Origin of the sequence: Planomonospora antibiotica (assembly GCF_014647955.1) — a bacterium.
In the GTDB taxonomy this organism is placed as follows: domain Bacteria; phylum Actinomycetota; class Actinomycetes; order Streptosporangiales; family Streptosporangiaceae; genus Planomonospora; species Planomonospora parontospora.
The window spans coordinates 114,587-170,451 of record NZ_BMQE01000006.1 but is presented as its reverse complement, the minus strand read 5'-3'; the positions used below and the strand labels follow the sequence as shown (position 1 = coordinate 170,451).

The following is a 55,865-nucleotide window of genomic DNA, read 5'->3' as shown; positions in this document are numbered from 1 at the left end:
TGCTGGAGAAGTACGGGGAGGACGGGGCGAGCGGGCTGGATCTCGCGCCCGACCTGGTGGCGGTATCCGACCACCGGCCGCTCGCCCTCGCCACCGGGTCCCCGGGCGACGTCTTCCTGTGCCATCCGTTCCTGGTGCACGCGGCGCAACCGCACCATGGGACGCGACCGCGCTTCATGGCCCAGCCGCCGCTGATGCCGGCCGCGCCGTACGAACTGGAGCGGGCCGACGGTGCGTACTCGCCCGTAGAGATCGCGATCCGCCGAGGTCTTGGACAGGACACTCCCGGTCCGGACGGAGACGGCACCGACGGCAGCGCCGGGTAGACGCGCTCGGCGCGGCGGGCGGGGCACGGGTGGGTCATCGACGGAGGCGGGGATAGCGGTGGGTCCGCGGGTGAACGGCCGCAACGCACGATTCCAGCAGTGGGAGGCTCTCCTCCGGAACCGGACCAAGCGGCAGCGTCGCGGTGAGTTCCTCGTGCAGGGCGTGCGCCCGATCACCATGGCCGTCGAACACGGCTGGCAGATCCGAGAGCTGCTCTACGACACCGGCGCTCAGCCGTCCGGCTGGGCGCACGAGGTCCTGGACACGGTCCGAGCCGAGAAGATCGCCGTCGCCCGTGAACTGATGCACGAGCTGGGAGGCAAGACGGACACGGTTCCGGAGCTGCTGGCCGTGGTCGCGCTGCCGGAGGACGACCTGTGCCGGATCCCGGCCGCGCCGACCATGCTCACCGTCGTGTTCGACCGGCCCACCAGCCCCGGCAACATCGGGACCCTCATCCGGTCCGCAGACGCCTTCGGCGCCTCCGGGGTCATCATCACCGGCCATGCCGCCGACGTATACGACCCGAAGGCGGTCCGGGCGAGCACCGGCTCGCTGTTCGCCCTACCCGTGGTCCGGGTGCCCTCACACCAGGCCGTTCTGTCCTGGGTCGCTGACGTCCGCGCCGCTGGCATCGGCATGGGCATCGTGGGAACCGATGAGCACGGCGCACCGGATGCCGCCGAGTACGACTTCACGCGACCCACGCTGACCTTGATCGGCAATGAGACCGCCGGTCTCAGCTCCAGCTGGCGCGAGGCCTGCGACCAGCTCGTCCGGATCCCGATGTCCGGGTCCGCCAGTTCCCTGAACGCGGCGACCGCCGCGACTGTCGTGCTGTACGAATCGGCACGCCAGCGGAGCGCAGCCGCCCGGCGGTAGCGCACTGATCGCAGGCGACGGCCCGGCGCCGGACCGAACACCAGCGCGCTTAGTTGGCGCAGTCCTGCCTGTCGAGGAGCAGGCCCAGCTGCCTGACATTGCCGGCCGGTCGCCGGCCGTGGAGACTGCTGCGGTGCTCTCCGACGCCGGCGCCGCCGAACTCTACGACCTGCTGAACCCCTGGGACGCCGAGCTGTATCCCGGTGACGCGTTCTACAACGGCCTGGTGATGGCCGCGGACGCCGTGCTGGACGTGGGATGCGGGACAGGAGGCATGCTGCACCAGGCGCGCGAACGCGGGCATCCCGGACGGCTCGTCGGGCTGGAGCCGGACCCGGCGGCGCTCGCACGGGCCCGGCGGCGCACCGACATCGAGTGGGTGGCGGGCACCGCCGCCGAAGCGGCCTGGGACCGGGAGTTCGACCTGGTGACGATGGTCAGCCACGCGTTCCAGTGCCTCGTGGGCGACGACGAGCTGCGCGCCTCCCTCACCGCGATCCGGGCGGCCCTCCGGGACGGGGGCCTGTTCGCGTTCGAGACGCGTCACCCCCAGGCGCGCGCGTGGGAGGACTGGAATCCGGCGAACGCCTCCGATGTCGTGGACGCGTCCGGCCGCACGCTCCGGACGGCGCACCGCGTCGAGTCGGTCCGCGGCGACGTCGTGACGTTCACCGAGACGACCAGCGGCCCGGACGGCGCCGTCCTGCGGGTCGACCGCTCGACCCTGCGTTTCCTGGACGTGCCGGCGCTGGGGGCGTTCCTGGCCGAGGCCGGTTTCGCGGTCGAGGCGCAGTACGGCGACTGGCGGCGCGGTCCCGTCACCGGCGGCAGCCGCGAGATCGTCACTCTCGCGCGCCGCGTCTGAGGTCCGCCAGGGAGGTCGTTCGGGTAGGCCTGCCGCCGAGGTAGACGGTTCAGGCCGTCGGGGTCCGGGTCACGACGTAACGGGCGGGGAACTCGCCGCCGCCGTGCACCGCGATGTCCGCGCCGGTGACGTAGGACGACAGGCCGCTCGCCAGGTAGAGGCAGGCGCCCGCCACGTCGGCGGGCACCGCCATCCGGCCCATCGGGATCACCCCCGCGACGGCCGCGCCGCCGTCCTCGCCGTACACCTGCGCCGCGGCCTCGGTCCGGACGAGACCGGTGGTGATGTGGTTGACCCGGACCTTCGGCGACCATTCGAGGGCCAGCGCCCGGGTGAGCGCCAGCAGCCCCGCCTTGGCGGCGGAGTAGGCGGCGATGCCCGGCTGCGGGTCATGGGCGGCGACGCTGCCGATGTTGACGATCGAGCCGCCGCCCTCCTGATCCTGCATCACCCGGTTGGCCGGCTGCGCCACGTGGAACGGCGCCAGCAGGTTCAGATCCACGACCCTGGCGACGAAGCGCGGGGAGACCGTCGCCGCGTCCGCCGACGGCGAGCCCCCGGCGTTGTTGACGAGCACGTCGAGCCGGCCGAGCAGGCCCGCCGTACGCTCCACCAGCTCCGCGGCCGCCGCGGCGTCCCGGACGTCCGCGGCGACGAAACGGGCGGTCCGGCCGCCCGCGCCGGGCAGGGCCGCCGGTTCGGCGCGCCCGCAGACGACCACCTCTGCCCCGGCCGCGAGGAACGCCTCCGCGATCGCGAACCCGATGCCCCTGGTCCCGCCGGTGACCAGCACCGCCCGGCCGGTGAAGTCCATCGCCGTGCCCATCGCCGTGCCCATCGCGGTGTCCGTCCCCATCCCGTCGCGTCCCTCCCGAGAGCGGCCCTTCCGGTCCCGGGGAGGGTACGGCCTCGCGCCGGGGGCCGGAGAGCGCGTACCGGTCACCGGGACGCCGCGCCGGGGAGCGGGCGCGTGTACCGGTCACCGGGACGGCGGCCCGCGCGGCCGGAGGCCGGGCGGCACGATGGACCCCGGTGTCCGGTCTTCGGGGGTCCGGGCGGATTCCGGTGGCCTCCGGTGGCCTCGGCCGGATTTCGGTGGCCTCCGGTGGCCTCCGGCGGAACAGGGGAGACCCATGAGCGAGAACGGCGCGCTGACGATCCCGGGCGTCCTGGACCGCGCCGCGCGCGACTTCCCGGAGACCGAGGCCGTGGTGGACGGTCCGGTCCGGGTGACGTACCGGGAGTTGCGCGACCGGGTCCGCGGAGCGGTCCGGGCCTTCGCCGCGTCCGGCGCCGGGCGGGGGGACCGGATCGCCGTCTGGGCGCCGAACGGCCTGGAGTGGATCGTGGCCGCGCTGGGCGCGGTGAGCGCCGGAGCGGTACTCGTCCCGGTCAACACCCGCTACAAGGGGGAGGAGGCGCGCTGGGTGCTGGCGAGGAGCCGGGCGCGGACGCTCTTCGTCGAGGACGGCTTCCTCGGCAACGACTACCTGGCCATGCTCGGCGCGGGCGCCGATGCCGTGGACGGCGACGGAGCCGGGACCGGGCTCGGGATCAGAGCCGAGGGCGGGGGCGGGGAGGGGACCGGGGGCGGTGGCCGGCCGGTTCCGGGACTGCCGGATCTCGCCGCCGTGGTCGCGTTCGACCGTGAGGCGCGACCCGGGACGACGAACTGGGAGGCGTTCCTCGCCGGGGGCGCATCCGTCCCCGAGGAGACGGCGAGGGCCCGGTCGGCGTCGGTGGCCGCCGGGGACGTCGCGGACGTGCTCTTCACCTCCGGCACCACGGGCAGGCCCAAGGGGGTCATGTGCACCCACGGCCAGAACGTCCGGACCTATGAGGCCTGGTGCGGCCGGACCGGCCTGTCGCCGGGGGACCGCTACCTCATCGTCAACCCGTTCTTCCACTGCTTCGGCTACAAGGCGGGCGTGCTCGCCTGCCTGCTGCGCGGAGCCACGATGGTGCTCCAGCCGGTGTTCGAGCCCGGCGAGACGATGCGGCTGATCGAAACCGAGCGGATCACCGTCCTGCCCGGTCCGCCGACGATCTACACGACGATGCTGGACGCGCCGGAGCGCCCCCGGTACGACCTGTCCTCGCTCCGGCTCGCCGTGACCGGCGCCGCGACGGTCCCGGTCGCGCTGGTCACGCGCCTCCGGGCCGAGCTCTTCCCGCAGGTCGTCACGGCGTACGGGCTCACCGAGTCGTGCGGCACGGTGACCTCCTGCTCGCTCGACGACGACGACGCGACCGTGGCCGGCACCTCCGGCCGCCCCATCGAGGGCGTGCAGGTCGCGGTGGCCGACGGTGCGGGCCGGCCGGTCCCCGCGGGGGAGGACGGCGAGATCCTCGTCCGCGGGCACAACGTGATGCTCGGCTACCTCGACGATCCCGGGGCGACCGCGGAGGCGGTCCGGGACGGCTGGCTGGTGACCGGAGACCGGGGCCGCCTCGACGGGCGCGGCAATCTGACGATCACCGGCCGGTCGAAGGACATGTTCACGGTCGGCGGGTTCAACGTCTACCCGGCCGAGGTCGAGCAGGTCCTCGCCCGCCACGGGGCGGTCGCCGAGGCCGCCGTGGTCGGGGTCCCCGACGCGCGGCTGGGCGAGGTCGGCCGCGCCTACGTCGTGCTCCGGCCCGGCGCCGCCGTCACCCCGGAGGCGCTCGTCGCGCACTGCCGGGCGGCGCTGGCGAATTTCAAGGTGCCCCGGGAGGTGCTCGTCGTCGACGGCCTGCCGCGCAACGCGGCGGGGAAGGTGCACAAGGCCGCGCTCCCCGGCGGTCCGGCGGAGTCGTGAGCTGCCGAGGCGCCACCGGCGGCTGAGCCTCGCGGGCGAGGACGGCGGCCAGGAGAGCCGGAGCCGTCCGGACCCCGCCGGTCCGCAGGGCGGCTCACCGCTGACGGCGTCCCTGAGCGCTTCCTGTGCCCGGGTGCCTCTCCCCAGGACCCGGGCACAGGAAGCGCGGCCTGCAGAGCAGCAGAACCGCAGCGGAAAGCGGCGCCGGTGTTCGCGATCGGGCCGCCGGACGATTGTGCCGGACCGGTCCGGCGGGGCGCGTCCGGCGCCGGATTGAAAAACCGTCTGCGACTTCCGCGGTACACGGCTACCGCGGAAGTCGCAGGAGCCTCCACGCAGTCCGTTCCCGAAAGCATCGCCGCCACCGGTAGCACCCCTCCGGTGGCGGCACCCCGGCGCTCAGACCCCGTAGACGGGCTCGGGGGCGGCGGCGTCGGCCAGCAGGCCGGTGATCACCGGGCCGAGGTCGGCGGCCTCCCAGCGGGCGCCGTTGTCGGAGGCCGGGCCGTGCCGGAAGCCCTCCATCACGCAGATCCGGCCGCCCTCGACCTCGAAGACGCGCCCCGTCACCCCTCGCGACCCGGCCGAGGCGAGCCAGGCCACCAGGGGTGAGACGTTCTCCGGGGCCATCGCGTCGAAGGAGCCGTCCCGCGGGGCCGTCATCGTCGCGGCGAAGACCCGCTCGGTCATCCGGGTCCGGGCGGCCGGGGCGATCGCGTTGACGGTCACGCCGTACCGGGCCAGCTCGGCGGCGGCCACCAGGGTGAGGCCCGCGATGCCCGCCTTGGCCGCGGCGTAGTTGCCCTGCCCCACACTGCCGAGCAGGCCCGCCCCGGACGAGGTGTTGACCACCCTGGCGTCCACCGGCCGGCCCGCCTTGGACTCGGCCCGCCAGTGCAGCCCGGCGTGCTTGAGCGGCAGGAAGTGGCCCCTGAGGTGGACCCGCACCACCGCGTCCCACTCCTCCTCCGACAGGTTCACCAGCATGCGGTCGCGGAGGAAGCCCGCGTTGTTGACCAGCACGTCCAGTCGGCCGTACGCCTCCAGGGCGGTCTCCACCAGGCGCCGGGCCCCGCCGCCGTCGGCGACGTCGGAGCAGTCGGCCACCGCCTCGCCGCCCAGCGCGCGGATCTCCTCGGCCACCCGCCGGGCGGGGCTCTCCGACCCGCCCTCCCCGGCGGCGCTCACGCCGAGGTCGTTGACCACGACCCTGGCGCCCTGCCGGGCGAGCTCCAGGGCGTGCGCGCGGCCGAGGCCGCGCCCGGCCCCGGTGACGACGGCGACGCGGTCCTTGCAGATCATCGTCGGCTCTCCTCAGCGGTGACGGCGGGGCGGAAGGGCCGGCCCGCCTCCCCGCGAACTCGGGGAGGCGGTCACGCCGTTCCTTTGCTACCTTAATTTCTAACAAATGTTTGGTGGAAAGGCAGCCTATGGGAATCTCCACCAGGAAGCACGGCGACGGCGTCCGCGAGATCGTCGTGGACGTCCCCCCGGTCAACGCCCTGCCGGTGCAGGCCTGGTTCGAGCTGGCGGAGGCCGTGCGGGAGGCAGGGGGCGACGCCGGGAGCCGGGTCGTGGTGCTCCGCGCGGAGGGCCGGGGCTTCAACGCCGGGGTGGACATCAAGGAGATGCAGGCCGCCTCCGGGTTCGAGGCGCTGGTGGGCGCCAACCGCGGCTGCCACGCGGCGTTCGCGGCCGTCTACGGGTGCGAGGTGCCGGTCATCGCGGCCGTGCACGGGTTCTGCCTGGGCGGCGGCGTCGGCCTGGCGGGCAACGCCGACATCGTGGTCGCCGCCGAGGACGCCTACTTCGGCCTGCCCGAGGTGGAGCGGGGCGCGCTCGGAGCCGCCACCCACCTGGCCCGCCTCGTCCCCCAGCACCTGATGCGCGCGATGGTCTACACCTGCCGGAACGTCACGGCGGCCGAGCTGCACGCGTTCGGCTCGGTGCTGGCGGTCGCGCCCGCCGATCGGCTCCGCGAGACCGCCTTCGAGGTCGCCGCGCAGATCGCCGCCAAGGACCCCTACGTGATCCGCCGGGCCAAGGAGTCGCTGAACGGCATCGACCCGGTCGACGTCAACCGCAGCTACCGCTTCGAGCAGGGCTTCACCTTCGAGCTCAACCTGATGGGCGCCGGCGACCGGCACCGCGCCGCCTTCGTCACCGAGAGGGCGCGGGGATGACGGGCTCCCGGGAGCGGGCCCGGCGCGGCGGGCGGGACGGCCGACGGGGGGACGGAGCCGTCCGTGGAGCGGGGGAGGAGCGGTGAGCGCGCCGATGAGCAAGGTGATGACGGCCGAGGAGGTCGTCGCCTCGCTGGAGAGCGGCATGACGGTCGGCATCGGCGGCTGGGGCTCGCGGCGCAAGCCGATGGCCCTGGTCCGCGCGGTCTGCCGGTCCGCCCTGAAGGACCTGACGATCGTGTCGTACGGCGGGCCCGACGTGGGCCTGCTCTGCGCCGCGGGCAAGGTCCGCCGGGTGGTCGCCCCCTTCGTGACGCTCGACTCGGTCCCCCTGGAACCGAACTTCCGGGCCGCCCGGCAGAACGGGACGGTCCGGCTCACCGAGTACGACGAGGGCATGTTCATGTTCGGCCTGCTCGCCGCGGCGCACCGGCTGCCGTTCCTGCCGACCCGCGCCGGGCTCGGCTCGGACGTCATGCGGGTCAACCCGGAGCTGCGCACGGTCCGCTCGCCGTACGACGCCGCGGGGAGGCCGTACGGCGCCGCCGGGGAGGGCCCGGGGGAGGACACGGGGGCGGACGCGGAGGGGAGCGCGGAAGGGAACGCGGAGGGGGAGGGCGAGGAGCTGGTCGCGGTGCCGGCGCTGACGCTGGACGCGGCTCTGATCCACCTGGACCGGGCCGACACCCGCGGCAACGGCCGGTACCTCGGTCCCGACCCCTACCTGGACGACCTGTTCGCCAAGGCCGCCGCCCGCACCTATCTGAGCTGCGAGCGGCTGGTGGACCCGGGTGAGCCGGCCGGGCCGCCGCAGACGCTGCTGGTCAGCCGGATGCACGTGGCCGGAGTGGTGGAGGCTCCGGACGGCGCCCACTTCACCGAGTGCGGGGACCGCGGCCGCGACGAGGCCTTCCAGCGGCACTACGCGGCCTCGGCCGCGGCCCCGGAGGCGTGGGCGGCCTTCACCGGCCGGTTCCTGTCCGGGGACGAGACCGCCTACCGCGACGCGGTGCGGCGCTGGCACGGGGAGCGGGCCGGATGAGCGCGCTCCGCACGGCGGGCCCGGACCGCCGCGGAGCGACGACCGGTCCCCGCACCGGGAGCGGCACAAAGGAGGGGACCCGATGAGCGCGAGTCGCGCGGAGGTCTGCGTGACGGCCTGCGCCGAGGCCTGGCGCGGCGACGGCGAGATCCTGGCGGCGGCGATGGGCACCTGCTCGGTCCTGGGGGCCCGGCTGGCCCGGCTCACCTTCGAACCCGGTCTGCTGACCACCGACGGCGGCGCGCTGCTCACCGCCGAGCCGGTGCCGATCGGCGCGCCCGCGGGCCCGGCGGAGGGCTGGCTGCCGTTCCGCGACCACCTGTGGCTGGTGCAGAACGGACGGCGGCACGTGATGATGGGCGCCTCCCAGATCGACCGGTACGGCAACACCAACATCTCGGCGATCGGCGACTGGACCCGGCCGGTCTCGCAGCTGCTCGGCGTGCGCGGCGCCCCCGGCAACACGCTCTGCAACCCGACCAGCTACTGGATCCCCCGCCACTCCACCCGGGTGTTCGTGCCGAAGGTGGACGTGGTCAGCGGGGTCGGCTCCGACCGCGCGGCGGAGCTGGGCGCGCGCGCCTCCCGCTTCCACGACCTGCGCCGGGTCGTGACCGACCTGGGCGTGCTCGACTTCGGCGCGCCGGACGGGTCGATGCGGCTGGTCTCGGTCCACCCCGGGGTGGAGGCCGAGCGGGTCGTCGCCGCCACCGGCTTCGACCTGGCGATCGACGGCGACGTGCCGCAGACCCGGTGGCCGACGGACGAGGAGCTGCGGCTGATCCGCGGGCTGCTCGACCCCCGGGGACTGCGGGACCGGGAGGTCCGGGCATGACCTTCCGGCGCCCGCGGACTCCGGCGGGGCGGGCGCCCGCCCCGCCGGTGCTGCGGGAGCCGCGTGCCCGGGAGGTGCGTGCCCGGGAGCCGCGTGCCCGGGAGGTGCGTGCCCGGGAGCCGCGTGCCCGGGAGGTGCGTGCCCGGGAGCCGCGTGCCCGGGAGCCGCGTGCCCGGGAGGTGCTGCGGAAGCCGCGTGCCCGGCAGGCTCTGCGGGAACCCCGCGTCCGGGAGGCGGGAGCGTGATCGACCAGGTGCTGGACACGCCGCTCACCCGCCTGACCGGCGTCCGCCACCCGGTCGTGCAGACCGGCATGGGCTGGGTGGCGGGACCGAGGCTGGTCTCGGCGACGGCGAACGCCGGCGGGCTCGGCATCCTCGCCTCGGCCACCATGACCCTCGACCGGCTCGCCGCCGCCGTCGAGGAGGTCCGCTCGCGCACCGACGCGCCCTTCGGGGTGAACCTGCGCGCCGACGCCTCCGACGCGGACGACCGCGTCGATCTGCTGATCAGGCACCGGGTGAGGGTCGCCTCCTTCGCGCTGGCCCCCCGCCCGGAGCTGATCGCCCGGCTGAAGGACGCGGGCGTCGTGGTGATCCCGTCCGTCGGGGCGCGCCGCCACGCGGAGAAGGTCGCCGCGTGGGGCGCCGACGCGGTGCTCGTCCAGGGTGGCGAGGGCGGCGGCCACACCGGGCCGGTCGCCACCACGCTGCTGCTGCCCCAGATCGTCGACGCCGTCGGCATCCCGGTGATCGCCGCCGGGGGCTTCTTCGACGGCCGGGGCCTGGCCGCCGCCCTGGCGTACGGCGCGGCGGGCGTGGCCATGGGCACCCGGTTCCTGCTCACCTCCGACAGCCCGGTCCCGGACGCGGTCAAGCGGCTCTACCTGGCCGCGTCGGAGACCGTGGTCACCCGCCAGGTGGACGGCATGCCGCACCGGGTGCTGCGCACGCCCCTGGTGGACGGGCTGGAGGGCACGGGCCGCCTGACCGGTCTGGTCCGCGCGGTGCGCAACGCCGCCCGTTTCCGGAAGGTCTCCGGCATGTCCTGGCCGGAGATGATCCGCGACGGTCTGGCCATGAAGCACGGCAGGGAGCTGACCTGGTCCCAGGTACTGATGGCGGCCAACACCCCCATGCTGCTCAGGGCGGCCATGGTCGACGGCCGCCCCGACCTCGGCGTGCTGGCCTCAGGCCAGGTGGTGGCCCTCATCGACGACCTGCCCTCCTGCGAGGAACTGATCGACGCCGTCGTCACCCGCGCCGCCGGCGTCCTGCGGGACCCGCCGGGCCTGCGCCTGCCGCCCCCGGGTCCGTGACCGGTCCGGCCCCGGGTCCGTGACCGGTCCGGCTGCGCGGCCTGCGGGCCCCCGACGGGTCAGGCCGTGCCTTCGCGGCCGCCTCAGCCGCGCGGCACCGCCCGGCCCGCGAGCGCGCGGTCGATCAGGCCCTCCAGGCGGGCGATCGCGGGCCGCCAGTCGGCGGGCACCTCGTGGCAACGGGTGGCCTGCCGGCCGCGGTGGCTCAGCGTGTAGGTGAAGTGGTCGGCGATGTCGCAGCCCGCGGAGGAGGAGCGCCACGTCGAGACCGCGTCGAGCTCGCGGCGCAGGGAGCGGAACTCATCGTCGGTCAGCCGGAACTCCGCGCTCCTCGCGGTGCCGCGGACCCGGGCCGCGCCGTCCCGGGTGATCGTGATCGCCTGGTCGATCCCGGCGAAACCGCCCGACTTGTGGAAGGCGATCCGCGCGGAGCCGGTCGCGGACGGAGCCGGGACCTCGGCCCAGGCCGTCGTGGAACCGGCCGTCGCCACTGCCAGCACCACCGCGAAGAACAGTTTCCTCATCATGAAGACTTCCCTTCGAATATCGCATCTATTTTACCGTCGACGATTTTCGATCTATGCCGGGGAATGGCGGCGAAAAGGCGCGCGCCGTCCGCGCGCGGGCATGGGCCGGCGCGCGGACGGCGTGAACGCCGGTGGGCGCCGCCGTTATCCCCGGGCGGCCGTCTGGCCGGAGGGCGGAGAACCGCGGCTCAGAAGGCGAAGAGGGCGCCGCCGGTGGCGCGCACCGCCGTGCAGCGGTTCGAATAGGTCTGCGTGAAGTGCCGGTGCCGGCCGTTCCAGACGCCGGTGGCGGTGACGCGGACGGGGGCGTACTCCCGCGTGCACATGCCGGGGTCCTCGGGGATGCGCTCCACCCTGCCGGCGGCGCGGCGGAGCTGGTCGCAGGCCGCCGCGGCGTAGGCGTGCGTGCCTCCGTCGGGACCGCACGTCAGCGTCACCGTCCTGACCGGGGACGATCCGAGCTCGGGCTGCACGGTCAGGACGTACGACCCGCCCGGAGCGCTCGGCCCGGAGGGGGCGGCGGCGGCGGGCGGGGTCCACAGCAGCGGCGTCAGGGCCGCGGCGGCGACCAGCGCGAGCCGGGCCGCACGACCGCCGGTGAATCGGCTGATGCTCATCGATGCCTCCATCTGGTTGTACCGCGGTTGCGGTTTCCGGTACGGCGGGCGGCGAAGGGGTTAATCACCGCCCGTCCTTCGGAGGAAGGATTGGAAATCCGATGCCGGTAGGCAGGGGATCCTTTCGCGATGAGATGTTAGGACGGGAATATCTCTCGGGCAAACCGATGCGTGTCCGCATCCGGACAGCTGATTGATATTTCAATCAGAAAGCGCTTCCTCAGCGGCCGGCGTGCCCGGTCCCCGAATACGGCATCCGCACGCGGCCACCCCCGTCGGCGACGCCGCGGCCCAGGTCGCGTCTCCACGTGAATGTGGTAATCCGAAGCGACGGATTTCCACGGCGGACTTTCTTCGCCGCGTTTTTCCAAGAAAGTGATATGGGTCACATTCCGCTGCGGGCGCGTGCGCCCGGACGACCGCCCGGCCTCGTCGGCCGGGGGTCAGGCGCCCGTCAGAGCCGTGACGACACGGGCGCGGTGGTCGGCGGGGGAGCCCCAGGCGGTGTGCAGGGCGCGGGCCCGGCGGATCCAGAGGCCGAGGTCGTACTCGTCGGTGTAGCCGACCGCGCCGTGCACCTGCAGGGCGGTCCGGGCCGCCGCGTAGGCGGCCTCCGAGGCCGCAGCCTTGGCGGCCGACACGTCGCGCGGGAAGTCCGGCGAGCCGTAGGCCAGCGCCGCGCCGTACACCAGCGGGCGGGCGTACTCCAGGCCGACCAGGGTGTCGGCCAGGCGGTGCTTGACCGCCTGGAAGGCGCCGATCGGCTGCCCGAACTGGTGCCGGGCCCCGGCGTACTCCACGGTGGCCTCCAGCAGGCGGCGACCCAGTCCGACCAGCTGGGCGGCGCAGGCCAGCGTGCCCAGGTCGCAGGCGGCCTCCGCCGCCGCGCGCACCGCCGGACCGGAGGCCAGTACGGTGCCCGCCGTGACCGGGGAGAGCCGCCGGGCGGGATCCAGCGAGGACCGCACCGCTCCCGGGACGGCCTCGCAGAGCCGGTCGCCGTCCACCAGCCAGACCGCGTCGGCGAGGTCGGCGTCCAGCGCGTACGGCACGGCCGGCGGCAGGACCAGCGAGACGGCGGCCGCGCCCTCCGCGATGCGCGGCAGCCACTCCGCCGCGAGCCCGTCGCCGGGGGAGCGGCCGAGCCGTGCCAGGAGTTCGGCGGCGGCGGCGGTCTCGGCCAGCGGCCCGGGTGCGGCGTGCCGCCCCAGCTCGTGGAAGGCGGTCACCAGTTCCACCGGGAGCGGCCCCGCTCCGCCCGCGGCCTCGGGCACCGCCGGTGCCAGGACCCCGGCCCCGGCGAGCGAGCGCCACAGGGCCCGGCAGGGTTCCGGGTCCCCCCAGGCGCGGGCGCGGATCACGGCCGGGGTGTCCGCCCCGGCCAGCAGCCTGTGCAGGGTCTCGCCGAACAACCGCTGTCCGGCGTCGAGGACGAACTTCACCGCGGCCCCCTGGGCAGGCCGAGCACGCGCTCGGCGATGACGTTGCGCTGGATCTCGTTGGTCCCGGCGTAGATCGGCCCGGCCAGGGAGAAGACGTAGCCCTCCAGCCACTCGCCCGCCAGTTCGCCGTCGGGGCCCAGCAGGTCGAGCGCGGTCTCGTGCAGCGCCAGGTCCAGCTCCGACCAGAAGACCTTGTTGACGCTCGACTCGGCCCCGGCCCCGTCGGTGCGGGAGACGGTCTCGAAGCCCTTCAGCCGGTAGGCGCGGGCCCTGATCCAGGCGTCGGCCACCCGGTCGCGCAGCGCGCCGTCGGCGGGGTCGGCGCGCTCGCGCCAGAGCGCGACCAGCCGGTCGGCGGCGGCCGTGAACCGGCCGGGGCTGCGCAGGGTGAGCCCGCGCTCGTCGCCGGCGGTGGACATCGCCACCCGCCAGCCCTCGCCCGGCGCGCCGACCACGTCGGCGTCCGGCACGAACACGTCGTCGAAGAAGAGCTCGGCGAAGGCGGGCCTGCCGTCCAGGCGGCCGATCGGGCGGCGGGTGAGGCCCTCGGCGTCCAGGGAGAACATCAGGTAGGTGAGGCCGCGGTGCCGCTCGGCCCGCGGATCGGAGCGGAACGGGCCGAAGCCCCGGTCGGCGAAGGCCGCGCGCGAGCTCCACGTCTTCTGGCCGTTCAGCCGCCAGCCGCCGTCCACCCGGGTCGCGGTGGCGCGCAGCGAGGCCAGGTCGCTGCCCGACTCCGGCTCGGACCAGGCCTGGGCCCAGACGACCTCGCCGGAGGCCATCGGCGGCAGGATCCGCTCCCGCTGCTCGGGGGTGCCGTGCGCGAAGAGCGTCGGGGCGAGCAGGCTGACGCCGTTCTGGCCGACCCGGCCGGGCGCCCCGGCGGCGTGGTACTCCTCCTCGAAGACCAGCCACTCCAGCGGGCTCGCGTCCCGCCCGCCGTACCGGGCGGGCCAGGAGACGACCGACAGGCGCGCGTCGTACAGCTCGCGCTCCCAGACGCGGTGCGCGGCGAAGCCCTCCGCGGTCTCCAGCGAGGGCAGGGGGGCGGCGGGCACGTGGGCGCGGAGCCAGTCGCGGACCTCGGCGCGGAACGGCTCGGCGGACGACAGGTCAAGATCCATCGGCGGCCGCCTCCGCACTCGCGGAGCCGGACCCGCCGGTGACCGCCTGAGCGGTCCCGGTCCCGGTCCCGCCACCGATCCCGCCGCCGGTCCCGGTGGCGGCCGCCGCGCCGCCGGGGTCGGACCCGCCTGCGGCGGCCTTCATGCTCCCGGGGTCCATGCCGGCCAGGGCGTCGGCCGAGGTCTCGGCGTTGTGCGCGTGGGCGAGGTGGTGCAGGCCGAAGACCGAGTCCATCCCGGCGTGCATGCCCTGCAGGTCCTCGGCCTGGTTGACGGCCTTCTTGGCCAGCGCCAGGCCCAGGCGCGGCATGGCCGCGATCCGTCCGGCCAGCGCGAAGGTCTCCTCCGCCAGCCGCTCGCGGGGCACGACCCGGTTGACCATGCCCACCTCGTGGGCCCGTCCGGCCGTCATGCGGTCACCGGTGAACAGCAGCTCCTTGGCGACGCGCGGCGGCATCGTCCAGGGGTGGGCGAAGTACTCCACGCCGGGGATCCCCATGCGCACCACCGGGTCGGCGAAGAACGCGTCGTCGGAGGCGACGATCAGGTCGCAGACCCAGGCGAGCATGAGCCCGCCCGCGACGCACGCGCCCTGCACCATCGCGATCATCGGCTTGGGGATCTCCCGCCAGCGGCGGCACATGCCGAGGTAGACCTCGGACTCGCGGGCGAAGCGGCTCTCGGCGCCCTGTTTGCCGACGTGGTCCCACCACAGGCCGGCCCTGCGCTCGAAGGAGGCGTGCGCGTCGCGGCCGGGGCTGCCGATGTCGTGCCCGGCGGAGAAGTGGGGGCCCTCCCCGGCCAGCACGGCCACCTTGACCTCGTCGTCGGCGGCGGCCCGGTAGAAGGCCTCGTCGAGGGCGTAGGTCATCGCGGAGTTCTGCGCGTTGCGGTACTCCGGGCGGTTCATGGTGACCACCGCCACGGGTCCGCGCCGCTCGTAGCGGACCACGGTCATCGGGGGGACCCTTCCGTTTTTCTAACAACTGTTTGGTAGAGTAAATCACGTGAAGCCTGACGAGGAGAGGGGTCCGCAGCGGTGAAGCCGTCACCGACGCCGCCGGGAGGGCCGGAGTTCCCGCAATCTCCGCAGCCTCCCGGGGCGCCGCCGTACGTCCGGGGGCACGGCCTGCTGCGCGGCCGGGTCGCGGTGGTGACCGCCGCCGCGGGCACCGGCATCGGCGGCGCCTGCGCCCGCCGCCTGCTGGAGGAGGGCGCCCGGGTGGTGGTGAGCGACGCCCACGAGCGGCGGCTGGCCGAGACCCTGGCCGAGCTGGAGAAGGAGTTCGGAGCCGGGGCGGTGACCGCCGTGCCGTGCGACGTGACCTCCGAGGAACAGGTGCGCGCCCTGTTCGCGGCCGCCGAGGAGCGCCTCGGGCCGGTGGACGTGCTGGTCAACAACGCCGGGCTCGGCGGCACGGCCAGGCTCGTCGAGATGACCGACGAGCAGTGGAACCGCGTGCTCGACGTGACCCTGACCGGGACCATGCGCTGCACCCGCGCCGCGCTGGCGCTCATGCAGCCGCGGGGCCGCGGCGTGGTCGTGAACAACGCCTCCGTGGTCGGCTGGCGCGCGCAGGAGGGCCAGGCCCACTACGCGGCGGCCAAGGCCGGGGTCATGGCGCTGACCAGGTGCGCGGCCGTCGAGGCCGCGCCGTACGGCGTGCGGGTCAACGCGGTGGCGCCCTCGCTGGCCATGCACGCGAACCTGGTCAGGGTGACCACCGAGGAGCTGCTGGCCGAGCTCACCGCCAGGGAGGCGCTCGGGCGCGCGGCGGAGCCCTGGGAGGTCGCCAACGTTATCGTCTTCCTCGCGAGCGACTACTCCTCCTACCTGACCGGAGAGGTCGTCTCCGTCTCCAGCCAGCACCCCTGAGAGGTCCGTCTCCCATGAGCCCACGACGCCGAGACTCCGAGAGCGCCGCCACCGCCCGCGCCGGGCGGCGGGCCGAGCTGCTCGCCACGGCCGCGGAGGTGTTCGCGTCCCGGGGATACTCCGCCACCACGGTCCGCGAGGTGGCGGACGCGGCGGGCATACTCGGCGGCAGCCTCTACTACCACTTCGACTCCAAGGAGTCGATGGTCGACGAGATCCTCTCGACGTTCCTGACCGACATGTGGGCGTCCTACGACCGCATCACCGCCTCGGGGCTCGGTGCGCGCGAGACCTTCCACCAGCTGATCGCCGAGTCGTTCCGGATGATCGACCTGTACCGCCCGGCGGTCATGATCTACCAGAACGAGTCCAGGCACCTGGCGGCGAGCCCGCGCTTCTCCTACCTGCTCGACTCCATGCGGCGCTTCCGCGAGATGTGGCTCTCGGTGCTGGACCGGGGCGTCCTCGACGGGGAGTTCCGCGCCGACCTCGACACCGGCCTGATCTACCGCTTCATCCGCGACACCGTCTGGGTGGCCGCGAGCTGGTACCGCAGCGACGGCCCGCTGAGCGCGGACGAGATCGCCCGGCAGTACATCGTGATGGTCCTGGAAGGGATCCTGGAGACCTGAGGAGTTCACCGTGGCCATTCGGACGACCCCCGGAACGGCCCCCCGGACGGAGGCGTACATCGTCGAGGCGGTCCGCACCCCCGTGGGGCGGCGCGGCGGCGGCCTGTCGGGGGTGCACCCCGCCGACCTGGGCGCCCACGCGCTGACCGCGCTGATGGAGCGCTCCGGGGTCGACCCGGCCGCGGTGGAGGACGTGGTATTCGGGTGCGTGGACACGGTCGGCCCGCAGGCCGGGGACGTCGCCCGCACCTGCTGGCTGGCGGCCGGGCTGCCCGAGGAGGTGCCCGGCGTCACGGTAGACCGGCAGTGCGGCTCCTCGCAGCAGGCGGTGCACTTCGCCGCGCAGGCCGTGCTCTCCGGCACCGCCGATCTGGTGGTCGCCGGCGGCGTGCAGAGCATGTCGCAGGTTCCCATCGGCTACGCGATGACCGCCGGGCAGGCGCTCGGCTTCGACACGCCCTTCACCGGGTCGAAGGGCTGGCGGGCCCGGTACGGCGGGCAGGAGGTCTCCCAGTTCCGCGGGGCCGAGATGATCGCCGAGCACTGGGGCATCTCCCGCGAGGAGATGGAGGCCTTCGCCTGCGAGTCGCACCGGCGGGCGGTCCGGGCGATCGACGAGGGGCGCTTCACCCGGGAGAGCGCGCCGCTGGAGGGCGTCGAGCACGACGAGGGGCCGCGCCGCGACACCTCGCCCGAGAGGATGGCCGGGCTGCGGACCCTGGTGGAGGGCGGCCGGCTGACCGCGGCGCTGGCCTCGCAGGTCTCCGACGGCGCCGCGGCCCTGCTGATCGCCTCCGAGGAGGCGGTGCGCGTCCACGGGCTGCGTCCCCGCGCCCGCGTGCACCACCTCTCCGCGCGCGGCGAGGACCCGGTCCGGATGCTCTCGGCGCCGATCCCCGCCACGGCGTACGCGCTGAAGAAGGCGGGCATGGCGATCGGCGACGTCGACGTGGTGGAGATCAACGAGGCGTTCGCCCCGGTCGTGCTGGCCTGGCTGAAGGAGACGGGCGCCGACCCGGCGCGGGTCAACCCGAACGGCGGCGCGATCGCGCTCGGCCATCCGCTCGGGGCCACCGGCGCCCGGCTGATGACCACGCTCCTGCACGAGCTGGAGCGCACCGGCGGCCGGTACGGCCTGCAGACCATGTGCGAGGGCGGCGGCCAGGCCAACGTCACCGTCATCGAGCGTCTCTGAGCGGGCGTCCGGTACGGGCATCCGCTGAATCCCCCATGCCCTCTGACCTGCAGGTCGCGTCCATGGCGCTTACCCGGTCCGACTCCCGTGGACGCCGTCTTGCGATCTTGTTCAGGAGTCGGCCGGTTGATGGGATCCGGTGGCTGCGGGGGCGGTCCATGCGAGCAGCATGCGGAGGGAGTCGTGGGACGAGGTGCCCGGCTGGGCCGCGTACGTGATCAGCGCCTGGTCGGGGTCGTCGGCGGCGCGCAGGGTTTCGTAGGTCAGTTCCAGGTCGCCGACCAACGGGTGGTGGAACCTCTTGATGCCCGAGGTCTTGTCCTGGACCGGATGTTCCGCCCACAGGCGGCGGAAGTCCTCGCTCCTCATCGACAGCTCCCCGATCAGGTGTGCCAACTGCGGGTCGGTGGAGTGATTCCGTCCTGCCTCCAGATGGAGGTAGGCCACGTTCTCGCGGGCGCAGGAGGACCAGTCCGCGTACAGCTCCCGGGACGCCGGGTCGAGGAAGGTGATCCGGGCGATGTTGCGCTCGGCCGGGTCCACGGCGGCGTAGTCGCCGAAAAGGGCGCACGCCGCCGGGTTCCAGGCCAGGATGTCCATGCGCCGGCCCATCACCACCGCCGGTACATCCTTCAACTCCTCCAGCAGCCGCCGGAGCATCGGCCGCGCGCTCTGCCGGCGGATCCGGTGTTGGCGCGCTGAACGGGCGGTGCGCCGCGGTCGGGCCAGGTGGTGCAGGTGGCGGGTCTCGTCGTCGTTCAGCCGCAGTGCGCGGGCGAGGGCGTCGAGCACGGCGTCCGAGGGGTTGGACACGCGGCCCTGTTCCATCCGGGTGTAGTAGTCGACGCTCATGCCGGCGAGCTCGGCGATCTCCTCGCGGCGCAGGCCCGCGACACGGCGCGTCCCGCCGAAATCCGGTAGGTCCACGTCCTGCGGGTGCAGGCGGGCGCGGCGGTTCCGGAGGAAGTCGCTCAGACTGGTCGCGGTGCTCATACGACGATTGTGGCCGATCGCGGCGGTGTGCTGCCTGGCCCTGCCGGTGCCAGGCAGCACGCCGCCGGCCTGCGACCCGGAGCGGGGATGTCAGGCCTGGCGGGTCGGCAGGACGATCGACTGGCGCAGATTGACGTGCCGGCGACGGCTGACGGTGTACGCGATGAGGTCGGCGATGTCTTCGGCGGTGAGGGCTGGGATCGCGGTGAACATCCCGTCGAGCTGCCCGCGCAGTTCCGCGTTGTCGATGTGCCCACCGAGTTCGGTGTCGGTCAGGCCCGGCTCGATGGTACTGACCCGGACGTCGCGTGGGCCCAGCTCGGTGCGCAGTGCGGCGGACAGCTGGGTGAGGGCGGCCTTGGTGGCCCCGTACACGGCGTAGTCGGGGAAGAGGACGTGAGAGGCGATGGAGGAGACGTTGACCAGGTCGGCGGTGCGGCCATCGGCGGCGGCCGCGGCGAGGTCGGGGGTGAACGCTCGGATGACGCGCAGAGCGCCGGTGAGGTTGGTGTCGATCATGCGGGTCCATTCGTCGAGCCGGCCCTCGGTGAGGGGGTTGGGCAGCATCACGCCGGCGTTGTTGACCACCAGGTCGACCAGGCCGTAGGCATCGTGGACGGCCTTGACCGCAGCGTCGACGGAGGACTGGTCGGTGATGTCGGCGGTGACGGCGAGGGCCTGGCCTCCGGCGGCGGTGAGTTCAGCGGCCAGCGCGTCCAGCCGGTCGGTGCGCCGGGCGAGCAGGGCGACGCGGGCGCCGCCCTCGGCGAGCAGGCGAGCGGTGGCTGCTCCCATGCCGCTGGCCGCTCCGGTCACGACGGCGGTGCGGGTGGTGAGTGAGGGATAGCTCATGGGGTTCTCCCAGGTCTGCTGTGCGGGCCGGTTCCGGCACCCCGGCGGGCCGGTGCGGTAGGCGGATGCCGACCACTCTGCGCCCGGCAGGGACGGCCGACCAGTGCCTGCCGTTCCCTGGGAGAGCCGGTACCACCCTGGGTCGGTCGGGAGGCGTACGGGCTGCCTTGGCCCGGACCTGAAGCATGTCTGCCCGGTCGTCGGCGGCGTCCGGGTTAGGTTGGCCCCACCACGAGCCGTACGGCACGCCAAGGGGACGATGCTCGCCGATCCGGCCTCCGCCGCCGCCCTCGACGGCCACCGCGACTTCGGCCGGGCCGTGCCCACCCCCGACCACTTCCTGCCGCTGCTCTACCTGGCGGGCCTGGCCGGCGCCGACGGCGGCGCCACCGAGGTGCTCATCGACGGCTACGCCTACGGCTCGCTGTCCATGACCGCCTACACACTCGACCTGAGCTGCCCCGGTGCCGACGGCGGCACCGCACCGGCGCCGCCCCTGCCCGGTGACGTGCCGCCCGACGCCTCCAACATGTGACCGGTGGCCTCGCCGGCCTCGTCGGCGGCCGTTGCCAGGGACGGCGATGCGACCGGCGTCGCCGCAGGCGGACGGTCGTGCGCACACGCGATCCCGAGCCGCGGCGACCGGTGGGCGTTCCGTGGGCGCGGAATGTCGTTCTATTTCATATGAAAAGCGGGATAATCCGATAAAAGCATGGCTCTCGATTATCCGCCGCTCTATGATCTTCTCCTTGACGCATGTCAATGGAGAACGGGGAAGATGGACGCGATACGGGACCGGCGGTTCCTCGCGTTGATCGCCGTGGCGATCGCGATCACTCTGTTCGGCCTGTACGCGCTGGTGGCGGGGGCGGACACCGGGGACGGCGGGGGCGCGGCCGAGCGGTCCCGGCCCGGCCCCGCGCGCCCCCGGGTCATGGAGCTGTCACCCGTCCCGGACGCCGAGCCCGCCCCGTCCGCCGTTCTCACCCCCGGGCCCTCCGCGCTTCCCCCGACACCCGCGCCCGTGCCCCCGACGCCCGCGCCGCCGACGCCCGCGCCCGCGCCGCCGGACGGACCCGGACCGGTCGCGGCGAGGTACTTCGACGCCTGGCGGGCCGGCGACCTGGCCGCCATGGCGGGCCTGGTCGCCGGCCCGCCCTCCGACTTCGCCGAGCGGCACCGCAGGTTCAGCGCCGACCTGCGGGTCACGTCGGTCTCCCTGACCCCCGGCACCCCGTCCGGCGGCGGGGACACCGCCGAGGTGCCCTTCACCGGGGCGCGGGAGGTCGCGGGGCTGGGCCGGTGGGAGTTCTCGTCGGTCCTGCGCCTGGCGCGGCGGGACGGCTCCTGGAAGGTGCTCTGGTCGCCGGAGACCCTGCACCCCGCGCTCGGCGGCGGCGGGACCCTGCGCCGCAGGGAGACCCCGGTGCCCCGGCCCGCCACGCTCACCCGCGAGGGCCTGCCGTTCCCCCGCGACAGCAGGGCGGGCGACCACTACACCGGACTGGACGGCACGGCGGTCGACGTGGAACTGGTGGAGAAGCCCTCGGGCCGGGTGCTGCTGGCCGCCCGCGCCCCCGAGGTGCCGGGCACGCGGACCACGATCTCCCAGGCAGTGCAGGCCGCCGCCGCCCGCGCCCTGGACGGCGTCGGGCAGCCCGCCGCGATCGTGGCCGTGGACGTGCCGACCGGCCAGGTGCGCGCGGTGGCGGACACGCTGGGCGCCAGGGGGGCGTTCGCGGGCCTCTACCCGCCCGGCTCGACGTTCAAGGCGGTGACCGCCGCGGCGCTGCTGCGCACCGGCCTGACCCCGGACTCCCCGGTCCCCTGCCCGGCGACCTACACCATCCCGAACGGCCGGAGCTTCGACAACGACGGCGGTGCCGACCACGGCACCGTGCCCCTGGCCACGGCCTTCGCGCTCTCCTGCAACACCACCTTCGCCCAGCAGGCCCGCGAGCGGCTCCGCGGCGGCGGGCTCCGGGCCGAGGCCGCCGACCGCTTCGGCTTCCGTGAGAAGCCGGGTGCGAGCACCTGCCGCATCCAGGAGGCCGCCACCGCGGACGACCTCGGGGCCGACGCCATCGGCCAGCACTCGGTGCTGGCCAGCCCGCTGTGCATGGCCGAGGTCGCCGCCGCGGTCGCGAGCGGCACCTGGAGGCCGGCGATCACCACCGAGCAGCCGCCCGCCGACGCGCCCGCCCCCGTGCCGCTGGACGAGGGCGTGGCGGCCGGCCTGCGGGCGATGATGAGCGCCGCGGTCACCCGGGGCACGGCCGCCCAGGCGGGGCTGCCCCCGGACACGGCGGGCAAGACCGGCACCGCGGAGGTCACCGGGATGCGCTCCCACGCCTGGTTCATCGGCTACCGGGGCGATCTGGCCTTCGCGGTGCTCGTCCGGAACGGCGGGAGCGGCGCCGCCGTGGCGGCCCCGATCGCCGCCCGTTTCCTCCACGCTCTCTGAAGCGGCGCCGCCGGCGGACGGCTCCGTCGTCCGGCCCCGGGTGCGTTCCGTTCCGGGGAAGGGGGTCACCCGGCCGGGGCGCGGGAAGCGGGTCGGCCCCTGGCGATGATGTACGGGACCAGCTCGCCCATTCCCCGCACGGTGAGCGGGCTCACCGGCCGCAGCTCGAAGGAGGCGTCGCCCTCCAGCTCCTCGGCCACCGCGGGCCCGGCGAGAACGGCGTCGGCGGGGGCGAGCGCGGTGAGCCTGCTGGCCAGGTTGACCGTGGTGCCGAACACGTCGCCCATGCGGCCGATCACCTGGCCGACGGCCAGTCCCACCCGCAGGGCCGGTACGCCCCTGGTCCGGGCGTGGACCTCCACGAGCCGCAGGGCGATCTCGGCCGCCGCGGCGGAGGTGTCGGCGACGAACAGCACCGAGTCGCCGAGCGTCTTCACCACCCGGCCCTCCGAGGAGGCGACCACGTCGGCCGACCGGCTCTCGAAGCGTTCGACCAGGCGGGCCAGCTCCGTCTCGGTGATCTGGCGGCTCAGCCGGGTGAACCCGACCAGGTCGGCGAAGCCCACGGCCAGCCGTACGGTGCTCGTCTCCTGGTCCACGACGCGGCCCGCCGCGGCGGCCAGCTGCCGCCGCCAGGCGTAGACCAGCAGCTGCTCCAGGTCCGGCACCACCCGGTCCGCCCGCGTCCGCCAGGCGGATGCGCGCTCGCCGAGCGGGACGCCGGCCTGGTCGAGGACCTCGGCCCCGAGTACGGCCTGCGACTCGGCCAGCCGGGCGGTGGCCCTGCCCAGCGACCGGGTCACCAGGAGCGCGTGCTCCTCGTCGTAGGTCCCGTCGCGCACCAGGCCGACCAGCGTCCGGAGCGCCTCGACGTCGGAGTCGGTGAACTCCACCGCGTCGTCCGGGACGTTGGCGAAGCCGAAGGCGCGCCAGAACCGCCGCGCGCGGTACATCGGCACGCCGGCCATCGCGGCCACCTGGTGGCTCGTGTAGCGGCGGTGCTGCCGGAGGAACGCGCCCGCCAGTTCGTCCGTCAACGGATCCTCGACCGTGGTCAACCCTGCTCGTCCTGGCCCCGTGGGGGGAATCGCAACATACATCCTGCATGCTGCCGGATGCCAGGACCGGGGCGCCCCGCCGGCTGATCACCGTGTCGGAGCCGTCAGACGCGCCAGGGCATGTGCTGGAGCGTCCAGGTGTTGCCGTCCGGGTCGGCGAAACGGGCATAGTAGACGCCGCCCAGGTCCTCGACCGGCTCCACGTCCGCGCCGCGCCCGATGAGCTCCGCGCGGGCCTTCTCGATGTCGCTCACCACCAGGTGCAGGCCGCGCAGCGTGCCGGCCGGCATGTCGAGGGACTCGATGCCCTCGGTCAGGGTGATCGAGCAGGCCGAGCCCGGCGGGGTGAGCTGGACGACGCGGACCCCGTCCGCAGGCCGCACGTCGACGTCCACCTGGAAACCGAGGCGGTCGGCGTAGAAGGCCTTGGCCCGGTCGATGTCGGTGACGGGCACCGGGACGAGTTCGAGGAGGAACATGCCGGGGCGGACCGGCGGCGCGGCGGGGTCCACCGGGACGTCGGCGACGTCGGCCGGGATCTCGGTCTGCGTGGGCCGGGCCGGAGTGGGTCGGGTGTCGGTCATCGTGGTCCGCCTTTCAGGGTCATCTCGGTGAGCATCCCGGCGAGACGGTCGTACGCCTCGCCCGCGCCGCGTTCCATGGGGGTGCGGAGCACGCTGTCGCGGACCTTCCGCGAGGGGTAGCGCGCCGTGGTGGTCATCGCGGTCCGGCCGTCCCGCTCGTCGAAGACGGTCGTGACGAGGGCTTCGCCTTCCTCCCAGCCGTCGTGGACCTCGCTCTGGACCAGCCGGCCGGGCGCGTCGATCTCGTGGAACACCCCGCCGAGGCCCATCTCGGCGCCGTCCGGGCCGCGCGAGACGAAGCGCCAGGCGCCGCCCGGACGCAGGTCGACCTCGCAGACGACGAGGTGCCAGCCGCGCGCGCCGTGCCACCGCCGGAGCAGCTCGGGCCGGGTGAAGGCGTCGAAGACGAGCCGGCGGGGAGCGGTGAAGGTCCTGGTGAGCATGAGGCCGGCGCCGGGCAGCGCCCGCACCGTCAGGCCTCCGCCCTGCGCCTGCCGCGGGGTCACGGGGTCCCCTGCTCTGCGGCGTCCGGTCCGTCGTGGTCGAGCTCGCCGAGCAGGGCGTCCAGCCGCTGGTAGCTCTCCTCCCAGTAGGAGCGGTAGCCCGCCAGCCAGTCGACGGCGTCCTTGAGCGGGGCGGCCTCCAGCCGGCAGGGCCTGCGCTGCGCGTCGCGCCCCCGGGAGACCAGCCCGGCGCGCTCCAGCACCCGCAGGTGCTTGGAGATGCCCGGCTGGCTCATCGCGAACGGCGCGGCCAGCTCGGTCACCGTGGCCTCGCCCTCCATCAGCCGGGCGAGGATCGCTCGCCGGGTCGGGTCGGCCAGCGCGGCGAACGTCGCGTCGAGAACGTCGGCAGCCATATTGATTACCTTCCGGTTCTATAACCAGATGGTTTTCTACCGTGCTGGATCGCGGCCTGTCAAGGACCACGGGCTCGCGCCCGCCGGCCCGCCGGCCGGCGGATGAGGCGCCGCCGGCGAACGATGACCGCGACCCGGTGCCGCGGCGGCCTCATGCGTGTGGATTCACCGGACAGGCCTTAGGGTGCACAGCGTGTACGTGAAGATCTGCGGGCTGCGAGAGCCCGGGCATGTGGCCGCGGCGGTCGAGGCGGGCGCGGACGCGATCGGCTTCGTCCTCACCCGCAGTCCCCGGCGGATCACCCCGGAGCAGGCGCGGGAGCTGGCCGCGGCGGTGCCCGCGCACGTCCTGACCGTGGCGGTGTTCGCCGGAGAGGCGCCGGAGGAGGTGCGGGCGGCCGCGCTGGAGTCCGGGGTGCGCGCCGTCCAGCTGCACGGCGACCACCCGCACGGGGACTTCACCGCCCTGAAGGACCTCGGCCTCACGCTGGTGCGCGCGGGAGCGGCGGGCGCGGACCTGCGCTGCGGCGCCTTCGACGAGGATCTGCTGATCGTCGACGCGCCCCGGCCGGGCTCGGGCGAGCCGTGGGACTGGGCCGCGGTGCGCGGGCGCCCGGAGGGCCGCTGGATGCTGGCCGGAGGCCTCGACCCGTCTAACGTGGCCCGCGCGATCGCCGAGGCGCGCCCGTGGGGGGTCGACGTGTCGAGCGGGGTGGAGACCGCGCCCGGCGTGAAGGACGCCGGGCTCATCCGGGAGTTCGTCGCCGCCGCTCGCGGCGGGACTGAGCCGGCGTAGCGGCCGTCCCGGCCCCGGCCGTCCCGGCCCCGGCGGGGCCGGGACGCGGGGTCCGCGGGCCGGTCGGGCGGGAGCGCCGCGCCGGCCGCGTCGTCCCGCGCCGGCGGCGGACCGGGGCCCTGCCGCGCGGCTCCGGGTCAGGGGCGCAACGCCGCGAGCTGCTGCTCGAAGGGGACGACGGCGTCGAAGGGGTCGGAGGGCTGCGGGGCGGGGGCGGACCGGCCCGCCACCAGGGCGGCCAGCTCCTCCGCGGCGCGGTCGATCCGGGCGGCCAGGCCGTCGGCGCCCGCGTCCCCGGCCGAGCCCCAGTCCTCGGACGCGGCGTAGACCGCGGTGGGGACGACGACCGCGCGCAGGTAGGCGAAGAGCGGGCGGAGCGCGTGCTCCAGGGCGAGCGAGTGGCGCGCCGTACCGCCGGTCGCCGCGACGAGCACGGGCTTGCCGGTGAGCGCGGTGTTCTCGATCACGTCGAAGAACGACTTGAAGAGCCCGCTGTAGGAGGCGGTGAAGATCGGCGTCACGGCGATGAGGCCGTCCGCCCCCGCCACCGCCTCGACCGCCTCGCGCAGCGCGGCGCCGGGGAACCCGGTCACCAGGTTGTTGGCGATGTCGACGGCCAGGTCGCGCAGTTCCACCACGCGCACCTCCACCGCCCGCTCCCCGGCCAGCCGGGCGCGGACCGCCCCGGCCAGCCGGTCGGCCAGCAGCCGCGTCGACGAGGGCCGGCCGAGACCGGCCGAGACGGCCACGATCTTCAGGGTTTCCATCGGGTTCTCCAGTGCGGTGCGTGCGGGAGGGCGGATCAGGCGGCGGGGCCGGTGGTCTCCCCGGCGGTACGGCGGATCAGGCGGCGGGGCCGGTGGGGACGGGGGCCTCCCCGGCGGCTCCGGCGGTACGGCGGGCGACCAGGGCCGCGTGGGTGGGGCCGTCCGGCACGCCGGCGGGACGGCGGGCGGCGAACTCCCTGCGGAGCACCGGCACGACCTCCTCGCCGAGGATGTCGAGCTGCTCCAGCACGGTCTTCAGTGGCAGGCCGGCGTGGTCCATCAGGAACAGCTGGCGCTGGTAGTCGCCGAAGGACTCGCGGAAGGTCAGCGTCCGGTCGATCACCTGCTGCGGGCTGCCCACGGTGAGCGGGGTCTCGGCCGTGAACTCCTCCAGCGACGGGCCGTGGCCGTACACCGGGGCGTTGTCGAAGTAGGGGCGGAACTCCCGTACCGCGTCCTGGGAGTTCTTCCGCATGAACACCTGGCCGCCGAGCCCGACGATCGCCTGCTCCGGGGTGCCGTGGCCGTAGTGGGCGAAGCGCTCCCGGTAGAGGCCGATCAGCCGGATGAAGTGCTCCTTCGGCCAGAAGATGTTGTTGGCGAAGAACCCGTCGCCGTAGTAGGCCGCCTGCTCGGCGATCTCCGGGCTGCGGATCGAGCCGTGCCAGACGAACGGCGGGACCCCGTCGAGCGGCCGGGGGGTCGAGGTGAAGCCCTGCAGGGCGGTGCGGAAACGCCCCTGCCAGTCCACCACGTCCTCGCGCCAGAGCCTGTGCAGCAGCGCGTAGTTCTCGACGGCCAGCGGGATGCCCTGCCGGATGTCCTGCCCGAACCAGGGGTAGACCGGCCCGGTGTTGCCGCGGCCCATCATCAGGTCGACGCGCCCGTCGGCCAGGTGCTGCAGCATGGCGTAGTCTTCGGCGATCTTGACCGGGTCGTTGGTCGTGATCAGGGTCGTGGCCGTGGAGAGGATGAGCCGTTCGGTCCGGGCGGCGATGTAGCCGAGCATGGTCGTCGGCGACGACGGCACGAAGGGCGGGTTGTGGTGCTCGCCGGTGGCGAAGACGTCCAGGCCGACCTCCTCCGCCTTGAGTGCTATGGCCACCATGGCCTTGATCCGCTCGTGCTCGCTCGGCGTCCGGCCCGTGGTCGGGTCCGTGGTGACGTCGCCTACGGTGAAGATCCCGAACTGCATCGTGCTCACCGTCCTCCATCTCGTTGAACTTTCAACTTTCCTCAGCGCTGCAGAACGAGAGCGTATTCCCTCCGGCCGCCGTCCGCCCGGACAGGCTCAACGGAATCGTCCCGGTGGAGACGGGTAGGGGCGGAGGGAGCCCTCGACCGGGAGGGACCGTGACCTCCGTGACCTCCGTGACCTCTATGACCTCTATGACCTCCGTGACCGCCACCCTCGCCCTGGCGGGGGACACCATGCTCGGTCGCGGTGTCGGCGAGCTGCTGGCCGGGCCCGCGGACCACCTGTCCGGCGAGATCCGCGCGCACCTCGCCGCGGCCGACCTGGTCGTGCTCAACCTGGAGTGCTGTGTCTCCGCGCGGGGCGAGCCCTGGGACGCGCCCGGCAAGCCGTTCCACTTCCGGGCCCCGCCGCGGGCCGCGGAGCTGCTCGCCGGGCTCGGGGCCGGATGCGTCACGCTGGCCAACAACCACGCGCTCGACTACGGGCGCACCGCGCTGCTGGACACCCTCGGCCACCTGGACCGGGCCGGGATCCGGACGGTGGGGGCCGGGGTGACGGAGGAGGAGGCCAGGGCGGGCGCGGTCCTGGCGGCGGGCGGCCTGCGGATCGGCGTGCTCGGCGTCACCGACCACCCGGACGACTTCGCCGCGCGCCCGGACGCCCCCGGGGTCGCCTACGCCGACCTGCCGTGCGGCGTCCCGTCCTGGCTGACCGACCGGATCGGCGCGCTGCGCGAGCGCGCCGACCTCCTGCTGGTCACCCCGCACTGGGGACCCAACATGACCACGGCACCCCTGCCGTACGTGCGCTCCGCGGCCGGGACGCTGGTCGCCGCGGGGGCGGACCTGGTCGCGGGCCACTCGGCGCACCTGTTCCACGGCGTCGCCCCGCCCGTCCTGTACGACCTCGGCGACTTCGTCGACGACTACTACGCCGACCCCGGCCTCCGCAACGACCTGGGCCTGCTCTTCCTGGTCACCCTGGACGGACGGGGACCGGTACGGCTGCGCGCGGTGCCGCTCAGACTGGAGTACGGCCGCACCGGCCCGGCCCGCGGCGGGGACCGGGAGTGGATCAGGGACCGGTTCACCGCCGCCTGCGCGGCCCTGGGCTCCGGCCTCCGCAACGACCTGGGCCTGCTCGTCCTGGACCTCCGCTGAGTGGTCCGGCACCGGGGCGCCGTATCCGGGGGCACCGCACCGGCGGCCTGCTCAGACCCCGAACAGGCGGGCCGCGTCGTCGTGGCAGACGGCGCGCAGCCGGTCGTCCCCGAGTCCGAGGCCGGCCAGGCCCCGCAGGGCCTCGGCGTAGGGACAGGGGATGTTCGGGAAGCCGGTGCCGAGCAGGACCCGGTCTCCGAGGTCCGCCGGGCGCGGCAGCTCGACCCGGGGGAACGGCGCCAGCGCCTCGCTGAAGGCGGTGAAGGCCATCGTGGTGTCCAGGAACACGCCTTCGTACCGTTGGGCGAGGTCCAGGAACTCGGCGTGCTCCGGCATGCCCATGTGCGCGACCACCAGCCGCAGGCGCGGGTGGTGTAGTGCACCGCGCCGTGCGGGTCGAGCTCCCTGCCGATGCGTTGCCGCCCAAGCCCAGGTGCTACAGGCTCAGTACCGGTAGTGTCCGATCAGAGACTGCAGCTCACCGCCCATCCGGGCCAGTTCGGCCGTGGCGCGCTTGGCTTCGTCGATACCGCCGGCCGCATTCTGGGCGGCCTCGGCCACTCCGGCGATGTTGGCCGCGATGTCGCTCGTGCCGGTCGCGGCGTCGGTGACGCTGCGGTTGATCTCGCCGGTCGTGGCGGTCTGCTCCTCGACCGCGCTGGCGATGGTCGTCTGGTAATCGTTGATCTTGCTGATCACGTCGGTGATCTGTGCGATCGCCTCGACGGAACCTTGGCTGTCGCTCTGAAGGGTCGCGATCCGGCCGGCGATGTTCTCGGTGGCCCTGGCGGTCTCCTGGGCCAGGTCCTTGACCTCGCCGGCGACGACCGCGAAGCCCTTGCCGGCGTCGCCGGCGCGGGCGGCCTCGATGGTGGCATTCAGCGCCAGCAGGTTCGTCTGCTCGGCGATCGAGGTGATGACCTTGATGACTTCACCGATTTCCCGCGACGACTCGCCCAGCTTGGTCATGGTGCGGTTGGTCGATTCGGCGATTTCGACGGCGTCGCCGACGACCCGGGCGGCCTCGTTGGCGTTCTGTGAGATCTCCCGGATGGACATGCCCATCTGCTCGGCGGCTGCGGCGACGGTCTGCACGTTGTGCGCCACCTGCTCAGCCGTACTGCTGACGACGGCGGCCCGGCCGCTCGCCTGGTCGGCGCTGCCGGCCACCAGCTCGCTGGTGGCCGACAGTTCCTGTGAGGACGAGGCCAGCGTGTCGGCGCTGCCTGCGATCGTGCGGACCAGGTCGAGTTTGCGCGTCAGTTCGTCGTTGAACGCATCGGCCAGCGCGGACAGCTCCTGGGTGCCTGCGGGGGTGAGCTGGAAGGTCAGATCGTCGTGGTCACGCGTACGCAGGGAGGCGGTGTAGGCGACGACGACGCCGCCGACCTTCGTCTGCAGCAGGAACAGGACCGCGCCCATCGCGACGGGCAGCAGCACGGCGAGCCCGATCAGCAGCCGGATCGAGGCGTCGGTCGTGCTGTTGGCGTCTTCGACGGCCTGTGCCGAGCGGTCGTTCAGCAGTTTCTGGAATTCGTCCATCGGGCCGGTGATGACCGCCTTGTCGGCGGCGTACTTGGCGTCGAACATGATGGTGCGCGCGACCTCGAGCTTGCGTGCCGGGCTGAGCGCCTCGTCGGCCGCATCGAGCTCGGTCTGCGCGATGGCCGGTGGCATGTCGGCCGGAGCCGTCCCGGACGCCTCCAGGACCAGCCGCTGGGACCGGGACTCGGTCTTCACCAGCGCGTCGGAATTGGCTTTGGCCTCGTCGACGAGCGCGAGCTCCTCCTGGCCCGCACCGAGCTGCTTGAGCCGGGCCAGGGCCTGGTCGCGGGTCTTGGTGACGTCGACCTCGTTCCAGTAGTCGTCCAGGTGCGCGCGGTCCGTGGTGACCGCGTACATGCGTGCCTCGTCGGTGAGATGGTCCGAGGCGGACTGGAGCTGCAGGCCCAGGGTCCTGAACTGGGCCTGCCGGTCGTAGGCGAGCTTTTCCTCCGTCACAGCAGAGCTGACGAGCATCACCGCGAACACCAGCAGGCCGGTGAACAGCACGAGCGTTCCGATGGCCGCCTTATTGATGGTCGACTGCCGCACTCGTCGGCTTCGATTAGCGGACATGTCGGCGCTCCTTGCTCGTAGCCGTTTCCATCCGGGCTCGGATGTCTCTCCGAATATCGGCCGGGAGCCGCGGAGCCGAAGGTATTCGGTGATACTCCGATCGAACCCGTAGGGTCCGTCTGCATGATCACCATGGCTAGGTGCTCAGCCCGGTCGCGGTGAGGCACACGTCGGGCGGATGCGGCCCGGAATGGATCTTCTTCGGCCTGCACTTCACGATCCAGACCAGATCGTCAAGATCGGTGAGTGGCGACGGGGCCGGCCGCCGCCCGGCGCAGCAGCGGCCGGACCCTTTCAGCCGGGTTCGGCTCCGGCGCATACGCCGGCAGCCACTCAGCGCCGGCCACGGCGAAGTCGTCCGGCTCCCGGACCAGGTGCACGTTGTCCCAGCACCACACCAGCGGAGTACACGGCCACGAGCGGCGGACTCAAGGGACCTACGGCATCTTCTCAACTTCGACGGCGAGGCGGACGCCGATGTTCTTCTGAGATCTTGTCTTGCTCCGGTCCCTGGGAGATGGTGGAGACCGTGTGCCGGACGGGAGGTGGCATGTCCTTTCTCACCGAAGACGACGTCTACGACCATGTCCACGGGATCTGCTTCAAGACCGGCCCGCCCGGGCTGACCGGCATCGAGTCGGAATGGCTGGTCACCGACCCGGCCAGACCCGGCGAGCACGTCCCCCTGCCCCGCCTCACCGCCGCCGTCCGGGCGGCCTCCCCGCTGCCCTCGGGCAGCGCCGTCACCTACGAACCCGGCGGCCAGCTGGAGCTCAGCTCCCCGCCCCTGCCCGGTCCGGCCGCCGCCCGCCAGGCCCTCGAGGCCGACCTGCGCCACCTGGACCCGCACCTGGCCGCCGCGGGACTGCGCCGCACCGGATGCGGGCTGGATCCGCGCAGATCCCCCCTGCGGCAGCTGGACCTCCCCCGGTACACCGCGATGGAGGCGTACTTCGACGCCCGCAACGCGGCCGGGCGCGCCATGATGTGCTGCACCGCCTCCATCCAGGTCTGCCTCGACATCGGCCGCGACCTCGGCGAAGCACGCGCCCGCTGGCGGCTGCTGCACCGGCTGGGGCCGGTGCTGGTGGCGGCGTTCGCCAACTCGCCCCTGTGGCGGGGGCGCCCCACCGGCTGGCGCTCCACCCGGCAGGCCTTCTGGACGGCGCTCGACCCGTCGCGCAGCCGTACCGTGCCGGACGGCGGCCCCGATCCGGCGGCGGCCTGGGCGCGCTACGCGCTCGACGCGCGGGTCATGGCCGTGCGGCGGACCGACGGCCCGTGGGCCGTCGACCCGGGCCTGACCTTCCGGGACTGGCTCGGGGGAGGCCGGTACGGCCGGCCGACGGCCGACGACCTCGACTACCACCTGAGCACGCTGTTCCCGCCGGTCCGGCCGCGCGGCTGGTTCGAGCTGCGGATGATCGACGCCCTGCCCGAACCGTGGTGGCCGGTGCCGCTCGCCGTCGCGGCCGCCCTGACCGACGACCCCCGGGCCGCGGACGCGTGCGCCGAGGCCGTCGAGCCCCTGCCCCCGGACGCCTGGGAGGGCGCGGCCCGCACCGGACCGGGCGGACCGGGGCTCGCCCGGGCGGCGCGGAGCTGCTTCGCCGCGGCCCGCGACGCCCTGCCCCGGATCGGGTCCGCCGACCTGGTGCCCCTGGTGGACGCCTACATCGAACGCTACGTCGAACCCGGCCGGTGCCCGGCCGACGACCTGCTCTGCGAGGTGCCGACTTGACCACCGAGGATGTGACCACCGAAGGCGTGAACAGCGCGGACACGACCACCGAGGACATGACCACCGAGGACATGACCACCGAGGAGGAGATCAAGGAACGCGTCGCCGCGGAGCTGGAGGCCGTACGGCGGCGCAGTCTCGGGCTGACCGTGGACGTCCTGGACACCGGGGAGCTGACGGCCCAGCACTCGCCGCTGATGTCCCCGCTGGTGTGGGACCTGGCCCACGTCGGCAACTACGAGGAGCAGTGGCTGGTGCGGGCCGCGGCCGGGGACGCGCCGCTCCGGCCGGAGATCGACCGGCTCTACGACGCCTTCGAGCACCCCCGGGCGGACCGGGTAGCTCTGCCCCTGCTGCCGCCGCGCGAGGCGCGGAGCTACCTCGACCAGGTGCGTTCGCGGGTGCTGGACTCCCTCGGCCGGGTCCGGTTCACCCCCGACCGGCCGCTGCTGGCGGGCGGCTTCGTCTACGGGATGGTCGTCCAGCACGAGCACCAGCACGACGAGACGATGCTCGCCACCCACCAGCTCCGCCGGGGCGGGCCGGTGCTGGACGAACCGGCCGTCCCGGTGCCCGGAGCCCTGCCCGGACCGGCGGAGGTCCTCGTCGGGGAGGGCCCCTTCACGATGGGCACGGACGGGGGTACGGAGGGGAGCGGCGCCGGGGGCGGCGACCCGTGGTCCTACGACAACGAGCGCCCCGCCCACACCGTGCACCTGCCCGCCTACTGGATCGACGCCGCCCCGGTCGCCAACCGCGCCTACCTGGAGTTCGTGGCGGACGGCGGGTACGACCACCCCCGATGGTGGACGCCCGCCGGGTGGGAGTGGCGCAACCGGTCGGGGAAGCGGGCCCCGGCCTTCTGGACGCGGGAGGGCGGGCAGTGGACGCGGCGCCGCTTCGGCCGGACCGAGCCGCTCCCGCCGGACGAGCCGGTGCAGCACGTGTGCTGGTACGAGGCCGACGCCTACGCCCGCTGGGCCGGCAAGCGGCTGCCCACGGAGGCCGAGTGGGAGAAGGCGGCCCGGTTCGACCCCGCGACCGGGACCTCCCGCCGCTTCCCCTGGGGCGACGCCGATCCCGGACCGGACCACGCCAACCTGGGCCAGCGCAGGCTGGGGCCCGCCCCGGCGGGCGCGTTCCCCGCGGGGGCCTCGCCGTACGGCTGCCGGCAGATGATCGGCGACGTGTGGGAGTGGACCTCGACCGACTTCACCGGCTACCCCGGCTTCGCGGTCTTCCCCTACGCGGAGTACTCCGAGGTGTTCTTCGGCAGTGAGTACAAGGTGCTGCGCGGCGGCTCGTGGGCGACCCACCCGTCGGTGGCCCGGGCCACGTTCCGCAACTGGGACCTCCCAGTCCGGCGGCAGATCTTCGCCGGGTTCCGCTGCGCCCGGGACGCCGCCTAGATGTGCCGCCACCTGGCCTACCTCGGGCCGCCCGTCACGCTGCACGAGCTGCTGCACGTCCCGGAGCACTCCCTGCTCACCCAGTCCTACGCCCCCCGCCGCCAGCAGCACGGCCTGGTCAACGCCGACGGGTACGGGGTGGGCTGGTACCACCCCGGCCGCGCCCGCCCGGTCCGCTACCGCAGGGCCGCGCCGATGTGGGCGGACGCCTCCTTCGCCGAGGTCGCGCAGGTGGTCTCGGCGGCCTGCGTGCTGGCGGCGGTGCGCAGCGCCACCCCGGGCTTCCCCGTCGACGAGTCCTGCGCCCAGCCGTTCACCTGCGACGACCGGCTGTTCAGCCACAACGGCAGGATCGACGACTTCACCGGAGTGGAGGAGCGGCTGCGCGGTCTCGGCGAGGGCGGCGTCCCCGACGCCCGCGCCCCCGTCGACTCCGCGCTGCTGTTCGCCATGGCCGTACGGCTCTGGCGGCGGGGGAGCCCGCTGGACGGCGCGCTCGCGTCGGTCGCAGCCCGGGCCGCCGCGCTCGCGCCCGGCCGCTACAACCTGCTCGCCACCGACGGCGTACGGCTGGCCGCCACCGCCTGCGGCGACAGCCTGTACCTGCGGTGCGACGGCGAATCCGTGGTGATCGCCTCCGAACCCTTCGACGACGACGCCCGCTGGCGGCCGGTCCCCGACGGCTCCCTCGTCACCGCGGACGCGCACGGCGCCGTCATCCGCCCGATCAAGGAGATCGCATGTCTGAACCCGTTGTCGAGTACCACCTGACCCCGGACGACCTGGCCAAGTCGCTCCGCCGGGACGTGTACGACGGGCTGGCCGCCGCCCCCAGGACGCTGCCGCCCAAGTGGTTCTACGACGAGCGCGGCAGCGGGCTGTTCGAGGAGATCACCCGGCTGGAGGAGTACTACCTCACCCGCGCCGAGAAGACGATCCTGCGCGGGCGGGCGGCCGAGGTCGCCGCCGCGACCGGGGCCGACACGCTCATCGAGCTGGGCGCGGGCTCTGGGGAGAAGACCCGGCTGCTGCTCGGCGCGCTGCGCTCGGCCGGCACGCTCCGGCGGTACGTGCCGGTCGACGTCAGCGGCGACTTCCTGGCCGCCTCCGCCCGGCGGATCGGCGCCGAGTACCCCGGCCTGTCCGTGCGGGCGGTCGTCGCCGACTTCGAACGGCACCTGGACGTCCTGCCGGACGGGGGCAGGAGACTGGTCGCCTTCCTGGGCTCGACCGTCGGCAACCTGTCCCCGGCGGAGCGCCGGTCGTTCTACGGGGGACTGCGCGCGGTCCTGGGGCCCGGCGACTCCCTGCTGCTCGGGTTCGACCTGGTCAAGGATCCGGCCCGGCTGCTGGCGGCCTACGACGACGCGCAGGGGGTCACCGCCGAGTTCAACCGGAACGTGCTGCGCGTCGTCAACCGGGAGCTGGGCGCGGACTTCGTGCCCGAGGCGTTCGAGCACGTCGCCGTCTGGGACGCCGAGGCCGAGTGGATGGAGATGCGCCTGCGCTCCGCGACCGGCCAGCGGGTGCGCATCCCCGACCTGGAGCTGGAGCTGGACTTCGCGGCGGGGGAGGAGATCCGTACCGAGATCTCCGCCAAGTTCCGGCCCGCGGGCGTGCGCGCCGAACTGGAGGGCGCCGGGTTCGCGGTGGAGCACTGGTGGACCGACCCGCCGGGCGACTTCGCCCTGTGCGTCGCCGGGGTCGGCGGGGATCCCGGAGCGGGGGAGGGATGAGACCGGCCCGGACGGCGGGCCGGTCTCCGCCCCGGCCTCCGCCACGGCATCGACGCCGTCTCGTCGGCCCGCGCTGCGGCCGCCGGACCCGGGCCCGCGCGGCGGACCGCGCCCGTCCGCCGCGTGGGCATGGCAGTCTGGGATCCGGCCGCGGGCCGGTGTCCGGGACGGGGCGGCGGCTCCGACGTCTCCGGTGAGGGCGCCGGAGAATCCGGTGCCGGAAGCGGAGGAGACACCGTGAAGTACATGATCCTGACCTACGCCTCGCAGCAGGACTACGACGCCATGGCCGGCCGGCCCGGTGAGCCGGGCGCCTGGTCCGCGGAGGACTTCGCGGCGATGGGCGCGTTCATGGAGTCCTTCAACAAGGACCTGGAGGAGTCCGGCGAGCTCGTCGAGACGCGGGGCCTGACCGCCCCGGTCCACACCCGCAGGGTCGGGCCGCTGCGGGAGGGCGTGCCGGTCGTGACGGACGGGCCGTACGCCGAGACCCAGGAGGTCCTGGCGGGCTACTGGATCGTGGAGTGCGAGAGCTTCGACCGGGCGACCGAGATCGCGGCCCGGCTGGCGGAGTGCCCGGCCCCGGCCGACGTCGTCGCGCGCGCGGTGGCGGACGTGCGGCCGCTCGCCGACTCCCAGGGCGACCTGGAGTTCTGATCCCCGCCATGCCCGGTTCCGAGGTCGAGGACCTGCTGCGCCCGCTGGCGCCGCAGGTCCTCGGCGCGCTGGTACGGCGCTACGGGCACTTCGACGCCGCCGAGGACGCGGTGCAGGAGGCGCTCCTGGCGGCCGCCGTGCAGTGGCCCCGGGAGGGCGTCCCCGGCAACCCCCGGGGGTGGCTGATCACGGTCGCCTCGCGCCGGCTGACCGACCTGCTCCGCAGCGAGCAGGCCCGGCGGAACCGCGAGGACGCCGTCACCCGGTGGACGCCTCCCGGCGGACGGACGGCGCCCGCCGCCGACCGGCCGCCCTCGGAGGGCGACGACACGCTGATCCTGCTGTTCATGTGCTGCCACCCCGCGCTCTCCCCGGCGTCGCAGATCGCGCTCACCCTGCGGGCGGTCGGCGGGCTGTCCACCGCGGAGGTCGCCCGCGCGTTCCTGGTGCCGGAGGCGACCATGACCCGGCGGATCAGCCGGGCCAAGCAGCGGATCAGGGACAGCGGCGCGCCCTTCCGGATGCCCTCGCCCGGGGAGCGCGCCGAGCGGCTCGGCGCGGTGCTCCACGTCCTCTACCTGGTCTTCAACGAGGGCTACACCAGCACGTCGGGGCCGGACCTGTACCGCGCCGAGCTCTCGGCGGAGGCGATCCGGCTGGCCCGCACGGTCCACCGGCTGCTGCCCGGAGACGGCGAGGCGGCGGCGCTGCTCGCGCTGATGCTGCTCACCGACGCGCGGCGGCCGGCGCGCACCGGGCCGGACGGCGAGCTGGTCCCGATGGCCGAGCAGGACCGGAGCCGGTGGGACGCCGAGGCCGTCGCCGAGGGCGTGGCCCTCATCACCGCGGTCCTCCCCCGGGGACCGGTCGGCCCCTACCAGCTCCAGGCGGCGATCGCCGCGGTCCACGCGGAGGCGCCGAGCGCCGCGGAGACGGACTGGCCGCAGATCGCGGCGCTGTACGAGCTGCTGATGCGGGTCTCCGGCGGTCCCGTGGTGGCGCTGAACCACGCGGTGGCGGTGGCGATGGCCCGCGGTTCGCAGGCGGGGCTGGACCTGGTCGACAAGCTCGGGACGGACGAGCGCATCGCCGGGGACCACCGGCTGCACGCGGTCCGCGCGCACCTGCTGGAGGAGGCCGGCGACCGCGCGGCGGCGTACGAGGCCTACCTGGAGGCGGCCCGGCGGGCGACCGGCCTGGCCCAGCAGCGCTACCTGCACGCCCGCGCGGCCCGGCTGGCCGGCGGGCACTGAGCGGCGGGGCGGACAGGTGATCCCGCGGTTCCGGACCGTTCCCCGCTCTCCGGGCCTCCCCTGCCCCGGGCCGCGGGGCGCTCCCGGTGCGGGATCACCTGGAAGGGGCCGCGGGCCCGTCCTCGTCGTCGACCAGCAGGAAGTCGGGCCGGTTCTCGCGCCACTCGGGCACGTCCATCGAGTTGAGCACGGAGATCAGTTTCTTCTCCTCGTAGATGAAGTGCGTCTGCATGATCGCCGACAGTGCCTGGACCTCCTCACGCACCCTGGCGGCCGTGGCCGGGTCGGGCTCCTCCGGGAGGGACTCGAGCAGTCTCTGCAGATTTCCCATCAGCCAGTCCAGCTGGTTGTGGTCCGTGCGCAGGTCGGAGAGCACCTTGCGCAGCTCGGGGTGCTCCTCGGCGATCGCCGGGAACGCACCCCTGTCCTCACCGGTGTGGTGGCGCGTCAGGGCGGTGCAGAAGGAGAGGCAGTGGGCGCGCAGGTCCCGCGGCGGAAGCCCCTTGCCGTCGAAGTAGTCGTCGATGCCGTCCTGGAGGTCCTCCAGCATCTCGCGGAGCCAGAGGTGCACTTCGAGCAACTGCGTGCCCAGGGCGGTGAGGCGGCTGCCCGCCTCGGAACGTGCGTCCATGCGCTTCCTTCGGGTGGGGTGGTTCCGTCCAGTGTTCCCGAAGTCCCTGGAGACGGCGAACTCCATCCGTAGGGGTGTACCACGTCGTAGCGTTCACCCGAAAGGTGCGTCCGCTCTCTGTGACTCTGTCATCTCAGCAATCCGATCATCGCAGGCCGGGGACACCTTTCTCTATTGGTGATCTTCTGGATGGAATTCCCGCTGAATATTCGAGGCCAGTGCGAAGTGGACGGTAGCGGTCTGTCAGGGGCCCTGCTCGTCGGTGGGGTCGAAGGGGAACGATGTCATGCCTGCGGCTCTACCGGGTCACAGGGTGATTTCACGATCAGCTCTCAAACAAGCGGTCAGGGGGCAATCGTCGGGATGATTGTGATCGCGATCGTGGGTGCGGGGGTCGGTGTGGGAGTCGGCGAGGCTGTGGGAGTCGGCGAGGCCGTGGGCAGGGGCGGAGGCGTGAGCGAGACCTTGTCCTCGATCCGGGACCCCTTCTCCACGAAGCGCTTCCGGATGTGGCCCGTGACGCCGCTCGCGCCCTTCACTTCACGCCAGTGCTCGCGGGAGCGTCGGCACTCGCCGGTGGTGGCCTGGCCGGAGAGGAGCACGTCAACGGCCTTGTAGTTCTTGTTCCAGGTGTAGGGCCGTTTGCCTGGCTTTCGGCGTACCTCGACGTAGTCCCCAGGGGGGACGTTGCGCACCTTGTACAGGCAGGTGCGTTCGTCCTGGGCATGGACGGGCGCTGTGGTGAGGGTGTCGAGGGCGACCAGGCCGCCGCTGGCGACGACTGCCGCGGCAAGGGCGCTGATGGCTCTTCTCGAGAACATTCGTCACTCCTCTCTGTGGATGCAGTGGCCATGGCCTTGATGTCCGTGTACACAGCGCGAATAACCGACATAAGGAACTATGGGTAGAATGTGTATCGTAACTATAGTTCTTCTTGTAGATATATCTAGCAAAAGCCATATATCCCCTAAATGGTGAAAATGTTCAGTACTCCGATCGCGGTCTCGATCTTCCACGATCTCCGCGTGGTCGGCTGAAGCGTTCGGCTATGGTGTGTTCTCGCGACCTGGCCAGCGCAGCCACCCGGCATCGCGCACGCGGGCCGGCTGTTCGCCCTGGAAGAGGGCGGCTTCCCCTACGAGGTGACGCCGGACCTCGCCACGATCGGGGCGCACACCTTCGACGAGGTCCTGCAGACCCCGATGACCGCGCACCCGAAGACTTGCCCGATCACGGGTGAGCTGTTGTTCTTCGGCTATCAGCTGCGTCCGCCGTACCTGACCTGCTACCGCGTCTCGGCCGTCGGCGAGGTGGTGCAGACGCGGGTCGTGGACGTGCCGCGCGCGACGATGATGCACGACTTCGCCATCACCCGCAACCACGTGATCTTCATGGATCTGCCGGTCGTCTTCGACCACGTCCAGGCCGCAGCGGGCGGGCCGCCGTGGCGCTGGGACGACGCACACCGCGCCCGGTTCGGCGTACTGGCACGTACGGCCGGCGACGACGCGCCCGTCCGCTGGTTCGACGTCGCCCCGTGCTACGTGTGGCACACCATGAACGCCTTCGAGGACCCCCAAGGCGACACGATCACCGTCACCGGCACCCGCGTCCCCACGCTGTGGCGCGGCGGCGCCGACGACTTGGAGGGCGGGCTCCCGGTCCTGTACCGCTGGACGCTGGGCCTGCGGTCGGGCACGGTCGCCGAGGAACCGCTCGACGACGCGCCCAGCGAATACCCCCGCATTGCCGACTCGATGCTCGGGCTGCCCCACCGTTACGGCTACACGACGAGCTTCTCCCTGGACACCGAGCCCGAGCGGTCGCAGATCTACGCCTACGACCTCAACGGCGGCGGCGGCGGCGAACGGGCGGTGCACCGCCTCCCTGCGGGCCACACCTGCGGCGAGGCCGTCTTCGTGCCCAGTGCCGGGACCGGTGAGAACGAGGGCTTCCTGATGACATTCGCCCACGACCGCGGCGCCGGTAGGAGCTACCTGGCCATCCTGGACGCCGCCGACCTGGCCGCGCCCCCGCTCGCCGAGGTACATCTCCCGATGCGCATCCCCGCGGGTTTCCACGGCAACTGGATCCCGGTCTGAGCATCGAGGAAACCAGATCGGGTGCTCGCCTCCGCCCCGGCAGGTGATCCTGCCGATCTCATGGACATCGGCGGGCGGTCAGCTGATGCCGATGACAAGAGTGTCACGGGCGGTGCCGACGATCTCGGCGGTGATCCGGTCAACGCCGTCGTGAAGTCGCTGACCTGCCTGGCGCCGATGTGGAAGCAGTCGGTCAGGGCGTGGGGCATCTCCAACGGCGGGTGTTGTTCCGCCCAGTGCGCGTAGGAAAGGAGATATCTTCCATGAGCATGTCGACCCGCATCGACGTTCCTGACCTGTTCGCCGCGTCTTACGGCGTGAACGGCGCCGAGGCACGCGCTTGGATCACCGATCTGCCCCGCCTCGGCCGCGAGTTCCTGGACCGTTGGGGACTGCGGCTCGACGGCCCGGCCGCATACGGCATGGCCTCGCTGGTGCTGCCCGTGCTTCAGGCCGGCGGGACACCTGCCGTCCTCAAGCTTCAACAGCTCCGGGAGGAGACCGCCGGCACCGCCATCGGGCTGCGGACGTGGAAAGGCGACGGCATCGTCCGTCTGCTCGACTACGACGAGAAAAGCGGCACGCAGCTGCTGGAACGCCTGGATGCGGCCCGGCCCCTGTCGGCGGTGGCCGACGATGGCGCGGCCGTGCAGATCCTGGCCGAACTGATGGCCCGCCTGACGTCGCTGCCTGCCCCCAGGGAGCTGCGGCGGCTGTCCGACATCGCCGCGGCCATGCTCGACCAGGTCCCGCAGGCTGTGCCCGCGCTGCTTGATCCTGGCGAGCAGCGGCTGGTGCGCACCTGCGCGTCCGCCGTGGCCGAACTCATCGGTGAGGCCGGCGACCGCCTGCTGCATTGGGACCTGCACTACGACAACGTCCTGGCAGGGGAGCGGGAACCCTGGCTGGCGATTGACCCTGAACCGCTGGCGGGCGACCCGGGGTTCGAGTTGCTGCCGGCACTGGACAACCGGTGGGAGGAGGTGGAGGCCACCGGTGATGTGGCTCGCGCGGTGCTGCGCCGCTTCGACCTGCTGACCGAGGTCCTCGGCTTCGACCGGGGGCGGGCGGTCGGATGGACCCTCGGCCGCGTGCTGCAAAACGCCCTGTGGGACATCGAAGACGGCAAGACGACACTCGACCCTGCCCAGGTCGCCATCGCCCTGGCGCTGCTGCGGCAGCGAGGATGAGAAGGGAAGGCGGCTCCTGCGGTGCACGGGGTGATCAAGCGCTGAAGCCGTGCTCGTCCCGGTAGCGCGCCGAGCAGCGCGTTGACCAGGTGCATCCGGTAGGGCACCATGCCGCCGAGCCGAGCCGAGCCGAGCCGAGCCGAGCCGAGCCGAGCCGAGCCGAGCCGAGCCGCTTCGGTCGCGTGTATGGAAAGGGGCGGGAGGTGGAGGAGGGGGGCGCGGATGATGTCTTCCGCCTGCCCCGGTACCCCTGCACCCGGAGGCTGCGCACCGCCGTCCCGGAGACGGCCCGTCCCACCTCGTAGGCCTGCACCCTCCGGACCTCCGAACCCGTGCCCCCGTGCCGCGTAGACCGCGCGGCACGACGGCACGGCCGCTCACGGACGGATCCGGCATCCGGCTTGACGCGGAGGTTCCGGGGCCCTATAAACACACTAAGCCTACTAAACAAGTGGGAAATATGGGGAGGACTCATGAAGGCTCGCAGGGCCCGCGGAGCGGTGGCGGCACTGGCCGCACTGGCGCTCACCACCTTGGCGGCGGCCTGCGGGAACGCCGAGCCCGCCGGGACGACCGCCGTGGCCGCCGTCGACGGAGGCGGACCGGCCGAGGTCAGGCTCGGCTACTTCCCGAACATCACGCACGCCACCGCGCTGGTCGGGGTGGAGAAGGGCCTGTACGCCAAGCACCTCGGCTCCGGCACGGCGCTCAAGACCAGTACCTTCAACGCCGGCCCCGCCGCGATCGAGGCGGTCTTCTCCGGCGCGGTCGACGCCACCTACGTCGGCCCCAACCCGGCCATCAACGCCTGGGCCAAGTCCAAGGGCCAGGCCATCAAGATCGTCGCGGGAGCGGCCTCGGGCGGTGTCTTCCTCGTCGTCAAGCCGGGCATCGAGAGCGTCGAGGACCTCAGGGGCAAGAAGATCGCCACCCCGCAGCTCGGCAACACCCAGGACGTGGCGCTGCGCTACTGGCTCGACTCCAAGGGCGTCAAGACCGACACCAAGGGCGGCGGCGAGGTCTCGATCGTGCCGCAGGAGAACTCCCAGACCATCCAGACCTTCGCCACCGGCGACATCGACGGCGCCTGGGTGCCCGAGCCGTTCGCCAGCCGCCTCATCACCGAGAGCGGCGGCAAGGTGCTGGTCGACGAGCGGGACCTGTGGCCGGGCAAGGAGTTCGTGATCACCCACCTGATCGTCCGCCAGGAGTTCGCGAAGGAGCACCCGGAGGCGGTGCGGAAGCTCATCGAGGCCCACGTGGAAGCCAACGAGTTCATCGCCTCCGACCCGGCCGGGGCCGCCGAGACGGCCAACGCCGCGCTGGAGAAGCTGGCGGGCAAGCCGCTCAAGCCCGAGGTGCTCGACAGCGCCTTCAAGAACATCACCTTCACCGACGACCCGATCGCCTCGTCCCTGGTGGGCAGCGCCGACCACGCCGTCAAGGTCGGTCTGCTCGAGCCGGTGGACCTCACCGGCATCTACGACCTGAAGATCCTGAACGAGGTCCTCGCCGCCAAGGGCCGGCCGCAGATCTCCGACAAGTGAGGCTCCCCGGCGGGGTCCGCCGAGGCAAGAGGAGGAACACGTGACCGCTCCGCTCACGGAGCAGGCCGCCGGCCGGGCGGAGGGCCGCGGGCCCGCCGTCCGGCTGGAGGCCGTCTCCAAGATGTACGGCCAGGGCCGGACCGGCCTGCTGGCCCTCGACGAGGTCTCCCTGGACGTCGGCGCCGGGGAGTTCGTCTGCCTGCTCGGTGCCTCCGGCTGCGGCAAGAGCACCCTGCTCTCCCTCGTGGCCGGGCTCGACCGGCCCACCGCCGGGCGGATCGAGGCCGACGGGGGCCGGGTGGCGATGATGTTCCAGGAGCCGGCGCTCTTCCCCTGGCTGACCGTCTCGGCCAACATCGAGATGGCGCTCCGGGCCAAGGGCGTGACCCGGGCGGAGCGCCGGGCGCGCGCCGCGGAGTTCCTGGAGACCGTGCACCTCGGCGGGTTCGGCGCCAAGCGCCCGCACGAGCTCTCCGGCGGCATGCGTCAGCGGGTCGCGCTGGCCCGCGCGCTCGCCCAGGACGCCGACGTGCTGCTGATGGACGAGCCGTTCGGCGCGCTCGACGCGATGACCCGCGACCTGCTCCACGACGAGCTGGAGCGCATCTGGCGCGAGCGGAACCTGTCGGTCCTGTTCGTCACGCACAACGTCCGGGAGGCCGTACGGCTCGGCGACCGGGTGGTCCTGCTGAGCAGCCGCCCCGGCCGGGTCGTCGAGGACTTCCCGGTGACGCTGGAGCGGCCCCGCCGCACCGACTCCGCCGAGGTGGCCGAGCAGGCGGGCCGGATCACCGACCGGCTGCGCGAGGAGGTCATGCGCCATGGCCGCTGACCCCGCCCGCGCCGCCCTCGCCCTCGCCGTCCCGACCCTTCCCGCCGCCGGCGGAGCACCCTGGGAGGTGGCCCGAGATGGCCGTTGAAGCAGACACCCGGCGCGGCGACGTCCACGCCCGGCAGCTCGCCGGTCTCGACGCGCTGGAGCTGACCACCCGGCAGCGCAGGGGGCTCGCCTCCCGGATCTGGTCCGGGATCTGGCCGATCGCGTCCGCCGTCGCGCTCGTCCTGGTGGCCTGGCAGCTGGTCGTGCTGGCCGGCTGGTGGCCCGAGTACGTCTTCGCCGGCCCCGTCACGACCCTCGGCGTGCTCGCCGAGCGCCTCGGCGAGGCGGAGTTCTACACGGCCGTGACCGTCACCATGCGGCGCGCGGTCGCCGGGTTCGCGCTGGCGATCGCGGTCGGCCTCGTGGTCGGCGCGCTCGTCTCGCGCATCCGCCCGCTGCGCAGGGCCGTGGGCTCGCTGATCACCGGCCTGCAGACCATGCCGTCGATCGCCTGGTTCCCGCTGGCGATCCTGCTGTTCGGGCTGACCGAGAGCGCCATCATGTTCGTCGTCGTGCTCGGCGCCGCGCCGTCCATCGCCAACGGGCTCATCGCCGGGGTCGACTACACCCCGCCGATCCTGCTGCGCGCCGGGCACATGCTCGGCCTGCGGCGGCTCCGGCTCTACCGGCACGTGATCCTGCCCGCCTCCCTGCCGTCGTTCCTGGCCGGGCTGAAGCAGGGCTGGGCCTTCGCCTGGCGCTCCCTGATGGCCGGCGAGCTGCTGGTCATCATCGCCAACCAGCCCTCCCTCGGCGAGCAGCTGCACTTCGCCCGGGAGCTGGCCGACTCGCCGGGCCTGCTCGCGACGATGATCGTGATCCTGGTGATCGGCATCGTGGTGGACGTGCTGTTCGGGGCCGCCGACAACGCCCTGCGCCGCCGGTGGGGCCTGCACCAGGCCGTCGACTGACCACGTGATCCGCGTGGGGGAGGAGGTGGCGGGCACCGTCCTCACCCGCGAGGGTGAGGAGGTCAGGACCTGGGCGGACCTGGCCGAGACCCGGTTCTGAGCGGGTGACCGTCCGAGCGAACCGTTGATACTTTACTGACATTACGTAATAAATCGGACATCCTGTTGTTACTTCATCGGTTGAGTCCTATCGTAGGAAAGCGCTTACCCGGCCGGACGGCCGGTGATGGCGCAGCACTCTCACTCCCCCCGATGAAGGTGAGACACAGCATGAAACGAACAGTCGCCCTGCGCAGCCTGCTGGCTGCGGGGGCCGCCGCGGCCACCGGCGCCGCCCTCATGGTGGCCCTGCCGCTCTCGCCCGCCTCGGCCGCGGTCGGCAGCGCCAACGGTTTCGCCGCCGGGACCACCGGCGGCAGCGGTGGATCGACCGTGAGGGTCAGCTCCGGTACCGGCATCCACCAGGCTCTCTGCGGCCGGCCCAGCACCAGCACCCCGATCACCATCGAGGTCGAGGGCACGATCAACCACGGCAACACCTCGAAGGTCTCGGGCAGTTGCAGCACCGCTGACGACGTGATCGAGCTCAAGGGCATCAGCAACGTCACGATCATCGGCGTGGGCAGAGGCGCGACGTTCGACCAGCTGGGCATCCACATCCGGGACTCCAGCAACATCATCATCCAGAACGTGACGATCAAGAACGTGAAGAAGTCCGGCTCGCCGACCTCCAACGGCGGCGACGCCATCGGCATGGAGAGCACGGTCCGCAACGTCTGGGTCGACCACGTGACCCTGGAGGCGTCCGGCGGTGAGTCGGAGGGCTACGACGGCCTGTTCGACATGAAGAACGACGTCGAGAACGTGACGCTGTCCTACAGCATCCTGCGCAACTCGGGCCGTGGCGGCCTGATCGGGTCGAGCGAGAGCGACACCGGCAGCGGCAACATCACGTTCCATCACAACCTGTACTCGAACATCGACTCGCGGACGCCGTTGCTGCGTGGCGGTGTCGCGCACATCTACAACAACTACTACGTGAACCTGCACGAGTCGGGCATCAACTCGCGGGCCGGTGCCAAGGCGAGGGTGGAGAACAACTACTTCAAGGACTCCAAGGACGTCCTCGGTACGTTCTACACCGATCAGAAGGGCACCTACCAGGCCAGCGGCAACATCCTGGACAACGTGACCTGGTCGAGCGCCGGCTCGGACAACTACCCGGCCGGGCCCGGCATGACGTCCACCGGCTCGGTCGGCATCGGCTACGGCTACGGCCTCGACGGTGCCTCCTGCGTGCCGAACATCGTGCAGGCCACGGCTGGCGCCAACAACGGCTTCAAGGTGTCGGACGGCAGCTGCAACCCGACCGGCCCGACCTCCAGCCCGACCGCCAGCCCCACTTCCAGCCCGACCTCCAGTCCCACTTCCAGCCCGACCTCGCAGCCGACCTCGCAGCCGGGCGGCACCAACCTGAGCCTGAGCGGCGGCGCCGACGGCTCCAGCAAGGCCAGCGGCACCAGCTACGGCAACGTCAAGGACGGCAGCACGAGCACCTACTGGTCGCCCAACGGCTCGACCGGCCATGTCTCGGTCAAGTGGGGCAGCGCCACGACGGTGAGCAGCGCCGTCATCAAGCAGGCCTCCGGTGGCGGCTCCATCGGCGCGTGGCGCCTGCTCAACGGTGACAACGGCTCCGTCCTGGCCAGCGGCAGCGGCAGCCCGAACGTGATCTCCTTCGCCTCGACCTCGTTGAAGAAGCTCACCTTCAGCATCACCAGCGCATCCGGCACACCGCGGATCGCCGAGTTCGAGACGTACGCCGGCAGCGGCTCGACCCCGACCTCCGGCCCGACCGCCACCCCCACCGCCACTCCGACCGTCACCCCCACGGGCGACCCCGGTACCGGCACGCCGACCGGGCAGTGGCCGTCCTCGGCGGGTTCGGTGAAGATCTCCGGCACCGTGTCGGTGTCCGGCACCTTCGACGGCGGGATGAAGACCTACTGCTGCATCGGCGACGGCGGCCAGAGCGAGTCGCAGGACCCGATGTTCAAGATCGCCAACGGCGGCACCCTGCAGAACGTCATCATCGGCTCCCCCGCCGGTGACGGCGTGCACTGCGAGGGCACCTGCACGCTGAAGAACGTGTGGTGGAACGACATCGGCGAGGACGCCGCCACCTTCAAGGGCACCGGCGGCGGCACCTCCTACGTCATCGGTGGCGGCGCCAGGTCCGGCTCCGACAAGACGTTCCAGCACAACGGCAACGGCACGGTCAGCATCTCCGGCTTCTACCTCAAGGGTTCGGGCAAGCTGTACCGGGCGTGCGGCAACTGCTCCAGCTCGCACCAGCGCCACGTGAAGATCGACAACGTGCTGGTCTCCGACGTCGACATGGTCGCCGGCATCAACAGCAACTGGGGCGACACCGCCACCATCACCCGCCTCGTCGTCGACGGCAGCGCCACCGTCTGCGGCAAGTACAAGGGCGTCAGCAAGGGCAGCGAGCCCAGCTACATCGGTGAAGGCTGGAACGACTCCAACTGTAAGGTCAACAAGAGCGACGTCACCTACAGGTAAGCCGTAGGCACGTCCGCGAAAGGGGCGCTCACCGCGAGGTGGGCGCCCCTTCCGATCCCGGTCCGGAACCGGCCGCCTGACGGGTGATCGGGTCCGAACGGCGGCCGAACGGACTGAACTCCTGCGAGGAGAGGTCAGCCCTTCACCGCGCCGGCGGCCAGGCCCGCGCCCACCCGGCGCTGCAGGAACAGGAAGACCACCAGGACCGGCAGCGCGAACAGGGTGGCGGCGGCCATGGTGGCGCCCCAGTCGGTGCCGAACACGTCGCGGAAGGACGAGAGCCAGACGGGGAGGGTGCGCTTGCCCCGGTCCTTGATGATCAGCACGTTGACGAACGCGAACTCGTTCCACGCCGTGACGAACCCGAACAGCGAGGTGGCCATCAGCCCCGGTGCGAGCAGCGGGAAGACCACCTTGCGGAAGGCGGCCGGGCGGGTGCAGCCGTCGACCAGCGCGGCCTCCTCCAGTTCTGCGGGGACGGCGGCCAGGAAGCCGCGCAGGGTCACGATCGTGAACGGAAGCGTGACCATGAAGTAGACGCCGGTGAGCATCGCCAGGGAGTCGAGCAGCCCGGTGTCCCGGGCGATGACGAACATCGGCACGAGCAGCGCCTCCCACGGCGCCATCTGCGCGGCGAAGACCATGACGATGAAGGGCCCTCTGCCGCGCCAGCGCATCCGGGCCACGGCCACGGCCGACAGCAGGGCCACCGCCAGTGCCAGCAGCACGGCGGCGGCGGTGACGGCCAGGCTGTTGCGCCAGAACGTCCAGAACCCGTCGGCGGCCACGGCGGTGGCGAAGTGCTCCAGGGTCGGGCGCGCGGGCCACAGACCCGGCGTCCCGGCCTGGATCTCCGCCGTCGGCCGGAACGCGGTGGCGAACATCCAGTAGACCGGGAAGGCCATCACCGCGAGCACGGCCGCGGCGCAGGCGTTGAGGGCGATCCTGCCGGGCCGCACCGGCCGCCTCCGCCGTGCCGCCCTGGCGGGAGCCCCGGCGGACGCCCCGCCGCCCGCCCTCCCCTCGGCCGGACGCATTCCCGCGGGCCGGCTCCTTCCTGCCGGGAGCGTCCTCACGAGCCGGCTCCTTCCTGGCGGAGCATCCGCCGCAGGTTGCCGGCCAGCGCGACGGCGAGGACGGCGACGGTGAGCATGGCGACGGCCGAGCCCAGGTCGTAGCGGTGCAGGACCCGGGCGACCTTGAAGGCGTAGACCGGCAGCGTGGTGGTCGCGCCGTCGGGCCCGCCCTGGCCGAGCACCCAGATCTGCGGGAAGCACTTGAAGACCCAGATCACCTCCAGCGAGGTGACGAGTGCGAACATCGGCCGCAGGATCGGGAAGGTCACCCGGGCGAAGATCTGCGGGCCGGTGCCGCCGTCGATCCTGGCCGACTCGTACAGCTCGGCGGGGATCGTGGTCAGGCCCGCGTAGAGGGTGAGCGCGGCGAACGGCACCGACTGCCAGACCACCAGCGCCACCAGCACACCGAACATCGCCCCGCCGTCGGCGAACCACGAGTGGCCCTGGAACGAGTCGAAGCCCGCGGCCACCAGCAGCCGGTTGACGATCCCCAGCTCCGACTGGAACAGCCACTGGAAGATCGTCGTGGCCGCGATGACCGGGGTGGCCCAGACCAGGGCGAGCACGCTCATCAGGGCGACGCGCATGCGGCGGCCGAGCCGCGCCAGCATGAGCGCGACGGCGGTCGACAGGCCCACGATGAGCAGCACGTTGACCGCGGTCCAGACGAAGGTGCGCAGCGTGACCGCCCAGAACTCCTCGGCGGCCAGCAGCTTGCGGTAGTTGTCCAGGCCGGTGAGCCGCGCGCCGCCCCGGACGAGCTCGCCCATCCGGAAGTGCTGTACGGAGATCAGCGCGGCGCGCAGCAGCGGGTAGAGCAGCAGGAACACGCCCCCGGCCACGGTGGGGGCGATGAGCAGGTAGGGCCAGAGGTTCCTGGTCCGCACGCGGGTCCCTCAGGATCCGCTGTTGAGGGTCGTGGTGATGGCCTCGGAGGCCTTGCGCGCCTCGGCCGCCGGGTCCTTCCCGGTGAGCACGGCGGTCATATACTGCTTGATCACCGAGGTGGCCTCGACCGCCGCCCAGTTCGGCGTGTTGGGCGTGGCCCTGCCGTTCGCGGCGCCCCGGGCCATGGCGGCGGTGCCCTCGTCGGCGTCGAGCACGTGCGCCAGCGAGGCCCTGTTCGGCACGAAGTTCATCGCCTTGGCCAGCTCGGTCTGGAAGTCCTCCCCGGCCAGGGCCTTGACCACCGCGTAGGCGGCGTCCGGGTGCCGCGACGCCTCAGGGATGATCAGGTCGGAGCCCCCGGTGAACACCGCTCCGGGCCTGTCGGCCGTCTTGCCGGGGATCGGGAAGAAACCCATCTTCCCCTTCATCTCCGGTGCGACCTCCAGCACCCGGGCCGCGCCGCCCGGCACGCTGATCATCTGGGCGACCCTGCCCTGCGCGAACACCTCGTGCTGCGGGGGATTGGCCTCGTCGGCGTCCTTGGGCCCGTCGCCGAGGGCCTGGAGCCGCCGGTAGAAGTCCATGCCGGCCAGGGCCTGCGGGGTGTCGAGGGCGCCCCTCCACCTGCCGCCCTCCTTGACGGCGAGGTCGCCGCCCTCGTCCCAGATGAACCCGGCGAGCGCGTACCACGTCTGCCCGGTGAGGTAGATGCCCTGGTCCCCGCCCCGGTCGAGCCGGGCGGTGATCTCCAGCCACTCGTCGCGGGTCCTGGGCGGCGCCTCGATGCCGGCCTTCTTGAACAGGTCCTTGTTGTAGACGACGACCCGGTTGGCGGCGTACCAGGGCACGCCGTACTGCCTGCCGTCGATGTTGCCCGGCTGGGCCAGGCCGGGGATCCAGTCGGCGCCGCCGAGGTCGGCGACCTTGCCGCTGAGGTCCCTGACCCCGCCGCTGGCGGCGTACTGGGCGACCTGGGTGTTGCCGACCTCGATCACGTCGGGGGCGTCCGTGCTGGCCAGGGCGGCGGTGATCCGCTCACCGATGCCGTCCCAGGCCTGGATCTGGACGTCGAGGTCCACGCCGGGGTGGGCGCTCTCGTAGCCGGTCTCGAAACGCTTGACGAGCTCGTCCGTGACGCTCCCGTCCATGATCCATACGGTGAGCCTGACGGGCCCGGAGTCCGCGGGGGCGGCGGACCCGCCGCCGGAGCCGGAGCCGGAGCCGGAGCCGCAGGCGGCGGCGGTGGCCAGGGCCAGCGCGGCCGCGGCGGCCAGGAGTCGGTGCTTCATGTCTCTGCTCTTTCCAGGGGGTACGGCCCGCGGGCCGGGCGGGCACGGGACGCGGCCGGGGTACGGCCCGGAGCCGGTACGGCTCCCGCGCGGGAGCCGTACCGGGTCCTCAGGGGCTCGGGACGGTGTCGGTGAACGCGGTGGAGGCGGCGCGGAGGGCGCCGACCCTGCTCAGCACCTCAGCGGGCGGGACGACCTCGTTCCTGCTGTGGTAGACCCAGTCGACCTGCTGGCGGTAGGCGCGCCGGGCGGAGCCGCCCTGCAGGTCGATGAACCACTGGTTGAACATGATCCACATGGGGGTCTCGGGGTAGTGTTCGCCGCCGTGGTCGGCGAACAGGCGCCCGTCGACGTAGTAGCGGACCCGGCGAGGTGCGGGGGCCCCGAGCCGGGGCTCGGGGCCGGGGGTCAGCCGCCCCTGCGGATGCGGCCGGCGTAGCGGGCCTCCAGGGCGAGGTTGTGCGCGTCTCCCTCCGGGACGTTCGCCGACAGGTAGACCGGCGGAGCCTGGCCCGCGGCGAGCAGCTCCGCCACCGCCCGGGTGACGACGAGCTGGGCGAGCAGCACCGAGGTGATCGTGGACACGGCGGCGACGGCGCCCCCGCCGGGCAGGGGCAGGACCGCGTCGCCGTACGGGGCGCGGTTGTCGAGCACCACGTCGGCGAGGTCGCAGAGCTTGCGTCCGGAGGGGTGCCTGGCGGGTACGGCGGAGCTGTGCGCGAGCGAGGTGAGGGCGACCAGGTCGTGGCCGCGCTCCTTGACCAGGGAGGCCAGCTCGACGACGACGCCGTTGACGCCCGAGCTGGAGATGATCACGAACAGGTCGCCGGCCTCGACCGGGGCGGCGTCGAGGATCCGGTGCGCGACCGCCGGGTCGCGTTCGAGGTCGTAGCGTTCGAGCTCCGTGCGGTCGGCCCCGCCGTACAGGACGATGTCCCGCAGCGCGAGCCGGTTGGTCGGCACCAGCCCTCCCGCGCGGCCGGCGATCTCCATGGCGACCGCCTCGGAGTGCCCCGAGCCGAACGCCTGGACGACGCCGCCCCGGTTCAGCGCCCCGACGACCAGGCCGGCCGCCGCCGCGATGGGACCCGCCTGCTCGACGGGGATCTCCCGGACGAGCCGGGAGACGTGCCGGACGTAGGCGTCCGGATCCGGAGGGGCGATCGTCCCTGCGGCCGTGCCGGTCTCTGCGCTCATTTCTCTCCTTCCGGGAGCCGGTGCCCGGTCACCGCGCGGGCGGTCAGGTCGAACGCGTCCCGGGTGCGCTCGTAGGTGCGCTGCGCGACCGAGACGTAGACCACGTCGAGGACGAGCAGCTGGGAGTGGATGGCGGCGAAGCCGTCGGAGCGGAACGTCGTCCCCCTGCTGGCCGTGGTGACGACCAGCTCGGCCACCTCCGCCAGCGGCGACCTCGGATGGGAGGTGACCGCCACGGTGACGGCGCCGTGGCTGCCGGCCTCGGCGAGCACCTCGATGACCTCGCGGGTCCTGCCGCTGTGCGAGATGCCGATCGCCACGTCGCCCTGGCCGAGCAGCGCGGCGTCGGTGAGCGCGCTGTGCGCGTCGGACCTGCTCCAGGTGGGGACGCGGATGCGCTGCAGGCGGTATTCCATCTCGCTGGCCACCGCCGCGCTGCTGGAGACCCCGAACAGCAGCACCCGGCCGGCCTGGGCGATCGCGCTCGCGATCTTCTCCACGGAGGCCAGGTCGAGCTGCGCGGCGGTCTCCTGGATCAGCCGGATGTCGTTGCCGGAGACCACGCCCAGCACCCGCTCGAGCCCGTCGTCGGGCAGGATCTCCTGCCCGATGTCGGTCTCCCAGCGCTGCTGCGCGACCCGGCCGGTCTCCGTGGCGAGGGCGACGCGCAGCTCGGCGTAGCCGCCGAAGCCGAGCGCCCGGCAGAAGCGGGTGACCGTGGCGGTCGAGGTGGCGCTCCGCTCGGCCAGGTCGACGATGGTCAGCCGGGCGGCGGCGGCCGGGGCGGCGAGGATCACCTCGGCCACCTTCCGCAGGGCGTCGGGCATCTCGTCCTGTTCGGTCCTGATCAGATGCAGCAGTTCCACCGTCATCCCTCCATCCTTGCGGTGAAAATTATGCTCAGACCCTGGCATGGTCAAGGGCGGCGGGTAATAATTTTCACATGGATCTGGTGCTCGGTGTGGACGCCGGTGGGACGTCGACCCGCGCGGTGGTCGTCACGACGGCGGGGGACGTGGTGGGCCGCGGCCGGGCGGGCGGCGGCAATCCGGCGGCGCTCGGCGCCGAGCGGGCGTTCGGCAACCTCGGGCTGGCCGTGCGCGAGGCTCTCACCTCGGCGGACCCGGCCGAGGTCAGAGCGGTGACCGTCGGGCTCGCCGGTGCGGGGACGCTCCGGGACCCGGCCGTGCGGGCGGCCTTCGAGCGGACCGTGCGCGGCTGCGGACCGGCGGTCCCGCCCCGGGCGGTCGGCGATGCGGTGGTCGCCTTCGCGGCGGGTACGGCCGCGCCGTCCGGCACCGTCCTGATCTCCGGCACCGGGGCCGTCGCGGTGAGGATCACCGGCCGCGAGCCGGTCGCGGTGGCGGACGGGCACGGCTGGCTGCTCGGCGACGAGGGCTCGGCGTTCTGGCTCGGCCGGGCCGCGGCCCGCGCCGCCGTCCGGCAGGCCGGACCCGGACGGCCGTGGCGCGACCTGGGGCCGCTCGCCCGGTTCGTCGTCCGGCATCTGCTGCCCGAGATCGCGGGAGAGATCGGGGGCGCCGAGGAGGTCGAAGCGGCCGAAGGGGCCGGGGTCACCGGAGGAGCCGGGGGGTGTGAGCGGACGGCGGGAGCCGGGGCCGTCGGCTCCGGGAAGCCGGTCGACGAGCCGGTCGACGGGCTGGCCGACCTGCTCGCCACCGCGGCACAGGCCCGGCACCCGCTCGCCCTGGCCGAGTTGGCCCCCCTGGTCGTCCGGGCGGCCCGCCTCGGGGATCCATCCGCGGAGGAGATCGTGGCCGGCGCGGCCGCCCGCCTGGCCGGGACGGCGGCCCGGGTGCACGACCCCGCCCCGGACGCGCCGATCGTGCTGGCCGGCGGCGTGCTGACGAGCGGGGGACCGGTGCGGCGGGCCGTGGTGGACCTGCTCCGGCGGAGGTGGGGGGATCCGCCGATCGTCGTCGCGGGAGACGGCGCCGGGGCCGCCGCGTGGCTCGCGGCCGTGCCGTTCCTGGGCCGGGAGGAGGCCGCCGGGCTCCACCGCTGTTTCGTCGGCCCCGGAGCCGTCCGGCCCGGAGCCCCCGGCCCGGCGGGCGGATCCGATCCCGGAGGGTGAGGCCGGTCCGCGGCGCGCTCCTCGGCACGTCCGGCCCTGCGCCGCGCGGTGGGCCCGGCTCGGGGGGCGCAGGAGCCGGTCCGGTCCCGCTACCGGTCCTGCTGCCGGATCCGTCCGCGGTGTTCCGGCCTTCAGGGCCCCGTTGCCCGATCCGGCGTGACTTGCCGGAAGCGGCTGATGCCCCGCATCGAGATGGCCTGCCACTGGAGCTCACCACGTGATCCGCGAGATCGGGCGATGGAGCCCTTCGGGCCGGGGAGCGCGTCAACCGGAGACGGTGTCGACGAAGGCGGTGGAGGCCGTACGGAACGACTGGACCCTGCTCCGCACGTCGGCGGGCGGGACGACCTCGTTCCTGCTGTGGTAGACCCAGTCGACCTGCTGGTGGTAGTTCCGCGGGGCGGAGCCGCTCCGCAGCTCGATGAACCACTGGTTGAACATGATCGACATTGGTGTCTCGGGATAGTGCTCGCCGCCGTGGTCGGCGACCAGGCGCCCGTCGACGTAGTACCTGGCCCGTCCGCCGGAGACCTGGAGGACCAGGTCGTGCCAGCCGGCGAAGCTGGCCCGCTCCGCGGTGTGGGTGTTGACGGCCTTCCAGGGCTCGGCCTGGTAGGTCTCCCAGGTCGTGGTGAACATGGTGGGCCCGGACTCGCCCCAGCCGCCGTTGGGGAGATACTCGAAGTCCAGCTCGCCGTAGTCGGGGTCCATGCTCCTCTCCAGCGGGGTGATGGTGAAGAACGTCTGCACCACGTGCTCGCCGTCGGGGCCGGAGACCGGGGCGTCGCTGAACTTCACCCGCGCGGCGTAGGTGCCCTCGAAGAACTTGCGCCGGGTCGTCGACAGCTCGGACTGGACGGTGCCCGCGCCGGTGCCGTCGGTGGAGGCGCTGAGCTGCAGGACGCGATCGCCGTTCACCGAGGGGAAGGTGACCGCCGAGGGCGACCAGCCGGCTCCGGGCACGCCGGGACCGCCGCCGCCGGAGCGCACCCGCCAGCCGTGCTGCGCGAGCTTCGGGTCGGATGGGCCGCTGTAGGCGAAGTCGTCGAACAGCGTGCCCTGCCCGCCGGAACCTCCCGGCGAGGGGGTGGCCGGAGGGGGCGTGGGAGTGGACGGGGGCTTCGGCGTGGGGGTGGCCGGAGGGGGCGTGGGGGTGGGCGCCGGACCCGTGCCGCTCGGCTGCGCGCCCCAGACGAGCCGGCCGCCGACGTGGACGGTCGCCCTGTCCCAGTCGGCGTAGCTCGTACGGCCCGCTCCGAAGGAGTGGTCGTCGGACTGGTCGAACGTCCGCCAGTCCGGCCGGTGGAAGCGCAGCTCCAGGTCGCCGGTGTCGGTGCCGGGCGCCAGCCTCCCGGAGGTGAAGCCGACCTCCAGGTAGCGGTCGGCGCCTCGCACCGGCTTCGCCAGCGGGACGAACCGGCCGGTCACGGTGGAGCAGCGGACCCTCGCCCACGAGCAGGCGAAGCGGTGGCCGGTCTCGCCCTTGAAGTAATAGCGGATCTTCACCTGGCTGAGCGCGACGGGGGCCGTGCCGTCATTGATGATCTTGAAAAGCGGCTCGACCTGATCAGTGAGGGCCTCTGTGGAGGTGGTCATGTACTGCAGGCGCAGCGACTGGGTGGCGGCCGTGGCGGCGCTCGCCGGGTCCGAGACTCCGGCGCCCGTCGGGAACAGCAGCGCTGCCGTCGTGACCAGAGAGCCGACGGTGGTTCTTCGCAAGGATCACTCCAGGTCGGGGGATGCCTAGCCTCTTTGCGGACAGGAAGGTCTCCTGTTCTCCGCAGGGGCGGATCCATGCTCTCCCGGCGGCCGACGTTCTCTGGGCGCCATAAGACGGATATAAGGCAGTTTTAAGGTGCAGCGAGACGGAGCCGTCCGGCGGCCGCCCCGCGGCCGGGCCCAGCGCCGGACGAGGAGGCGCGGCGAGGCCCTCGGCGGGCGCGCAACAGTAGGCGGCCATCGCCAGGAAGACGACAAACCTCCGGAGAGCCGACGGCAGGTTCGGAAACTGTCGGTGGCAACAGCGATGATCACTCTCACCTCCAAGGGAAGGACACCCGGTCATGGCGACGTTCGTTTTGATCCACGGCGGCGGCGTCGCCTGGCAGTGGCACCTGCTCGACCCCGAGCTGCGCGCCCGGGGCCACGACGTCGTCGCCGTC

At 73.2% G+C, this 55,865-nt stretch carries 55 protein-coding genes and 1 pseudogene (2 of these 56 running past the window's edge); 30 read left to right on the top strand and 26 right to left on the bottom strand.

The features are described from left to right. The 3 genes from IEZ06_RS08045 to IEZ06_RS08035 all read left to right on the top strand — a co-directional run. Positions 1-326 carry the end of a phytanoyl-CoA dioxygenase family protein gene (locus IEZ06_RS08045; protein ID WP_189236014.1) on the top strand. 487 nt of this gene lie to the left of the window's left edge, so 326 of the gene's 813 nt are visible here — the last part of the coding sequence; the start codon falls outside the window, past its left edge; its stop codon occupies positions 324-326. 70 nt (positions 327-396) lie between these two features. Beyond that, positions 397-1,209 (top strand): RNA methyltransferase, encoded by an 813-nt coding sequence (locus tag IEZ06_RS08040; RefSeq protein ID WP_229797876.1) that lies wholly within the window; start codon positions 397-399, stop codon positions 1,207-1,209. Between the two features lie 133 nt (positions 1,210-1,342). Continuing rightward, positions 1,343-2,074, top strand: coding sequence for a class I SAM-dependent methyltransferase (locus IEZ06_RS08035; protein ID WP_189236013.1), 732 nt, complete (start codon positions 1,343-1,345; stop codon positions 2,072-2,074). A gap of 49 nt (positions 2,075-2,123) precedes the next feature. On the opposite strand, the gene IEZ06_RS08030 is transcribed toward IEZ06_RS08035, so the two are convergent. Continuing rightward, positions 2,124-2,930, bottom strand: coding sequence for an SDR family oxidoreductase (locus IEZ06_RS08030; RefSeq protein WP_229797875.1), 807 nt, complete (start codon positions 2,928-2,930; stop codon positions 2,124-2,126). 277 nt (positions 2,931-3,207) lie between these two features. On the opposite strand from IEZ06_RS08030, the gene IEZ06_RS08025 reads away from it, so the two are divergent. After that, positions 3,208-4,875: an AMP-binding protein gene (locus IEZ06_RS08025; RefSeq protein ID WP_189236012.1), complete on the top strand. Its 1,668-nt coding sequence runs from the start codon at positions 3,208-3,210 to the stop codon at positions 4,873-4,875. A 399-nt stretch (positions 4,876-5,274) separates the two neighbouring features. Here IEZ06_RS08025 and IEZ06_RS08020 read toward each other — a convergent pair whose 3' ends face one another. After that, positions 5,275-6,177, bottom strand: a complete 903-nt coding sequence (locus IEZ06_RS08020; protein ID WP_189236011.1) for an SDR family oxidoreductase — start codon at positions 6,175-6,177, stop codon at positions 5,275-5,277. A 128-nt stretch (positions 6,178-6,305) separates the two neighbouring features. Here IEZ06_RS08020 and IEZ06_RS08015 point away from each other — a divergent pair, with 128 nt between their 5' ends. From IEZ06_RS08015 to IEZ06_RS08000, 4 genes are all read left to right on the top strand, one after another. Further along, on the top strand, positions 6,306-7,058 hold the full coding sequence (locus IEZ06_RS08015) for an enoyl-CoA hydratase family protein (protein WP_189236010.1): 753 nt from the start codon (positions 6,306-6,308) through the stop codon (positions 7,056-7,058). 106 nt (positions 7,059-7,164) lie between these two features. After that, the gene (locus tag IEZ06_RS08010; protein WP_203871918.1) at positions 7,165-8,100 is read left to right on the top strand and encodes a CoA transferase subunit A; all 936 of its coding nucleotides are present in this window, start codon (positions 7,165-7,167) and stop codon (positions 8,098-8,100) included. An 82-nt stretch (positions 8,101-8,182) separates the two neighbouring features. Beyond that, positions 8,183-8,935, top strand: a complete 753-nt coding sequence (locus tag IEZ06_RS08005; RefSeq protein WP_189236009.1) for a CoA-transferase subunit beta — start codon at positions 8,183-8,185, stop codon at positions 8,933-8,935. A gap of 244 nt (positions 8,936-9,179) precedes the next feature. Continuing rightward, complete coding sequence (locus tag IEZ06_RS08000) at positions 9,180-10,253, top strand: NAD(P)H-dependent flavin oxidoreductase (protein WP_229797891.1); 1,074 nt, start codon at positions 9,180-9,182, stop codon at positions 10,251-10,253. Positions 10,254-10,336: 83 nt separating this feature from the next. Here the strand turns inward: IEZ06_RS08000 and IEZ06_RS07995 are convergent, their stop codons facing one another. From IEZ06_RS07995 to IEZ06_RS07975, 5 genes are all read right to left on the bottom strand, one after another. Beyond that, a complete protein-coding gene (locus tag IEZ06_RS07995) occupies positions 10,337-10,780 on the bottom strand; it encodes a hypothetical protein (RefSeq protein ID WP_189236008.1) in 444 nt (147 codons plus the stop codon). A 188-nt stretch (positions 10,781-10,968) separates the two neighbouring features. Further along, positions 10,969-11,397, bottom strand: coding sequence for an SSI family serine proteinase inhibitor (locus tag IEZ06_RS07990; protein WP_189236007.1), 429 nt, complete (start codon positions 11,395-11,397; stop codon positions 10,969-10,971). A 443-nt stretch (positions 11,398-11,840) separates the two neighbouring features. After that, positions 11,841-12,839: an acyl-CoA dehydrogenase family protein gene (locus IEZ06_RS07985; protein ID WP_189236006.1), complete on the bottom strand. Its 999-nt coding sequence runs from the start codon at positions 12,837-12,839 to the stop codon at positions 11,841-11,843. Further along, on the bottom strand, positions 12,836-13,963 hold the full coding sequence (locus IEZ06_RS07980; RefSeq protein WP_189236005.1) for an acyl-CoA dehydrogenase family protein: 1,128 nt from the start codon (positions 13,961-13,963) through the stop codon (positions 12,836-12,838). The genes IEZ06_RS07985 and IEZ06_RS07980 overlap by 4 nt, the downstream gene beginning before the upstream one ends. Further along, positions 13,953-14,921: an enoyl-CoA hydratase gene (locus tag IEZ06_RS07975; protein WP_189236004.1), complete on the bottom strand. Its 969-nt coding sequence runs from the start codon at positions 14,919-14,921 to the stop codon at positions 13,953-13,955. The genes IEZ06_RS07980 and IEZ06_RS07975 overlap by 11 nt, the downstream gene beginning before the upstream one ends. Before the next feature lie 81 nt (positions 14,922-15,002). On the opposite strand from IEZ06_RS07975, the gene IEZ06_RS07970 reads away from it, so the two are divergent. The 3 genes from IEZ06_RS07970 to IEZ06_RS07960 are packed head-to-tail and all read left to right on the top strand — an operon-like array spanning position 15,003 to position 17,666. Then, positions 15,003-15,839 (top strand): SDR family oxidoreductase, encoded by an 837-nt coding sequence (locus tag IEZ06_RS07970; protein ID WP_189236003.1) that lies wholly within the window; start codon positions 15,003-15,005, stop codon positions 15,837-15,839. Between the two features lie 14 nt (positions 15,840-15,853). Further along, positions 15,854-16,471: a TetR/AcrR family transcriptional regulator gene (locus tag IEZ06_RS07965; protein WP_189236002.1), complete on the top strand. Its 618-nt coding sequence runs from the start codon at positions 15,854-15,856 to the stop codon at positions 16,469-16,471. 10 nt (positions 16,472-16,481) lie between these two features. Next, a complete protein-coding gene (locus tag IEZ06_RS07960; protein ID WP_229797874.1) occupies positions 16,482-17,666 on the top strand; it encodes an acetyl-CoA C-acetyltransferase in 1,185 nt (394 codons plus the stop codon). A gap of 111 nt (positions 17,667-17,777) precedes the next feature. Here IEZ06_RS07960 and IEZ06_RS07955 read toward each other — a convergent pair whose 3' ends face one another. Both IEZ06_RS07955 and IEZ06_RS07950 read right to left on the bottom strand, forming a co-directional pair. Next, positions 17,778-18,659, bottom strand: a complete 882-nt coding sequence (locus IEZ06_RS07955; RefSeq protein ID WP_189236001.1) for a helix-turn-helix transcriptional regulator — start codon at positions 18,657-18,659, stop codon at positions 17,778-17,780. Positions 18,660-18,749: 90 nt separating this feature from the next. Next, positions 18,750-19,511 (bottom strand): SDR family oxidoreductase, encoded by a 762-nt coding sequence (locus tag IEZ06_RS07950; protein WP_189236000.1) that lies wholly within the window; start codon positions 19,509-19,511, stop codon positions 18,750-18,752. 220 nt (positions 19,512-19,731) lie between these two features. On the opposite strand from IEZ06_RS07950, the gene IEZ06_RS07945 reads away from it, so the two are divergent. Beyond that, entirely contained in the window at positions 19,732-20,046 is a 315-nt protein-coding gene (locus tag IEZ06_RS07945) for a class III extradiol ring-cleavage dioxygenase family protein (RefSeq protein WP_203871900.1), read from the top strand. Between the two features lie 243 nt (positions 20,047-20,289). Then, positions 20,290-21,975, top strand: a complete 1,686-nt coding sequence (locus IEZ06_RS07940) for a penicillin-binding transpeptidase domain-containing protein (RefSeq protein WP_189235999.1) — start codon at positions 20,290-20,292, stop codon at positions 21,973-21,975. A 65-nt stretch (positions 21,976-22,040) separates the two neighbouring features. Here the strand turns inward: IEZ06_RS07940 and IEZ06_RS07935 are convergent, their stop codons facing one another. From IEZ06_RS07935 to IEZ06_RS07920, 4 genes are all read right to left on the bottom strand, one after another. Then, positions 22,041-23,012, bottom strand: a complete 972-nt coding sequence (locus tag IEZ06_RS07935) for an adenylate/guanylate cyclase domain-containing protein (protein ID WP_189235998.1) — start codon at positions 23,010-23,012, stop codon at positions 22,041-22,043. 125 nt (positions 23,013-23,137) lie between these two features. After that, positions 23,138-23,617: a VOC family protein gene (locus IEZ06_RS07930; protein WP_229797873.1), complete on the bottom strand. Its 480-nt coding sequence runs from the start codon at positions 23,615-23,617 to the stop codon at positions 23,138-23,140. Further along, a complete protein-coding gene (locus tag IEZ06_RS07925) occupies positions 23,614-24,123 on the bottom strand; it encodes an SRPBCC family protein (RefSeq protein WP_229797872.1) in 510 nt (169 codons plus the stop codon). The genes IEZ06_RS07930 and IEZ06_RS07925 overlap by 4 nt, the downstream gene beginning before the upstream one ends. Further along, entirely contained in the window at positions 24,120-24,476 is a 357-nt protein-coding gene (locus IEZ06_RS07920) for an ArsR/SmtB family transcription factor (protein WP_189235997.1), read from the bottom strand. The genes IEZ06_RS07925 and IEZ06_RS07920 overlap by 4 nt, the downstream gene beginning before the upstream one ends. A 193-nt stretch (positions 24,477-24,669) precedes the next feature. Here IEZ06_RS07920 and IEZ06_RS07915 point away from each other — a divergent pair, with 193 nt between their 5' ends. Next, positions 24,670-25,272, top strand: a complete 603-nt coding sequence (locus tag IEZ06_RS07915; RefSeq protein WP_189235996.1) for a phosphoribosylanthranilate isomerase — start codon at positions 24,670-24,672, stop codon at positions 25,270-25,272. A 137-nt stretch (positions 25,273-25,409) separates the two neighbouring features. Here the strand turns inward: IEZ06_RS07915 and IEZ06_RS07910 are convergent, their stop codons facing one another. Together IEZ06_RS07910 and IEZ06_RS07905 are read right to left on the bottom strand one after the other, a co-directional pair. After that, on the bottom strand, positions 25,410-26,039 hold the full coding sequence (locus IEZ06_RS07910) for an FMN reductase (protein WP_189235995.1): 630 nt from the start codon (positions 26,037-26,039) through the stop codon (positions 25,410-25,412). 76 nt (positions 26,040-26,115) lie between these two features. Next, the gene (locus tag IEZ06_RS07905; protein WP_189236120.1) at positions 26,116-27,234 is read right to left on the bottom strand and encodes an LLM class flavin-dependent oxidoreductase; all 1,119 of its coding nucleotides are present in this window, start codon (positions 27,232-27,234) and stop codon (positions 26,116-26,118) included. Positions 27,235-27,428: 194 nt separating this feature from the next. Between IEZ06_RS07905 and IEZ06_RS07900 the strand changes: the two genes are divergently transcribed. Continuing rightward, the gene (locus tag IEZ06_RS07900; RefSeq protein WP_229797871.1) at positions 27,429-28,397 is read left to right on the top strand and encodes a CapA family protein; all 969 of its coding nucleotides are present in this window, start codon (positions 27,429-27,431) and stop codon (positions 28,395-28,397) included. Between the two features lie 51 nt (positions 28,398-28,448). Here the strand turns inward: IEZ06_RS07900 and IEZ06_RS07895 are convergent. After that, positions 28,449-28,769: pseudogene (locus IEZ06_RS07895) on the bottom strand (amidohydrolase family protein); the annotation flags it as partial. A 72-nt stretch (positions 28,770-28,841) separates the two neighbouring features. After that, positions 28,842-30,515 (bottom strand): methyl-accepting chemotaxis protein, encoded by a 1,674-nt coding sequence (locus IEZ06_RS07890; RefSeq protein WP_203871899.1) that lies wholly within the window; start codon positions 30,513-30,515, stop codon positions 28,842-28,844. Positions 30,516-31,065: 550 nt separating this feature from the next. Here IEZ06_RS07890 and egtA point away from each other — a divergent pair. The 6 genes from egtA to IEZ06_RS07860 all read left to right on the top strand — a co-directional run bounded on the left by egtA (position 31,066) and on the right by IEZ06_RS07860 (position 37,311). After that, on the top strand, positions 31,066-32,256 hold the full coding sequence (gene egtA / locus IEZ06_RS07885) for an ergothioneine biosynthesis glutamate--cysteine ligase EgtA (RefSeq protein WP_189235994.1): 1,191 nt from the start codon (positions 31,066-31,068) through the stop codon (positions 32,254-32,256). 71 nt (positions 32,257-32,327) lie between these two features. Continuing rightward, positions 32,328-33,665 carry an ergothioneine biosynthesis protein EgtB gene (egtB, locus tag IEZ06_RS07880; RefSeq protein ID WP_189236116.1) on the top strand — a complete coding sequence of 446 codons (1,338 nt, stop codon included), beginning with the start codon at positions 32,328-32,330 and terminating at the stop codon, positions 33,663-33,665. Further along, entirely contained in the window at positions 33,666-34,436 is a 771-nt protein-coding gene (egtC, locus tag IEZ06_RS07875; protein ID WP_189235993.1) for an ergothioneine biosynthesis protein EgtC, read from the top strand. Beyond that, complete coding sequence (gene egtD, locus IEZ06_RS07870) at positions 34,406-35,401, top strand: L-histidine N(alpha)-methyltransferase (RefSeq protein WP_189235992.1); 996 nt, start codon at positions 34,406-34,408, stop codon at positions 35,399-35,401. Before egtC ends, egtD begins: the two co-directional genes overlap by 31 nt. Before the next feature lie 246 nt (positions 35,402-35,647). Then, on the top strand, positions 35,648-36,058 hold the full coding sequence (locus IEZ06_RS07865) for a YciI family protein (RefSeq protein ID WP_229797889.1): 411 nt from the start codon (positions 35,648-35,650) through the stop codon (positions 36,056-36,058). Between the two features lie 8 nt (positions 36,059-36,066). Then, positions 36,067-37,311, top strand: coding sequence for an RNA polymerase sigma factor (locus IEZ06_RS07860; protein WP_189235990.1), 1,245 nt, complete (start codon positions 36,067-36,069; stop codon positions 37,309-37,311). Between the two features lie 94 nt (positions 37,312-37,405). Here IEZ06_RS07860 and IEZ06_RS07855 read toward each other — a convergent pair whose 3' ends face one another. Both IEZ06_RS07855 and IEZ06_RS07850 read right to left on the bottom strand, forming a co-directional pair. Further along, on the bottom strand, positions 37,406-37,942 hold the full coding sequence (locus IEZ06_RS07855; RefSeq protein ID WP_189235989.1) for a hemerythrin domain-containing protein: 537 nt from the start codon (positions 37,940-37,942) through the stop codon (positions 37,406-37,408). Positions 37,943-38,286: 344 nt separating this feature from the next. Next, positions 38,287-38,763: a hypothetical protein gene (locus IEZ06_RS07850; RefSeq protein ID WP_189235988.1), complete on the bottom strand. Its 477-nt coding sequence runs from the start codon at positions 38,761-38,763 to the stop codon at positions 38,287-38,289. Between the two features lie 267 nt (positions 38,764-39,030). On the opposite strand from IEZ06_RS07850, the gene IEZ06_RS07845 reads away from it, so the two are divergent. From IEZ06_RS07845 to IEZ06_RS07815, 7 genes are all read left to right on the top strand, one after another. Continuing rightward, positions 39,031-40,044: a carotenoid oxygenase family protein gene (locus IEZ06_RS07845; protein WP_189236115.1), complete on the top strand. Its 1,014-nt coding sequence runs from the start codon at positions 39,031-39,033 to the stop codon at positions 40,042-40,044. A gap of 21 nt (positions 40,045-40,065) precedes the next feature. Beyond that, a complete protein-coding gene (locus tag IEZ06_RS07840) occupies positions 40,066-40,290 on the top strand; it encodes a hypothetical protein (protein ID WP_189235987.1) in 225 nt (74 codons plus the stop codon). Between the two features lie 17 nt (positions 40,291-40,307). After that, entirely contained in the window at positions 40,308-41,234 is a 927-nt protein-coding gene (locus tag IEZ06_RS07835; RefSeq protein ID WP_189235986.1) for an aminoglycoside phosphotransferase family protein, read from the top strand. Positions 41,235-41,707: 473 nt separating this feature from the next. After that, positions 41,708-42,781, top strand: coding sequence for an ABC transporter substrate-binding protein (locus IEZ06_RS07830; RefSeq protein ID WP_189235985.1), 1,074 nt, complete (start codon positions 41,708-41,710; stop codon positions 42,779-42,781). A gap of 40 nt (positions 42,782-42,821) precedes the next feature. Next, positions 42,822-43,613 carry an ABC transporter ATP-binding protein gene (locus IEZ06_RS07825; protein WP_373293817.1) on the top strand — a complete coding sequence of 264 codons (792 nt, stop codon included), beginning with the start codon at positions 42,822-42,824 and terminating at the stop codon, positions 43,611-43,613. A 77-nt stretch (positions 43,614-43,690) separates the two neighbouring features. Further along, complete coding sequence (locus IEZ06_RS07820; protein ID WP_189235984.1) at positions 43,691-44,572, top strand: ABC transporter permease; 882 nt, start codon at positions 43,691-43,693, stop codon at positions 44,570-44,572. Between the two features lie 270 nt (positions 44,573-44,842). Beyond that, positions 44,843-47,155, top strand: a complete 2,313-nt coding sequence (locus tag IEZ06_RS07815; protein WP_189235983.1) for a pectate lyase — start codon at positions 44,843-44,845, stop codon at positions 47,153-47,155. A gap of 134 nt (positions 47,156-47,289) precedes the next feature. Here IEZ06_RS07815 and IEZ06_RS07810 read toward each other — a convergent pair whose 3' ends face one another. The 6 genes from IEZ06_RS07810 to IEZ06_RS07785 form a co-directional block, all read right to left on the bottom strand. Continuing rightward, positions 47,290-48,114 (bottom strand): carbohydrate ABC transporter permease, encoded by an 825-nt coding sequence (locus tag IEZ06_RS07810; protein WP_229797869.1) that lies wholly within the window; start codon positions 48,112-48,114, stop codon positions 47,290-47,292. Between the two features lie 113 nt (positions 48,115-48,227). Then, positions 48,228-49,121, bottom strand: a complete 894-nt coding sequence (locus IEZ06_RS07805; RefSeq protein WP_189235981.1) for a carbohydrate ABC transporter permease — start codon at positions 49,119-49,121, stop codon at positions 48,228-48,230. Positions 49,122-49,130: 9 nt separating this feature from the next. Then, entirely contained in the window at positions 49,131-50,411 is a 1,281-nt protein-coding gene (locus tag IEZ06_RS07800; RefSeq protein ID WP_189235980.1) for an extracellular solute-binding protein, read from the bottom strand. A gap of 109 nt (positions 50,412-50,520) precedes the next feature. Further along, complete coding sequence (locus IEZ06_RS07795) at positions 50,521-50,700, bottom strand: hypothetical protein (protein WP_189235979.1); 180 nt, start codon at positions 50,698-50,700, stop codon at positions 50,521-50,523. Positions 50,701-50,819: 119 nt separating this feature from the next. Next, the gene (locus IEZ06_RS07790) at positions 50,820-51,608 is read right to left on the bottom strand and encodes a sugar isomerase domain-containing protein (protein ID WP_189235978.1); all 789 of its coding nucleotides are present in this window, start codon (positions 51,606-51,608) and stop codon (positions 50,820-50,822) included. Next, positions 51,605-52,480: a MurR/RpiR family transcriptional regulator gene (locus IEZ06_RS07785; RefSeq protein ID WP_189235977.1), complete on the bottom strand. Its 876-nt coding sequence runs from the start codon at positions 52,478-52,480 to the stop codon at positions 51,605-51,607. Before IEZ06_RS07785 ends, IEZ06_RS07790 begins: the two co-directional genes overlap by 4 nt. 71 nt (positions 52,481-52,551) lie before the next feature. Between IEZ06_RS07785 and IEZ06_RS07780 the strand changes: the two genes are divergently transcribed. Further along, a complete protein-coding gene (locus tag IEZ06_RS07780; RefSeq protein ID WP_189235976.1) occupies positions 52,552-53,703 on the top strand; it encodes an N-acetylglucosamine kinase in 1,152 nt (383 codons plus the stop codon). Positions 53,704-53,967: 264 nt separating this feature from the next. On the opposite strand, the gene IEZ06_RS07775 is transcribed toward IEZ06_RS07780, so the two are convergent. Beyond that, positions 53,968-55,422: a cellulose binding domain-containing protein gene (locus IEZ06_RS07775; RefSeq protein WP_229797868.1), complete on the bottom strand. Its 1,455-nt coding sequence runs from the start codon at positions 55,420-55,422 to the stop codon at positions 53,968-53,970. Between the two features lie 344 nt (positions 55,423-55,766). Here IEZ06_RS07775 and IEZ06_RS07770 point away from each other — a divergent pair, with 344 nt between their 5' ends. Beyond that, positions 55,767-55,865, top strand: the start of a protein-coding gene (locus IEZ06_RS07770; RefSeq protein ID WP_189235975.1) for an alpha/beta hydrolase. The gene runs 558 nt beyond the window's last position; the window shows 99 of its 657 coding nt (coding positions 1-99); the start codon lies at positions 55,767-55,769; its stop codon lies off the right edge, out of view.

Coding starts and splice junctions, on each gene's coding strand:
- IEZ06_RS07990 (WP_189236007.1), bottom strand. CDS start 11,397: ATGAGCATCAGCCGATTCACCGGCGGTCGTGCGGCCCGGCTCGCGCTG.
- IEZ06_RS07980 (WP_189236005.1), bottom strand. CDS start 13,963: ATGGATCTTGACCTGTCGTCCGCCGAGCCGTTCCGCGCCGAGGTCCGC.
- IEZ06_RS07920 (WP_189235997.1), bottom strand. CDS start 24,476: ATGGCTGCCGACGTTCTCGACGCGACGTTCGCCGCGCTGGCCGACCCG.
- IEZ06_RS07910 (WP_189235995.1), bottom strand. CDS start 26,039: ATGGAAACCCTGAAGATCGTGGCCGTCTCGGCCGGTCTCGGCCGGCCC.
- IEZ06_RS07835 (WP_189235986.1), top strand. CDS start 40,308: ATGAGCATGTCGACCCGCATCGACGTTCCTGACCTGTTCGCCGCGTCT.
- IEZ06_RS07855 (WP_189235989.1), bottom strand. CDS start 37,942: ATGGACGCACGTTCCGAGGCGGGCAGCCGCCTCACCGCCCTGGGCACG.
- IEZ06_RS07860 (WP_189235990.1), top strand. CDS start 36,067: ATGCCCGGTTCCGAGGTCGAGGACCTGCTGCGCCCGCTGGCGCCGCAG.
- IEZ06_RS07865 (WP_229797889.1), top strand. CDS start 35,648: ATGATCCTGACCTACGCCTCGCAGCAGGACTACGACGCCATGGCCGGC.
- IEZ06_RS07820 (WP_189235984.1), top strand. CDS start 43,691: ATGGCCGTTGAAGCAGACACCCGGCGCGGCGACGTCCACGCCCGGCAG.
- IEZ06_RS07800 (WP_189235980.1), bottom strand. CDS start 50,411: ATGAAGCACCGACTCCTGGCCGCCGCGGCCGCGCTGGCCCTGGCCACC.
- IEZ06_RS07785 (WP_189235977.1), bottom strand. CDS start 52,480: ATGACGGTGGAACTGCTGCATCTGATCAGGACCGAACAGGACGAGATG.
- IEZ06_RS08005 (WP_189236009.1), top strand. CDS start 8,183: ATGAGCGCGAGTCGCGCGGAGGTCTGCGTGACGGCCTGCGCCGAGGCC.
- IEZ06_RS07905 (WP_189236120.1), bottom strand. CDS start 27,234: ATGCAGTTCGGGATCTTCACCGTAGGCGACGTCACCACGGACCCGACC.
- IEZ06_RS07955 (WP_189236001.1), bottom strand. CDS start 18,659: ATGAGCACCGCGACCAGTCTGAGCGACTTCCTCCGGAACCGCCGCGCC.
- IEZ06_RS08010 (WP_203871918.1), top strand. CDS start 7,165: ATGACGGCCGAGGAGGTCGTCGCCTCGCTGGAGAGCGGCATGACGGTC.
- IEZ06_RS07940 (WP_189235999.1), top strand. CDS start 20,290: ATGGACGCGATACGGGACCGGCGGTTCCTCGCGTTGATCGCCGTGGCG.
- IEZ06_RS08015 (WP_189236010.1), top strand. CDS start 6,306: ATGGGAATCTCCACCAGGAAGCACGGCGACGGCGTCCGCGAGATCGTC.
- IEZ06_RS08020 (WP_189236011.1), bottom strand. CDS start 6,177: ATGATCTGCAAGGACCGCGTCGCCGTCGTCACCGGGGCCGGGCGCGGC.
- IEZ06_RS07815 (WP_189235983.1), top strand. CDS start 44,843: ATGAAACGAACAGTCGCCCTGCGCAGCCTGCTGGCTGCGGGGGCCGCC.
- IEZ06_RS07975 (WP_189236004.1), bottom strand. CDS start 14,921: ATGACCGTGGTCCGCTACGAGCGGCGCGGACCCGTGGCGGTGGTCACC.
- egtC (WP_189235993.1), top strand. CDS start 33,666: ATGTGCCGCCACCTGGCCTACCTCGGGCCGCCCGTCACGCTGCACGAG.
- IEZ06_RS07900 (WP_229797871.1), top strand. CDS start 27,429: ATGACCTCCGTGACCGCCACCCTCGCCCTGGCGGGGGACACCATGCTC.
- IEZ06_RS08030 (WP_229797875.1), bottom strand. CDS start 2,930: ATGGGGACGGACACCGCGATGGGCACGGCGATGGGCACGGCGATGGAC.
- IEZ06_RS07995 (WP_189236008.1), bottom strand. CDS start 10,780: ATGATGAGGAAACTGTTCTTCGCGGTGGTGCTGGCAGTGGCGACGGCC.
- IEZ06_RS07950 (WP_189236000.1), bottom strand. CDS start 19,511: ATGAGCTATCCCTCACTCACCACCCGCACCGCCGTCGTGACCGGAGCG.
- IEZ06_RS07890 (WP_203871899.1), bottom strand. CDS start 30,515: ATGTCCGCTAATCGAAGCCGACGAGTGCGGCAGTCGACCATCAATAAG.
- IEZ06_RS07850 (WP_189235988.1), bottom strand. CDS start 38,763: ATGTTCTCGAGAAGAGCCATCAGCGCCCTTGCCGCGGCAGTCGTCGCC.
- IEZ06_RS08025 (WP_189236012.1), top strand. CDS start 3,208: ATGAGCGAGAACGGCGCGCTGACGATCCCGGGCGTCCTGGACCGCGCC.
- egtA (WP_189235994.1), top strand. CDS start 31,066: ATGTCCTTTCTCACCGAAGACGACGTCTACGACCATGTCCACGGGATC.
- egtB (WP_189236116.1), top strand. CDS start 32,328: ATGACCACCGAGGAGGAGATCAAGGAACGCGTCGCCGCGGAGCTGGAG.
- egtD (WP_189235992.1), top strand. CDS start 34,406: ATGTCTGAACCCGTTGTCGAGTACCACCTGACCCCGGACGACCTGGCC.
- IEZ06_RS07830 (WP_189235985.1), top strand. CDS start 41,708: ATGAAGGCTCGCAGGGCCCGCGGAGCGGTGGCGGCACTGGCCGCACTG.
- IEZ06_RS07790 (WP_189235978.1), bottom strand. CDS start 51,608: ATGAGCGCAGAGACCGGCACGGCCGCAGGGACGATCGCCCCTCCGGAT.
- IEZ06_RS07930 (WP_229797873.1), bottom strand. CDS start 23,617: ATGACCGACACCCGACCCACTCCGGCCCGGCCCACGCAGACCGAGATC.
- IEZ06_RS07965 (WP_189236002.1), top strand. CDS start 15,854: ATGAGCCCACGACGCCGAGACTCCGAGAGCGCCGCCACCGCCCGCGCC.
- IEZ06_RS07795 (WP_189235979.1), bottom strand. CDS start 50,700: ATGTTCAACCAGTGGTTCATCGACCTGCAGGGCGGCTCCGCCCGGCGC.
- IEZ06_RS07780 (WP_189235976.1), top strand. CDS start 52,552: ATGGATCTGGTGCTCGGTGTGGACGCCGGTGGGACGTCGACCCGCGCG.